General features: G+C 66.9%; 46 protein-coding genes and 1 pseudogene. 35 read left to right on the top strand and 12 right to left on the bottom strand.

From position 1 onward, the window contains the following. Nucleotides 1-58: 58 nt before the first annotated feature. The 4 genes from AC1DKD_RS06600 to AC1DKD_RS06615 are packed head-to-tail and all read left to right on the top strand — an operon-like array spanning nucleotide 59 to nucleotide 4756. A complete protein-coding gene (locus tag AC1DKD_RS06600) occupies nucleotides 59-1069 on the top strand; it encodes an HlyD family secretion protein (RefSeq protein ID WP_441636248.1) in 1011 nt (336 codons plus the stop codon). Next, complete coding sequence (locus tag AC1DKD_RS06605) at nucleotides 1066-2073, top strand: ABC transporter ATP-binding protein (RefSeq protein WP_477143115.1); 1008 nt, start codon at nucleotides 1066-1068, stop codon at nucleotides 2071-2073. Before AC1DKD_RS06600 ends, AC1DKD_RS06605 begins: the two co-directional genes overlap by 4 nt. Next, nucleotides 2070-3248: an ABC transporter permease gene (locus AC1DKD_RS06610; protein WP_441636252.1), complete on the top strand. Its 1179-nt coding sequence runs from the start codon at nucleotides 2070-2072 to the stop codon at nucleotides 3246-3248. The genes AC1DKD_RS06605 and AC1DKD_RS06610 overlap by 4 nt, the downstream gene beginning before the upstream one ends. 11 nt (nucleotides 3249-3259) lie before the next feature. Continuing rightward, a complete protein-coding gene (locus AC1DKD_RS06615) occupies nucleotides 3260-4756 on the top strand; it encodes an efflux transporter outer membrane subunit (protein ID WP_441636254.1) in 1497 nt (498 codons plus the stop codon). A 99-nt stretch (nucleotides 4757-4855) separates the two neighbouring features. On the opposite strand, the gene AC1DKD_RS06620 is transcribed toward AC1DKD_RS06615, so the two are convergent. The 4 genes from AC1DKD_RS06620 to AC1DKD_RS06635 form a co-directional block, all read right to left on the bottom strand. After that, the gene (locus tag AC1DKD_RS06620; protein ID WP_477143116.1) at nucleotides 4856-6049 is read right to left on the bottom strand and encodes a pyridoxal phosphate-dependent aminotransferase; all 1194 of its coding nucleotides are present in this window, start codon (nucleotides 6047-6049) and stop codon (nucleotides 4856-4858) included. 287 nt (nucleotides 6050-6336) lie between these two features. Beyond that, complete coding sequence (locus tag AC1DKD_RS06625; protein ID WP_477102601.1) at nucleotides 6337-6633, bottom strand: hypothetical protein; 297 nt, start codon at nucleotides 6631-6633, stop codon at nucleotides 6337-6339. A gap of 195 nt (nucleotides 6634-6828) precedes the next feature. Continuing rightward, nucleotides 6829-12687, bottom strand: coding sequence for an excinuclease ABC subunit UvrA (gene uvrA / locus AC1DKD_RS06630; protein WP_477143117.1), 5859 nt, complete (start codon nucleotides 12685-12687; stop codon nucleotides 6829-6831). A 436-nt stretch (nucleotides 12688-13123) separates the two neighbouring features. Then, nucleotides 13124-14458 (bottom strand): cytochrome-c peroxidase, encoded by a 1335-nt coding sequence (locus tag AC1DKD_RS06635; protein ID WP_441627086.1) that lies wholly within the window; start codon nucleotides 14456-14458, stop codon nucleotides 13124-13126. A 245-nt stretch (nucleotides 14459-14703) separates the two neighbouring features. Here AC1DKD_RS06635 and acpA point away from each other — a divergent pair, with 245 nt between their 5' ends. Beyond that, nucleotides 14704-16857: an acid phosphatase gene (acpA, locus tag AC1DKD_RS06640; protein WP_441627084.1), complete on the top strand. Its 2154-nt coding sequence runs from the start codon at nucleotides 14704-14706 to the stop codon at nucleotides 16855-16857. Between the two features lie 173 nt (nucleotides 16858-17030). Here acpA and AC1DKD_RS06645 read toward each other — a convergent pair whose 3' ends face one another. Then, nucleotides 17031-17783, bottom strand: a complete 753-nt coding sequence (locus AC1DKD_RS06645; RefSeq protein WP_276286526.1) for a GntR family transcriptional regulator — start codon at nucleotides 17781-17783, stop codon at nucleotides 17031-17033. Between the two features lie 163 nt (nucleotides 17784-17946). On the opposite strand from AC1DKD_RS06645, the gene AC1DKD_RS06650 reads away from it, so the two are divergent. The 5 genes from AC1DKD_RS06650 to AC1DKD_RS06670 are packed head-to-tail and all read left to right on the top strand — an operon-like array spanning nucleotide 17947 to nucleotide 22426. After that, nucleotides 17947-18228, top strand: coding sequence for a UxaA family hydrolase (locus AC1DKD_RS06650; RefSeq protein WP_276286527.1), 282 nt, complete (start codon nucleotides 17947-17949; stop codon nucleotides 18226-18228). Nucleotides 18229-18274: 46 nt separating this feature from the next. After that, complete coding sequence (locus AC1DKD_RS06655; protein ID WP_428180698.1) at nucleotides 18275-19450, top strand: UxaA family hydrolase; 1176 nt, start codon at nucleotides 18275-18277, stop codon at nucleotides 19448-19450. Then, nucleotides 19450-20385, top strand: coding sequence for a hydroxyacid dehydrogenase (locus AC1DKD_RS06660; RefSeq protein ID WP_441627081.1), 936 nt, complete (start codon nucleotides 19450-19452; stop codon nucleotides 20383-20385). Before AC1DKD_RS06655 ends, AC1DKD_RS06660 begins: the two co-directional genes overlap by 1 nt. Continuing rightward, nucleotides 20382-21386, top strand: a complete 1005-nt coding sequence (locus tag AC1DKD_RS06665) for an Ldh family oxidoreductase (RefSeq protein WP_441627079.1) — start codon at nucleotides 20382-20384, stop codon at nucleotides 21384-21386. Before AC1DKD_RS06660 ends, AC1DKD_RS06665 begins: the two co-directional genes overlap by 4 nt. 56 nt (nucleotides 21387-21442) lie before the next feature. Next, complete coding sequence (locus tag AC1DKD_RS06670; protein ID WP_441627077.1) at nucleotides 21443-22426, top strand: Bug family tripartite tricarboxylate transporter substrate binding protein; 984 nt, start codon at nucleotides 21443-21445, stop codon at nucleotides 22424-22426. 34 nt (nucleotides 22427-22460) lie between these two features. Here AC1DKD_RS06670 and AC1DKD_RS06675 read toward each other — a convergent pair whose 3' ends face one another. Next, the gene (locus AC1DKD_RS06675) at nucleotides 22461-23393 is read right to left on the bottom strand and encodes a LysR family transcriptional regulator (RefSeq protein WP_441627075.1); all 933 of its coding nucleotides are present in this window, start codon (nucleotides 23391-23393) and stop codon (nucleotides 22461-22463) included. Nucleotides 23394-23576: 183 nt separating this feature from the next. Here AC1DKD_RS06675 and AC1DKD_RS06680 point away from each other — a divergent pair, with 183 nt between their 5' ends. The 9 genes from AC1DKD_RS06680 (at nucleotide 23577) to AC1DKD_RS06720 (ending at nucleotide 31969) form a co-directional block, all read left to right on the top strand. Next, nucleotides 23577-24290 carry a succinate dehydrogenase/fumarate reductase iron-sulfur subunit gene (locus AC1DKD_RS06680; protein WP_441627073.1) on the top strand — a complete coding sequence of 238 codons (714 nt, stop codon included), beginning with the start codon at nucleotides 23577-23579 and terminating at the stop codon, nucleotides 24288-24290. Continuing rightward, entirely contained in the window at nucleotides 24287-24640 is a 354-nt protein-coding gene (locus AC1DKD_RS06685; RefSeq protein WP_441627071.1) for a succinate dehydrogenase, read from the top strand. The genes AC1DKD_RS06680 and AC1DKD_RS06685 overlap by 4 nt, the downstream gene beginning before the upstream one ends. After that, the gene (sdhC, locus tag AC1DKD_RS06690; protein ID WP_156177325.1) at nucleotides 24637-24990 is read left to right on the top strand and encodes a succinate dehydrogenase, cytochrome b556 subunit; all 354 of its coding nucleotides are present in this window, start codon (nucleotides 24637-24639) and stop codon (nucleotides 24988-24990) included. The genes AC1DKD_RS06685 and sdhC overlap by 4 nt, the downstream gene beginning before the upstream one ends. Before the next feature lie 64 nt (nucleotides 24991-25054). Next, nucleotides 25055-26050 (top strand): Bug family tripartite tricarboxylate transporter substrate binding protein, encoded by a 996-nt coding sequence (locus AC1DKD_RS06695; protein WP_441627069.1) that lies wholly within the window; start codon nucleotides 25055-25057, stop codon nucleotides 26048-26050. Between the two features lie 55 nt (nucleotides 26051-26105). Continuing rightward, nucleotides 26106-26981 carry a fumarate hydratase gene (locus AC1DKD_RS06700; protein WP_441627067.1) on the top strand — a complete coding sequence of 292 codons (876 nt, stop codon included), beginning with the start codon at nucleotides 26106-26108 and terminating at the stop codon, nucleotides 26979-26981. 2 nt (nucleotides 26982-26983) lie between these two features. Next, nucleotides 26984-27598 carry a fumarate hydratase C-terminal domain-containing protein gene (locus AC1DKD_RS06705; protein WP_428180691.1) on the top strand — a complete coding sequence of 205 codons (615 nt, stop codon included), beginning with the start codon at nucleotides 26984-26986 and terminating at the stop codon, nucleotides 27596-27598. Next, a complete protein-coding gene (locus AC1DKD_RS06710; protein WP_441627065.1) occupies nucleotides 27595-29322 on the top strand; it encodes an L-aspartate oxidase in 1728 nt (575 codons plus the stop codon). Before AC1DKD_RS06705 ends, AC1DKD_RS06710 begins: the two co-directional genes overlap by 4 nt. Before the next feature lie 26 nt (nucleotides 29323-29348). Beyond that, the gene (locus AC1DKD_RS06715) at nucleotides 29349-30335 is read left to right on the top strand and encodes a Bug family tripartite tricarboxylate transporter substrate binding protein (protein ID WP_441627063.1); all 987 of its coding nucleotides are present in this window, start codon (nucleotides 29349-29351) and stop codon (nucleotides 30333-30335) included. Between the two features lie 8 nt (nucleotides 30336-30343). Next, nucleotides 30344-31969, top strand: coding sequence for a thiamine pyrophosphate-binding protein (locus AC1DKD_RS06720; RefSeq protein WP_441627061.1), 1626 nt, complete (start codon nucleotides 30344-30346; stop codon nucleotides 31967-31969). Between the two features lie 21 nt (nucleotides 31970-31990). Here the strand turns inward: AC1DKD_RS06720 and AC1DKD_RS06725 are convergent, their stop codons facing one another. Further along, a complete protein-coding gene (locus tag AC1DKD_RS06725) occupies nucleotides 31991-32761 on the bottom strand; it encodes a sulfite exporter TauE/SafE family protein (RefSeq protein ID WP_477143118.1) in 771 nt (256 codons plus the stop codon). A gap of 245 nt (nucleotides 32762-33006) precedes the next feature. Between AC1DKD_RS06725 and AC1DKD_RS06730 the strand changes: the two genes are divergently transcribed. From AC1DKD_RS06730 to AC1DKD_RS06760, 7 genes and pseudogenes are all read left to right on the top strand, one after another. Further along, nucleotides 33007-33336, top strand: coding sequence for an ArsR/SmtB family transcription factor (locus tag AC1DKD_RS06730; RefSeq protein WP_477143119.1), 330 nt, complete (start codon nucleotides 33007-33009; stop codon nucleotides 33334-33336). Between the two features lie 2 nt (nucleotides 33337-33338). Further along, entirely contained in the window at nucleotides 33339-33827 is a 489-nt protein-coding gene (locus AC1DKD_RS06735) for an ArsI/CadI family heavy metal resistance metalloenzyme (protein ID WP_441627055.1), read from the top strand. A gap of 69 nt (nucleotides 33828-33896) precedes the next feature. After that, nucleotides 33897-34409 carry an arsenate reductase ArsC gene (locus AC1DKD_RS06740; protein WP_441627053.1) on the top strand — a complete coding sequence of 171 codons (513 nt, stop codon included), beginning with the start codon at nucleotides 33897-33899 and terminating at the stop codon, nucleotides 34407-34409. After that, the gene (gene arsB, locus AC1DKD_RS06745; protein WP_477102598.1) at nucleotides 34406-35470 is read left to right on the top strand and encodes an ACR3 family arsenite efflux transporter; all 1065 of its coding nucleotides are present in this window, start codon (nucleotides 34406-34408) and stop codon (nucleotides 35468-35470) included. The genes AC1DKD_RS06740 and arsB overlap by 4 nt, the downstream gene beginning before the upstream one ends. A 9-nt stretch (nucleotides 35471-35479) precedes the next feature. Continuing rightward, nucleotides 35480-35902: an arsenate reductase (glutaredoxin) gene (arsC, locus tag AC1DKD_RS06750; protein WP_441627049.1), complete on the top strand. Its 423-nt coding sequence runs from the start codon at nucleotides 35480-35482 to the stop codon at nucleotides 35900-35902. Continuing rightward, nucleotides 35899-36663, top strand: a complete 765-nt coding sequence (gene arsH, locus AC1DKD_RS06755) for an arsenical resistance protein ArsH (RefSeq protein ID WP_477143120.1) — start codon at nucleotides 35899-35901, stop codon at nucleotides 36661-36663. Before arsC ends, arsH begins: the two co-directional genes overlap by 4 nt. Nucleotides 36664-36681: 18 nt before the next feature. After that, nucleotides 36682-36807 (top strand): annotated as a pseudogene (locus AC1DKD_RS06760) (MFS transporter); the annotation flags it as partial. A 75-nt stretch (nucleotides 36808-36882) separates the two neighbouring features. Here AC1DKD_RS06760 and ssb read toward each other — a convergent pair. Both ssb and AC1DKD_RS06770 read right to left on the bottom strand, forming a co-directional pair. Then, the gene (gene ssb / locus AC1DKD_RS06765; protein ID WP_477143121.1) at nucleotides 36883-37434 is read right to left on the bottom strand and encodes a single-stranded DNA-binding protein; all 552 of its coding nucleotides are present in this window, start codon (nucleotides 37432-37434) and stop codon (nucleotides 36883-36885) included. 192 nt (nucleotides 37435-37626) lie between these two features. Then, nucleotides 37627-38883 carry an MFS transporter gene (locus AC1DKD_RS06770; protein ID WP_441627043.1) on the bottom strand — a complete coding sequence of 419 codons (1257 nt, stop codon included), beginning with the start codon at nucleotides 38881-38883 and terminating at the stop codon, nucleotides 37627-37629. 466 nt (nucleotides 38884-39349) lie between these two features. Here AC1DKD_RS06770 and uvrA (AC1DKD_RS06775) point away from each other — a divergent pair, with 466 nt between their 5' ends. From uvrA (AC1DKD_RS06775) to AC1DKD_RS06785, 3 genes are all read left to right on the top strand, one after another. Beyond that, nucleotides 39350-42214 carry an excinuclease ABC subunit UvrA gene (gene uvrA, locus AC1DKD_RS06775; RefSeq protein ID WP_477143122.1) on the top strand — a complete coding sequence of 955 codons (2865 nt, stop codon included), beginning with the start codon at nucleotides 39350-39352 and terminating at the stop codon, nucleotides 42212-42214. Nucleotides 42215-42223: 9 nt separating this feature from the next. Further along, complete coding sequence (locus tag AC1DKD_RS06780; protein WP_441627039.1) at nucleotides 42224-42580, top strand: hypothetical protein; 357 nt, start codon at nucleotides 42224-42226, stop codon at nucleotides 42578-42580. Nucleotides 42581-42686: 106 nt separating this feature from the next. Next, nucleotides 42687-43172, top strand: coding sequence for an adenosine-specific kinase (locus AC1DKD_RS06785; RefSeq protein ID WP_035868363.1), 486 nt, complete (start codon nucleotides 42687-42689; stop codon nucleotides 43170-43172). A gap of 21 nt (nucleotides 43173-43193) precedes the next feature. Here AC1DKD_RS06785 and AC1DKD_RS06790 read toward each other — a convergent pair whose 3' ends face one another. Together AC1DKD_RS06790 and AC1DKD_RS06795 are read right to left on the bottom strand one after the other, a co-directional pair. Continuing rightward, on the bottom strand, nucleotides 43194-44879 hold the full coding sequence (locus AC1DKD_RS06790; protein ID WP_441627037.1) for a Na/Pi cotransporter family protein: 1686 nt from the start codon (nucleotides 44877-44879) through the stop codon (nucleotides 43194-43196). A 220-nt stretch (nucleotides 44880-45099) separates the two neighbouring features. Next, nucleotides 45100-45672, bottom strand: coding sequence for an adenine phosphoribosyltransferase (locus AC1DKD_RS06795; RefSeq protein ID WP_441627035.1), 573 nt, complete (start codon nucleotides 45670-45672; stop codon nucleotides 45100-45102). Nucleotides 45673-45838: 166 nt separating this feature from the next. On the opposite strand from AC1DKD_RS06795, the gene AC1DKD_RS06800 reads away from it, so the two are divergent. Beyond that, nucleotides 45839-46417 carry a DJ-1/PfpI family protein gene (locus tag AC1DKD_RS06800; protein WP_428180117.1) on the top strand — a complete coding sequence of 193 codons (579 nt, stop codon included), beginning with the start codon at nucleotides 45839-45841 and terminating at the stop codon, nucleotides 46415-46417. A 61-nt stretch (nucleotides 46418-46478) separates the two neighbouring features. Then, nucleotides 46479-46862, top strand: a complete 384-nt coding sequence (locus tag AC1DKD_RS06805; RefSeq protein ID WP_035868349.1) for a ribbon-helix-helix domain-containing protein — start codon at nucleotides 46479-46481, stop codon at nucleotides 46860-46862. Nucleotides 46863-46889: 27 nt separating this feature from the next. On the opposite strand, the gene AC1DKD_RS06810 is transcribed toward AC1DKD_RS06805, so the two are convergent. After that, nucleotides 46890-48869: a monovalent cation:proton antiporter family protein gene (locus AC1DKD_RS06810; RefSeq protein ID WP_428180116.1), complete on the bottom strand. Its 1980-nt coding sequence runs from the start codon at nucleotides 48867-48869 to the stop codon at nucleotides 46890-46892. Nucleotides 48870-49019: 150 nt separating this feature from the next. On the opposite strand from AC1DKD_RS06810, the gene AC1DKD_RS06815 reads away from it, so the two are divergent. From AC1DKD_RS06815 to lptB, 4 genes are all read left to right on the top strand, one after another. Next, nucleotides 49020-50003: a KpsF/GutQ family sugar-phosphate isomerase gene (locus tag AC1DKD_RS06815; RefSeq protein ID WP_035868380.1), complete on the top strand. Its 984-nt coding sequence runs from the start codon at nucleotides 49020-49022 to the stop codon at nucleotides 50001-50003. A 15-nt stretch (nucleotides 50004-50018) separates the two neighbouring features. Beyond that, nucleotides 50019-50642 (top strand): LPS export ABC transporter periplasmic protein LptC, encoded by a 624-nt coding sequence (lptC, locus tag AC1DKD_RS06820; RefSeq protein WP_441627032.1) that lies wholly within the window; start codon nucleotides 50019-50021, stop codon nucleotides 50640-50642. 189 nt (nucleotides 50643-50831) lie between these two features. After that, the gene (gene lptA, locus AC1DKD_RS06825) at nucleotides 50832-51476 is read left to right on the top strand and encodes a lipopolysaccharide transport periplasmic protein LptA (protein WP_035868341.1); all 645 of its coding nucleotides are present in this window, start codon (nucleotides 50832-50834) and stop codon (nucleotides 51474-51476) included. Nucleotides 51477-51512: 36 nt separating this feature from the next. Further along, nucleotides 51513-52298, top strand: coding sequence for an LPS export ABC transporter ATP-binding protein (lptB, locus tag AC1DKD_RS06830; protein ID WP_045241335.1), 786 nt, complete (start codon nucleotides 51513-51515; stop codon nucleotides 52296-52298). The last annotated feature ends 145 nt before the right edge of the window (nucleotides 52299-52443 follow it).

The following is a 52443-nucleotide window of genomic DNA, read 5'->3' on the forward strand; positions in this document are numbered from 1 at the left end:
GGCGCAGATCGCGCCGCCGCCCTCTGCCTGAATCCAGCCCGCCAGCCACGGAGCCCGTATGCCACGCCACCATTCCCAAGATCCTTCCGCCTCCGCCACGCGCCGGGCCGCGCGCTCGTGGCGGGCAGCCGCGCCGGCTGCGGTCATCGGCGCCGCGTTGCTGAGTGCCTGCAGCGAAAAGGCGCCGCCTTCATGGCAAGGCTATGTGGAAGGCGAATTCGTCAGCGTGGCCTCGCCCTTCGCCGGGCGCCTGGACCGGCTCTCGGTCCAGCGCGGCCAGCAGGTCGCCAGCGGCGCGCCGTTGTTCGCGCTGGAAGCCGAGGACGAACGCGCGGCGCGCCAGCAGGCCGAGGAGCAGATGCGCGCGGCAGAGTCGCAGCTGGCCGACCTGCAAACCGGCAAGCGCGTGCCCGAAGTGGACGTGAGCCGCGCGCAGCTCGCGCAGGCTCAGGCCGCCGCGGCACGCAGCGCCGCGCAGCGCAAGCGCGACGAGGCGCAGTACGCCATCGGCGGGATCGCGCTGGCGCAACTGGAAGACAGCCGCGCCACCGCCGCGACCGATGCCGCCCGCGTGCGCGAACTGCAGCGCGATATCGACGTGGCCCTGCTGCCGGGACGTACCGCCCAGCAGGCCGCGCAGCAAGCCCAGGTGGCCGCCGCGCGCGCTGCGCTAGCGCAGGCCGAGTGGAAGCTGTCGCGCAAGACCGTGGGCGCGACGCAGGCCGGGCTGGTCTACGACACGCCCTTCCGCCTGGGCGACTGGGTGCCCGCCGGCAGCCCGGTGGTGCGGCTGCTGCCGCCGGGCAACGTGAAGGTGCGCTTCTACGTGCCGGAGACGGTGGTCGGCGCCCTCAAGCAGGGCGAGACGGTGCGCGTGCGCTGCGATGGCTGCGCCGCGCCCGTCGCGGCCACCATCAGCTACATCGCCAACCAGGCCGAATACACGCCGCCGGTGATCTACAGCAACGAAACACGCCGCAAGCTGGTGTTCCTGGTGGAAGCACGTCCCGCGCCGGCCGATGCGCCGAAGCTCCATCCGGGCCAGCCGGTCGAGGTGGCAAGGCCATGAGCGCGCCCCTTGCCGACACCGCACCGCGCAACGGCCAGCCCGGTGAAACAACCGGCCTGGCCATTGACGTGCACGACATCAACAAGCACTACGGCGACAAGCACGTGGTCAACAACCTCAGCCTGCAGGTGGCGCGCGGCGAGATCTTCGGCTTCCTCGGCCCCAACGGCAGCGGCAAGACCACCTCGATCCGCATGATGTGCGGGCTGCTGACGCCGGACTCCGGCTCCGGCACCTGCCTGGGGTACGACATCCTGCGCGAGACCGCCGAGATCAAGCGGCGCGTGGGCTATATGACGCAGAAGTTCTCCTACTGGGACGATCTCTCCATCCGCGAGAACCTGGATTTCGTGGCGCGCGTGTACGGCATGCCAGGGCGCCGCGAGGTCGTGGACCGGGCACTCGAAGACCTCGGCCTCGCCAGCCGCGCGCAGCAACTGGCCGGCTCGCTTTCGGGCGGCTGGWAGCAGCGCCTGGCGCTGGCCGCCTGCCTGTTGCACGAGCCCGAACTGCTGCTGCTCGACGAACCCACCGCCGGGGTCGACCCCAAGGCGCGCCGCGATTTCTGGGCGCAACTGCACCAGCTCGCAGCCCGCGGCATCTCGGTCCTCGTCAGCACGCATTACATGGACGAGGCCGAGCGCTGCCACAAGCTGGCCTACATCGCCTACGGCAAACTGCTGGCGCAGGGCACGGCCAATGAAGTGGTCGCCAGCCAGAAGCTGGTCACCTGGAGCGTGCTGGGCGAACAGCTCTCCGCGCTGTCGGAACAGTTGCAGGGCGCGCCCGGCGTGGAGCAAACCGTGGTGTTCGGCAGCGCGCTGCATGTCACCGGGCACGACGCGCCGGCGCTTGAAGCCACGCTGCGCCGCATCGCCGGCCCGCAGCACCGGATCGAGCCGATCGAAACCAGCCTGGAAGATGTCTTCATCCACATGATGAGCCAGGCCGAGGACAACATGCGCGTCGCCGGCCAGGGCAGCCGCAAGGAGGCCAGGACATGAAGCGCGGCAATGCAAGCAACGTGCGCGCCGGCAACGGCGACCGCTTCTCGTTCTCCCTGGACCGCTGGTGGAGCATCGTGCTSAAGGARTTCCTGCARCTGCGSCGCGACCGCGTGACCTTCGGCATGATCGTCGGGCTGCCGATCATCCAGCTGATGTTGTTCGGCTTCGCCATCAACAGCGATCCGCGCCACATGGCCACCGCGGTGATCGCCGCGGACCAGAGCGAGTTCACCCGCACCTTCGTCGCCGCCATGCAGACGTCCACCTACTTCGACGTGGTGCGCACCCTGCCCGACGAAGCCGCCGGGCGCGAGGCGCTGATGAAGGGCGAGGTGCAGTTCGTGCTCAGCATCCCGGCCGATTTCACCAGCCGGCTGCTGCGCGGCGAGCGTCCCTCGTTGCTGGTCGAGGCGGACGCCACCGATCCTTCCGCCACCGGCATGGCCATCTCCGCGCTGTCGCAGCTGCCGCTCTCGGTGGCGGACAGGGACCTGCAGGGCGCGCTGGCGCACCTGGCAGGCGGCAAGCCGCCCTTCGACGTGCAGGTGCAGCGGCTCTACAACCCGGAAGGCCTCACGCAGTACAACATCATCCCCGGCCTGATGGGGGTGATCCTGACCATGACGATGGTCATGATGACGGGCCTGGCGATGACCCGCGAGCGCGAGCGCGGCACCATGGAGAACCTGCTGGCCACGCCGGTCAGGCCGCTCGAGGTGATCACCGGCAAGATCATCCCCTACATCTTCATCGGCCTGATCCAGTCCACCATCATCCTGCTGGCCGCGCGCTGGGTATTTGGCGTGCCCTTCGTCGGCTCGGTGGTAGCGGTCTACCTGTCGGCGCTGCTCTTTATCGCCGCCAACCTGACGGTGGGCATCACCCTCTCCTCGCTGGCGCAGAACCAGTTGCAGGCGGTCCAGCTGACCTTCTTCTACTTCCTGCCGAACATCCTGCTGTCGGGCTTCATGTTCCCCTTCCAGGGCATGCCGCGCTGGGCGCAGGTCATCGGCAACGTATTGCCGATGACCTACTTCAACCGCCTGGTCCGCGGCATCCTGCTCAAGGGCAACGGCTGGACCGAGCTATGGCCGAACGTGTGGCCGATGGCGCTGTTCACGCTAGTCGTCATGACCATTGCGGTGCGTTTCTATCGCCGCACGCTCGATTGAGGGAGCCTGCCATGCAAGCCTCGCCACAACGCCGGATCACCTCGCACCGCACGGCCCTCGCCATGCTGGCGGCGGCCGCACTGACGGCCTGCGCGGTCGGCCCCGATTTCACCGTGCCGGCCGCGCCCGCGGTGCCGGCTTACACCGCCGGCACGCAACCGGAGCGCACCAGCGCCGCCGACGTGCCGCACGGCCAGGCGCAGGTGCTGGAGAGTGGCGGCGACGTGCCGGCGCAATGGTGGGCGCTGTTCCGCAGCCCGGCGCTGGACCGCACGATCCGCGCGGCGCTGGACGCCAGCCCGACGCTGGCGCAGGCACAGGCCCGCATCGAGCAGGCGCGCCAGGAGCTGGCGGCCACCACCGGCGCGCGCTTGCTGCCGCGCGTGGACGCCAGGCTGAACACTACCCGCGAGCAGGTCAATTTCAACTCGCTGGGCATTACCGCCTTTCCCAGTCCGGGGCCGTTCACGCTGTATGGCGCCAGCGTGGAAATCTCCTACACGCTCGACCTGTTCGGCGGCCAGCGGCGCGAGCTGGAGGGCTTGCGCGCGGCGGTGGACTACCAGCGTTTCGAACTGGAAGCCGCGCGCCTGACGCTGGCCGGCAACGTGGCCACCGCCGCGATCCGCGAGGCCGGCTTGCGCGCGCAGATCGCCGACACCGAGGCCATCGTGCGGGCCCAGCAGCGCCAGCTCGATATTGCGGGGCAGCGCCTGCGCGCCGGCGGCGTGGCGGAGGTCGACGTGCAGCGCCAGCGCAACGAACTGGCGCAGAGCCAGGCCCTGCTGCCAGGCCTCGCGCAACAACTCGCGGCCACGCGCCACCAGCTTGCGGTGTACCTGGGACAGGCGCCGGCCAGTGCCGACCTGCCCGAATTCCGCCTGGCCGATCTCACGCTGCCCGCCACGCTGCCGCTCAGCCTGCCCTCCACGATGGCGCAACGGCGCCCCGACATCCGCGCGGCCGAAGCGCTGCTGCACCAGGCATCGGCAAACATCGGCGTGGCCACGGCGCAGCTCTATCCGCAGCTGACGCTATCCGGCAACGCCGGTTCGCAGTCCCTGTCCGCGCGCGACCTGTTCGGCAGCCTCAACGTGTGGTCGCTGGCCGCGGGGCTGGTGCAGCCGGTGTTCCGCGGCGGCGAGCTGGTGGCGCGCAAGCGCGCCGCCGAGGCCGCCTACGAGCAATCGCTGGCGGCCTACCAGCAAACGGTGCTGACGGGCCTGCGCGAAGTGGCCGATGCACTGCGCGCGCTGGAAGCGGATGCGAACACGCTGCAAGCACGCGCCGACAGCGCCAGGCAGGCGGCCGATACGCTTGCCGTGGTGTCGGGCCAGTATCGTCTTGGCGGAGTCAGCCAGCTTGCCGTGCTCGATGCCGAACGGCAATACCGGCAGGCTGCGCTCGCCCTGGCGCAGGCCACCGCAAGCCGTTTCACCGATTCCGCGGCGCTGCTGCAGGCACTGGGCGGCGGCTGGTGGCAACCGCAGGAGTCAGCCGCGCGATAGTCGACGCCCGGTGGCGCCCGCGAGAAGGAGCGTGGCAGATCGCTTCGCGCCGGGTTGGCGGATCGTGCCCGCAACCACGCCATATCGCGGCGAAGCCGCTCAGCGTCCCAGGAACCCGCGCAACCGCCGCACGCCTTCGTCCAGCCGCGCCGGATCGCAGGCATAGCACCAGCGCACAAACCCCTCCCCCTCCTCGCCGAACGCACTCCCCGGCGCCAGTCCCRGCCGAGCCTCGCGCACCAGCTGTTTGCACAACGCAAGACTGTCACCCGCGCCCGCAAGCCGGAAGAACACATACATCGCCCCTTCCGGCGCATGCACATCCACGCCCGGCACGGCCGCCAGCGCACCCACCAGGTGATCGCGCGCCGCGCGCAGCCGCCCGACCAGTTCGCGGGTGAAAGCCTCGCCCTCGCGCACCGCCACGATGCCGGCTTCCTGCACGAAGGAAGGCGCGCACGACGTGTTGTACTCGACCAGCTTGCCGAGATCGTCGGTCAGCGCCGCCGGCAGCACCATCCAGCCCAGGCGCCAGCCGGTCATCAGCCACGCCTTGGAGAAGGAGTTCACGCAGATCACCCGCTCGTCGCGGCTGGCGATATCCAGGAAGGACGGCGCGACGGCGCCATCGCCGGTACCGTAGTACAGCCGCTCATAGACTTCATCCGCAATGATCCAGATGCCGTGGCGGCGGCAATGCGCCAGCACCGCTTGCTGGTCCGCGCGCGACATCACCCAGCCGGTGGGATTGTTGGGCGAGTTGATCATCAACAGGCGCGTTTCGGGCGTCAGCGCGGCCAGCAGCTTGTCGAGGTCCAGGGTCCAGCCATGCGCGCCGTAATCGAGCGAGACGGTTTCCACCTCGGCGCCGAGAATCTTGGGAATCTCCACCAGGTTGGGCCAGAGCGGCGTGACCGCAACGGCGCGGTCGCCGGGCCCGGCCACCAGTTGTGCCGCCAGCATCAGCGCGTTGACACCCGCGCTGGTGACCACCACGTTATCGGGCGCCGTCGCACCATGCAGCGCACTGACGTACTCGGCCAGCGCGCCGCGCAGCGGGGCGATGCCGAGATTGTGCGTGTAGAAGGTGGCGCCCCCGGCCAGCGCATGGCTAGCGGCATCGCGGATAAAGGCGGGCGTGATCTGGTCGGATTCGCCGAACCAGAAGGGCAGCACATCGGGCAGGCCGATGCCTGCGTTAGCCACCTCGCGGATGCGCGAAGCGCGCAGGTCATGGACGGTGGCGCGGGCTGCGGCCGGGGCGGGCACAAAGCCGGTCGGGCTGACGGACATCTGGACTCCTGGTGGTGTGGGGGTCATGCCGGTCCGGATGCCGTGAGAGTCGGCCCGATTTGCGGCAGGTGAGAAAGCGTACCGCAAAGGCACCCTTGCGGGTCAATGCCGCGACTGACCACGCCTGCATCCGACGCCACCGCGCCGATCACCGGACATTTGCGTCATATCGAAGGTTCGCCCGACCTGACCGTGCGCCATGGCATCCTTGCCAGGGGCTGAGCACGGCGCTGGCGTGGCATGCGATGCGCGGCATCGCAGCACCGGAGCGGACCGGGAGCCGCCCTCTAGCGGCCCGGATCGTCCTGCTGCTGCCAGCCGGGTTTCATGCGCAGGCCGAAGCTGCTGCGCGGCTGCACGTCGCGCTCGGGGCGCAGTGCGTATTGGTCGTGATTGACTGACGGCGCGTTGGCGGCTTGCTGGGCGGCCTGCGATGTCGGCGTGCGGCCGGCGCGCGTGCCGGCCTTGGCCGGCGCGCGCACGCCGCTTGCGTCCGACGCGGCGGCGGGTGCCGCCAGCAGGGCCGGACTGGCCAGGCCGAGCCATAACGCCGCCAGGATGGGAGAAAGAGTCTTTTCGATCACGCTGTCACACGGCGGCGACGCATGGTCTGCCCGGCCGCCCCGACTCATGGGCGAACGGCAGGACCGGCGGCGGCCACCAGTTGCTGAATCCGTCATTGTCTCAGCTACCGGGGCCGCCGGGTGAAAACCGCCCGCGGCCTCGCTTTCCGGCAGGCCGGCGAGAGCCGGCCTGGCCATCTTGCGCCACCGGACGCCTCAGGCCGCCGCCTTGCCGGCCGGCTTGCCACGCGCCAGCACCGGCGCCAGCGCCGCGCCGGTATGGCTGGCCCGCACCCGCACCAGCCCCTCCGGGTCGGTAGCCGCGACGATGCCGCCGCCAGCCACCCCGCCTTCGGGRCCCAGGTCGAGGATCCAGTCGGCTTCCGCGATCACATCGAGGTCGTGCTCGATCACCACCACGCTGTGGCCACCGTCCGCCAGCCGGTGCAGCACGCGGATCAGCTTGGCCACGTCGGCCATATGCAGTCCGACAGTCGGCTCGTCCAGCACGTACAGGGTGTGCGGCGCCTGCTGCCCGCGCCGCGTGATGTCGTCGCGCACCTTGGACAGCTCGGTCACCAGCTTGATGCGCTGCGCCTCCCCGCCGGACAGCGTGGGCGACGGCTGGCCCAGCGTCAGGTAGCCCAGGCCCACATCCTTCATCAGCTGCAGCGGGTGCGCGATATTGGACATGGCGGAGAAGAACGCCACCGCCTCGTCGATCTCCATCGTCAGCACGTCGCCGATGTTCTTGCCGCGCCAGGTGACCGCCAGCGTTTCCGGGTTGAAGCGCTGGCCRTGGCAGACGTCGCAMWGCACCTTCACATCGGGCAGGAAGCTCATGCCGATGGTGCGCACGCCCTGGCCTTCGCAGGCCGGGCAGCGGCCGTCGCCGGTGTTGAAGGAAAAGCGCGAGGCGGAATAGCCGCGCGCCTTGGCTTCCAGCGTCTGCGCGAACAGCTTGCGGATGGTGTCCCACACGCCGATGTACGTGGCCGGGCAAGAGCGCGGCGTCTTGCCGATCGGGGTCTGGTCGACTTCCAGCACGCGGTCGATGCTCTCAAAGCCGGTGATGCTGTCGCAGCCCTGCCAGTCGTGCGTGACCYCCAGCTTGCGGCGCGGCTCGGGGCGTGCCGTGGCCTGCGAGCGCGCGGGCGCCTCGCTGCCGGCCGCCTTGCGCGCGCGCCGCGTGGCCGGCGACGACATGACCGAACGGCCCACCGCGTCGAGCAAGTTGGCCATCAGCACATCGCGCGCCAGCGTGGACTTGCCCGAACCGCTGACGCCGGTGATGGCCACCAGCCTCCCCAGCGGGATGCTGGCGGTGACGTTGCGCAGGTTGTGCAGCTTGGCGCCATGCACGGTCAGCCAGCGCCCGGGCACGGCCTCGCTGCCCTTGCCCTCCGGCTTCACCGCGCGGCGCGGCTGCAGCGGATGCAGGATCGGCCGGGCCAGGAACTGGCCGGTCAGCGAGTCCGGGCTGGCCGACAGCGCGGCCACGCCGCCCTCCGCCACCAGCGTGCCGCCGCGCTTGCCGGCGCCGGGGCCGATGTCGATGATGTGGTCGGCGCGGCGGATGGTGTCCTCGTCATGCTCCACCACCACCAGCGTATTGCCCTTCTCGCCGAGCTTGCGCAGCGCGTCGAGCAGGATCTGGTTGTCGCGCGGATGCAGGCCGATGGTGGGCTCGTCGAGCACGTAGCAGACACCCTGCAGGTTGCTGCCGAGCTGGGCCGCAAGCCGGATGCGCTGCGCCTCGCCGCCGGAGAGGCTGGGCGCGGCGCGGTCCAGGCTGAGGTAGCCCAGGCCGACTTCTTCCAGGAACTGCAGGCGGCTGCGGATCTCGCTCACCACGTCGCGCGCGATCTCGCCTTCGCGGCCTGCGAGGCGCAGGCCCTGCACCCAGCGGTGCGTATCGGAGACCGTCCACTGCGCCACTTCCACGATGGGGTGCGCGTCGAACGTCACCGCGCGCGCCACCGGGTTCAGCCGCGTGCCGCCGCAATCCGCGCACGGCGTATCGGCCACGTCATCGGGCTCTTGCTGCTCGGAAGGCAGCGTCTGCTCGCGCCCGCGATTGTCGTCGGCCATCACGGTATCGTCGTAGACCGCGCGCTGCTCCCGCGTGAGGGTCAGGCCGGTGCCGACGCAGCTGGTGCACCAGCCGTGCTTGCTGTTGTAGGAGAACAGGCGCGGGTCCAGTTCGGGATAGCTGGTGCTGCACACCGGGCAGGCGCGCTTGGTCGAGAACACGGTGGTGCTGCCGACGCGGGCGGTGCCGCCGTTGCCCATCGCGTGCTGCAGGCCGTCGAGCGGCGCCAGCAGGTGCATCACGCCCTTGCCGGCTTCCAGCGCCTGGCCCAGCATCGCGCGCAGCGCGGCTTCGTTGTCCGCGGACACGATGATGTCGCCGACCGGCAGCTCGATGGTGTGCTCGCGGAAACGGTCCAGGCGCGGCCACGGGTCCACCGGCAGGAATTCGCCGTCGACACGCAGGTGCGTATTGCCGCGCGCCTTGGCCCATTTGGCCAGGTCGGTATAGACACCCTTGCGGTTGACCACCAGCGGCGCCAGCAGGCCAACGTGCTGGCCCTTGTAGTCGCGCAGCAGCTGCGCGGCGATGGACTCGGGGCTTTGCGAGGTGACCGGCGTGCCGTCGTGGATGCAATGCTGGATGCCCAGCTTCACATACATCAGCCGCAGGAAGTGCCAGACCTCGGAGGTGGTCGCCACCGTGCTCTTGCGGCCGCCGCGCGACAGGCGCTGCTCGATGGCCACCGTGGGCGGGATGCCGYACACCGCATCCACCTCCGGCCGCCCGGCGGGCTGCACGATGGAGCGCGCATAGGCATTGAGCGATTCAAGGTAGCGGCGCTGCCCTTCATGGAACAGGATGTCGAACGCGAGCGTGGACTTGCCCGAGCCGGACACCCCCGTGATGACGTTGAACTTGCCGTGCGGGATATCGACGTTGAGCGCCTTCAGGTTGTGCTCATGCGCGTTGACGATGCGCACCACGTCCTCGCCCTCGATGGCGCGGCGCGCGCGCGCCGCGCGCAAGGCAGCCTGCAACGGCACGCCGGCATCTTCGGCCACGAAGGCATGGCCCACGGCGCGGTCGTACTGCAGCAGCGCCTTGCCGGTATGCGAGTCCGCGCAGCGCTTGACATCTTCCGGCGTGCCCACGCACAGCACTTCGCCGCCGGCGTCGCCGCCCTCGGGACCGAGGTCGATGATCCAGTCGGCGGCGCGCACCACGTCGAGGTTGTGCTCGATCACGATCAGCGAATGCCCACCGTCCAGCAGCTTGCCGAAGGCGCGCATCAGCTTGGCGATATCGTCGAAGTGCAGCCCGGTGGTGGGCTCGTCGAACATGAACAGCTTGCACTCGTACGGCATCGGCTTGACGCGCGTATTGCTTGCCTGCGCGGTCTCGGCCAGGTAGCCGGCCAGCTTCAGGCGCTGGGCCTCGCCGCCCGACAGCGTGGGCACCGGCTGGCCCAGCTTGACGTACTCCAGGCCCACGTCGACGATCGGCTGCAGCACACGCAGCACCGCCGCATCGCCGGCGAAATACGCCACGGCTTCRCTCACGGTCAGCTCAAGCACATCGGCCACGCTGAGCGCGCGCGGCGCTTCGCCCGGCAGTGCGCGCTCGATCTTCACTTCAAGGATTTCAGCGCGGTAACGCCGGCCATCGCAGTCCGGGCAGCGCAGGTAGACGTCGGAGAGGAACTGCATCTCGACGTGCTCGAAGCCCGAGCCGCCGCAGGTGGGGCAGCGCCCGTCGCCGGAGTTGAAGCTGAACATGCCCGCGGTATAGCTGCGCTGCAGCGCCATCGGCGCCTTGGCGAACAGCTTGCGGATCTCGTCGAAGGCGCCGACATAGCTGGCCGGGTTGGAGCGCGCGGTCTTGCCGATGGGCGACTGGTCGACGAACACCACATCGGCCACCTGTTCCGCGCCGGTCAGGCCGCGGAAGGCGCCGGGGGCATCCGTGGACTTGCCGAACTGGCGCGCCATGGCGGGATAGAGCACGTCCTGCAGCAGCGTGGACTTGCCCGAACCGGACACGCCGGTCACGCATACCAGCCGCTGCAGCGGAATCTCCACGGTCACGTCGCGCAGGTTGTGCTCGCTCGCGCCTTCCAGCACGATGCGCGGCGTGGCGGCATCCACCGCGCGCGGTTCCCAGCGGGAGAGATCGGTCACCTGGCGGTGCCCGGCAAGGTACTCGCCGGTAAGCGTGCCCGAACCGCGGATAGCGGCCGGCGTGCCGTCGAAGATGATGTTGCCCCCGCGCTCGCCCGGGCCGGGGCCCATGTCGATCAGGCGGTCGGCAGCGAGCATCACCGAAGGATCATGCTCCACCACCACCAGCGTATTGCCGGCATCGCGCAGGCGATGCATGGCCTCGACGATGCGGTTCAGGTCGCGCGGGTGCAGGCCGATGCTCGGCTCGTCGAGCACGAACAGCGTCTTGACCAGCGAAGTGCCCAGCGCGGTGGTGAGGTTGATGCGCTGCACCTCGCCGCCAGACAGCGTGCGGCTCTGGCGGTCCAGCGTGAGGTAGCCCAGGCCCACGTCGCACAGGTATTTCAGGCGCGTGCGCACCTCGGCCAGCAGCAGCTTGAGCGCGTCGTCGAGCATCAGGCTCGGCAGCGTGAGTTCGTCGAAGAATCTGCGGATGCGCTCGATCGGCATCAGCATCAGGTCATGCACGGTCAGGCCGGGCAGCGCTTCGAGCTGCGTGCGGTCCCAGTCCACGCCGCGCGGCAGGAAGCGTTTTTCCGGCGCGCACACGGCGTCGGCGCCCGGCTTGCTGCCCAGGCGCCACAGCAGCGCCTCCGTCTTGAGCCGCGCGCCGCCGCAAGTCTCGCACGGCGTATAGCTGCGGTACTTGGACAGCAGCACGCGGATATGCATCTTGTACGCCTTCGACTCCAGGTAGTCGAAGAAGCGCTTGACGCCATACCAGTGCGTATTCCACTTGCCGTTCCAGTCCGGCGAGCCGTCGATGACCCAGGCCCGCTCGGCCGGGGTCAGGCCGGACCAGGCCACGTCGCGCGGGATGCCCGCCTTGGCGGCGTAGCGCATCAAGTCGTCCTGGCACTCCTTCCAGGCCGGCGTCTGCATCGGCTTGATGGCGCCGCCGCGCAGCGTCTTGCGCTCGTCCGGAATCACCAGCCCGAGATCCACGCCGATCACGCGGCCGAAGCCGCGGCAGGTCTCGCAGGCGCCGTAGGCGGAGTTGAAGGAGAACAAGGCCGGCTGTGGATCGGCATAGCGGATATCGCTCTCCGGGCTATGCAGGCCGGTGGAAAAGCGCCATACCTGGGGCTCCGCGCCCTCATTGGCAGCGTCGGGCACATAGACGTTGACCCGGCCGCTGCCGCGCTTGAGCGAGGCCTCGATGGCTTCCAGCGCCCGTACCTTCTCGGTATTGCCGAGGCGGAAACGGTCGGCCACCACGTCGAGCACCTTGCGCGGCCCGGTGGGCGACGCCACCACGCGCTGCGCCTGCACCCGCGTATAGCCGCTGACGGACAGCCACTGCTCGATCTCGGCGTCCGTAGTGGTTTCCGGCAGTTCCACCGGGAAGGTCACGACCAGACGGGGATCGCCGTCCGGCGCCTGCGCGGCGCGTGCCCGCAGCTCGGCGTAGATGGTCTCCGGCGAGTCGTGCCGCACCGGCTGCGCGGTCTGGCGGTCGAACAGCTCGGCGGCGCGCGCGTACAGCAGCTTCAGGTGATCGTTGAGCTCCGTCATGGTGCCGACCGTGGAGCGCGAGCTGCGCACCGGGTTGGTCTGGTCGATGGCGATGGCCGGTGGCACGCCGTCGACCCGGTCCACCTGCGGCCGGTCCATCCGGTCCAGGAACTGGCGCGCGTAGGCGCTGAAGGTCTCGACGTAGCGCCGCTGCCCTTCGGCGTAGAGCGTATCGAACACCAGGCTCGACTTGCCCGAGCCCGACGGCCCGGTCACCACGGTCATTTCGCCGGTGCGCAGGTCGAGGTCGAGATTCTTGAGATTGTGCTGACGGGCTCCGCGGATACGGATGACACCGGATGACATGGGTTGCGTCCTTTTGATGCGGGTGGCTGGCGGAATGCTTGCGAGCGGGGTGCGACGTGCGGGCGGCGGAGGGCCGGGCGCGGGTGCCGGACGGACAATCCCGTTGCGCCCGCCTGGCGCTGCGCCGGGTACTGCCCACAGCACCGCGCACCTCAAAGGCGCGGCATTGGTTCGGTCAGGCCGCTATCGTATCCCGAAGGGCGGCGGCGTGCCGCGCGGCAACGTGTGGCCCTGACATCTCCTGACAGCACGGTGTCAGGAGGAAATGGGGACACATGACGCAAACAGAAGTCCCGAAGCGGCTGGCGAGGACGCCACGGGGCGCAACCAGCGCGCGGCCGCGGTCTTCGGCGTTCAACCGGCGATGGATGATGCCGCCGGTCGTGGACGGCGGGCATCGCTGTTCCGCTGCGCCAGGCGGTTGCGGCGAAATGCCTCAGTGCGATGCAGGAATCCGGTAGCCATCGCTGAGCGTCTTCAGGAACGCGATGACATCGCGGATCTCGGCCTCCGACAGGGCGGGCTTGCTGCCCGGCGCCCCGCCGAACGGCGGTTCCATATTGACGTTTTCGCGGTATCGGGCGGGCAGGTCGTCGAACTTGTCGATGCTGCCGTCGGCCTTGCGCGGGTACCACTTGCCTGGCCGGCTGTCCCGTTCCACATAGAAGCGCAGCACGTCTTCGAGCGAATGGAAAGCACCGTTGTGGAAGAAGGTCTTGCGCTGCGCCACGTTGCGCAGCCCCGGGGTGCGGAACAGGCCGCAGTACTCGGCCCGGTCCTTCAGGTCGGTGCGATCCGGCCCGCACAGTCCCAGGTCGAAGAAGGCAGGGTCGGCGTTGGCTGCCAGCTTGCGGTTGCGCGGCACGCCCAGCCCGATAAAGCCAAAGTCGCTGAAGGCGGGAAACACGCCATCGGCGCTGATCGCGCTCGGATGGCACGACGCGCAGTTGCCTTTGGCGGGATCGTTGAACAAGCGCAGGCCGCGCGCTTCCTGCTCGGTCAGCCTGACCTGCCGCCGCAGGAACGCATCGTATTTGCTGGTGTAGGGATAGAACTCGGACGGCGTCTCCTGGAATACCTCCAGCACCATCAGCGCCGCCTTGAAGGCAAGCTCGTCACGCGCCAGGATATCGGCACCGAACACCTCGCGGAACGTTTGCGCGTGCTTGCCGCCGCGCAGCCTGGCCGCCACCGCCGCGGCATCGGCGTTCGCCATCTCATGGGGCGACAGCAGCGGAATGCCCGCCTGCTCGTGCGTGGAAGCCGCCCGCCCGTCCCAGTTGTGCCCGCCGGTCGGGCCCTGGTCTTCGCTGTCGTTGCCGTCGTTCTCGTGGAAGTGCTCTGAGAACGATGGCACGTTCTGCACATAGCGCAGCGAGGGCGCGGCGCGCGCGCCGGTGCGCCGCATATCGGTGCCGCCCAGTTGCACGGAAAGATCGTTACCGGGGCCGTAGGCGTGGTCCGGGCTATGGCAACTCGCGCACGCGAGCCGGCCCGATGCGGATAGCGCGGGATCGAAGAACAGCGCCTTGCCGAGCGCCGCCATCGCCGGCACGGAGGGCCGGCGCGTCGCCATCAGGGTGTAGAACGCATCGGCATAGGCGGGCCGCGCGGGGGCCTCCCGGGCCACGGGCGGCGCGGACGCGGGCGCCGCTTCCTGCCCGGACTTGCCACAGGCCGGCAGTGTCAGCGCGAACGCCAGCAGCAAGGCACCTGCGGCGAATCGGAGGATCGGGGAAGGAACTGGCGACAAACCGGAGCGCGGTGGCATCTCTGCGGGACGGTGGCACGGCGAGGGCGTGGATGGTGCGGCAGCCCAGGCACAGGTGTTCAAGGATGGCCCGCCAAGCTAGCACCCTCGCATGACATTGGCGTGTCAGACGCGGCCTTGCGTCGGATTTCCGCCCGGCAGCCATCATCAATCTGACATGGAGCAGCGCGAGAATCGCGCCGCAGTCCGACAAGACCGACAAGACCGACAAGAACCTTCTCACAAAAAACCAAACAGGAAAATCCATGCGCCGAACTTTGAGACTCTATCCCCTTGCGGCGGTGGCTGCCGCGGCCATGGCTGCCTGCGGTGGCAGCGACTCCGGCAGCGCCAGTACGCCTGCGGCCATCACTACGTCGGGCGTCGTGACCGGCAGCTATTTCGAACATGCCAAGGTCTGCATCGATGCCAACAATAATGGCAAGTGCGAAAGCAGCGAAACCAGCACGTACACCGGCAAGGACGGCGCCTTCAATCTGGCCGGCCAGGGCGCGATCGCCGCGGAAATCGGCAGTGACGCCTTCCGCAACGACGACGCCGGCGGCCACGCCGCCGTGACCCGGCCGCTGGTGTTCCGCGCACCGGCTGGCGCCAACGGCGTGATCAGCGCCATCACGACCGAGCTGGTCTCCATCATGGAGACCAACGGCGGCGACCTCACCGCGGCCAAGGCACGACTGGCCGCACGCATCGGGGTGACGGCGGACAAGCTGCTCGCCGACCACAACAAGGAAACCGACAAGACCATCAAGGCGACCCTGCAGGCGGAGATCGACCAGACCATCGACCTGATCGCGGACTCGCTCGCCGGCGGCGGCGACATCGCCCAGGCGCTGCGCGACGGCGTCGCCAGGCGGGTCGCCCTAGACAACATCAAGACCGTGGTGGTGATCTATGCCGAGAACCGCGGCTTCGACAATCTCTACGGCCTGTTCCCGGGCGCCAACGGCATCCCCGGCGTGAACCCCGCTTCGACCGGCACCGTCGAGCCGCAGAAGGACTTCGACGGCTCCATTCTGCCGGTGCTGCCGCCGACCTGGGGCGGGCTCACCGCGGCAGGGCAAGCCGTCCAGCTGCCACAGGCCAGCACCGCCAACTGGGCAAACAAGCCGTTCCAGATCGACACCCCGCTTGCGTCTGGCGGCATCAACGGCAGCGGCGTGGAAATCTCGCAATCCGTCACCACGCGCGACCTGGTACACCGCTTCTACAACAACCAGATGCAGATCAACGGCGGCAAGAATGACAAGTACGCCGCGTTCTCGGACGCCGGCGGCCTGTCCATGGGCTACTACGATGGCAGCAAGATGGCCATGTGGCAGATCGCCAAGCAATACGTGCTCGCCGACAACTTCTACATGGGTGCCTTCGGCGGCTCGTTCCTGAACCACCAATACCTGATCTGTGCCTGCGCCCCGCAGTACCCGAACGCCGACGCCGCCAGCTCGCCCGCCAAGGGCTCGATCTCGGCGATCGATGTCGACGCCAAGGGCAACTTCACGCGCCTGACGCCCGGCACCGGCAATCCCGCCTCAGTCCTCGCCGGCAAGGCGGTGTACCTGAACGACAGCACGCTGACGCCCAAGGACGCCAGCGGCATGTTCTATGCCGTCAACACCATGCAGCCGGACTACCAGCCGAGCGGCAACAAGCCCGCCGCCACCGATACCACTGGCCTCTACGCCGACCCCGCCAAGGCGACCACGCTGCCGCCGCAGACCCAGACCACCATCGGCGACCTGCTGAGCGCGCGCGGCATCAGCTGGGCATGGTATGCCGGCGCCTGGGCCAAGGCCACGCAGGACCCGACCGCCATCTACAACAACACGGTGCCCAACTTCCAGGCGCACCACCAGCCGTTCAACTACTACGCGAACTTCGATCCGGTCACCCAGGCCGCCAACCGCGGCGCGCACCTGAAGGACTTCGACAGCCAGTTCCTGCAGGACGCCGCGGCAGGCACCCTGCCGGCAGTCGCGTTCTACAAGCCGCAGGGCAACCTGAACCAGCACCCCGGCTACGCGAGCGTGACTGACGGCGACGCCCATATCGCCAGCGTGATCGCGCAATTGCAGAAGAGCCCGCAGTGGAAGAACATGCTGATCCTGGTCACCTACGACGAAAACGGCGGCTTCTACGACCACGCGCAAGTGCCCACCGGCGACCGCTGGGGCCCTGGCACGCGTATCCCGGCCATCCTGGTGTCGCCGTACGCGAAGAAAGGCTTCGTCGACCATACGCAATACGACACGGCCTCGGCCCTGCGCTTCATCACCCGCCGCTTCGTCCTGCCGACCCTGCCCGGCCTGCAGCAACGCGACACCGCGCTGCTTGCCAGCAAGGGCAAGGCGATGGGCGACCTGACCAACGCGCTGGACTTCACGGCCATGCCGCACTGATGGTGCCGAAAAAAACCTGAGGTGTTGGCCGAAGCCGACCGGATACGCCAAAGCCGTCTGGAATGACGACGGCTGTCGCCCCCTCTCCCACTCGTGGGAGAGGGAGCAAACCGGCCTTCGAAGCTGACCTTGAGGTTAAGCCGTTACCGCCATACCGCGCGGCGTACGGCCGATCAGCTCTCTTCCTTCGGCATCTGCGACACAATGAACTCGTGCTCAGCCGTGTTCAGCGTCGACACCCGCCACTCCACTGGCTGCCGGTGGTAGGTGAATGCCACGCGGTGGATGCGCATCAGCGGCGCGCCCGGCGCCACGCCGAGCAGGGCCTGCTCCCGCTCGGTAGCCAGCACCGAACGCAGGCGCTCCTCGGTCTGGATCACATTGACGCCGAAGGACTCCTGGTAGAAGTTGTACAGCGTAGTTGGCCGGCTACGTAACTGCGCCTCGGTCAGCCCGGCAAACAACCGCTCCGGCAGCACGATCTCGTCGATCATCATCGGCCGTTCGTCCAGCGACAGCACGTTGGTCAACTGGAACGCCCGCGCGCCTGCCTCCAGCCCCAGCAACGCGCACACGCTCTTGTCCGCCTTGATCTTGCGGAACGACTCCAGCTCCACGGTCGGATAGCCGCGATGGCCGTCCTGGTGGGCCACCTTGAAGAAGCGGAAGAAATGATCGTCGCGCCGGTGCGTGGCCACGAAGGTGCCTCGCCCCTGATGCCGGATCAGCAGGCTTTCCGCCACCAGTTCGTCGATGGCCTTGCGCAGCGTGCCGATCGACACGCCGAAGCGTTCGGTCAGCTTCTTCTCCGACGGGATCGCCTCGCCGGGCTTCCATTCGCCATCGGCCAGCGCCTGCAATACATGCCGTTTGACGTCCTTGTAGAGGACGCCGCCCGGCGGAGGGATATCTCGTAGGTTGCTCATGGCTTGGTGCTTTCTCTGGATGACTGGAATGTACCAGAGAATAACTCATACAACTCATACATATGACATAGTTGACATGAAGGAATTTGGAAACTATTCTTTGTTCCATCGGTTGCCGCTCACCGCTTGCTGCACCGTAACAAAACCCCCCAAAGGAGGAGCAATGATTCACGTAGTGCTGCACGATGCAAAAGACACGGTCGCCGTAGCGGTGGTCGAGGGGATCGAGGCCGGAACCGAGCTGAACGCCTGGATCATGGACGAGGACAAGATCATCACGGTGGTTGCCAAGCAGCCCATCCCGATCGGCCACAAGGTGGCGCTGCGCGACATGGAAGTGGGCCAGACCGTCTTCAAGTACGGCATCGACATCGGCAAGGTGGTCGCGCCCATCAAGGCCGGCGACCACGCCCACGTCCACAACATCAAGACCAAGCGCTGGTAAGCCGCGCCCCGCCCTCGCACCCCTACAACATACCGAGAGAACATCCATGTCCGTCATCGACAACCAGACCACCTTCCGGGGCTATCGCCGCGACAACGGCCGCGTCGGCGTGCGCAACCACGTCATCATCCTGCCGCTGGACGACCTCTCCAACGCCGCTGCCGAAGCCGTTGCCACCGCCATCAAGGGCACCATGGCGATTCCGCACCCGTACGGCCGCCTGCAGTTCGGTCCCGACCTCGACCTGCACTTCCGCACCCTGATCGGCGCCGGCAGCAACCCCAATGTGGCGGCCGTGGTGGTGATCGGCATCGAGGATGGCTGGACCAAGAAGGTGGTGGACGGCATCGCCAAGACCGGCAAGCCGGTGGTAGGCTTTGGCATCGAAGGCCATGGCGACCACGACACCATCATGCGCGCCTCCAAGGCCGCCAAGGAGTTCGTGCAGTACGCCACCGGCCTGCACCGCGTGGAATGTCCGATCAGCGACCTGTGGATCTCGACCAAGTGCGGCGAATCCGACACCACCTCCGGCTGCGGCGCCAACCCGACCGTGGGCAACGCCTTCGACAAGCTGCATCCGCTGGGCACCACGCTGGTATTCGGCGAGACCTCGGAGCTCACCGGCGGCGAACATATCGTGGCCGCGCGCTGCGCCAACGACAAGGTGCGCCAGGACTTCATGAAGATGTTCAACCGCTACCAGGGCATGATCGACCGCTGGAAGACCACCGACCTGTCCGAATCGCAGCCGACCAAGGGCAATATCGCCGGCGGCCTGACCACGATCGAAGAAAAAGCGCTCGGCAATATCCAGAAGATCGGCAAGAAATGCACCGTCGACGGCGTGCTGGACAAGGCCGAAGAGCCGACCCACCCCGGCCTGTGGTTCATGGACTCGTCCTCGGCTGCCGCGGAAATGGTTACGCTGTGCGCCGCTTCCGGCTATGTCGTGCACTTCTTCCCGACCGGCCAGGGCAACGTCATCGGCAACCCGATCGTGCCGGTAATCAAGCTGTGCGCCAATCCGCGCACCGTGCGCCTGATGAGCGAGCATATGGACGTGGACTGCTCGGGCCTGCTGCAGCGCGAACAGACCCTGGACCAGACCGGCGACAAGCTGCTCGAATGCATGATGGCCACCATCAACGGCCGCTGGACCGCCGCGGAAGCGCTGGGCCACCGCGAGTTCGTGCTCACGCGCATCCACGAGTCCGCCTGATGAAACAGGTCTGCATCAGCGAGTTCATGGACGCCGATGCCGTGGCCGCGCTGGACGCTTGCGTGCGGCTGCGCTACGAACCGGCCTGGGTCGACCAGCGCGACGCCCTGCTTGGCGCGCTGGCGCAAACCGATGCGCTGATCGTGCGCAACCGCACCCGGGTCGATGCCGAACTGCTCGACGCAGCGCCCGCGCTGCGGGTGGTCGGCCGGCTTGGGGTGGGACTGGACAATATCGACGTCAAGTCCTGCGAGGCGCGCGGCATCCGCGTGATTCCGGCCACCGGGGCCAACGCGCGCTCGGTGGCCGAATACGTGGTCACGATGGCGCTGATGCTGTTGCGCGGCGCCTATCTGAGCCATGCCGGCATGGTGGCCGGAAAGTGGCCGCGCGCGCGCCTGTCGGAGGGGCATGAGGCACTAGGCAAGACGCTCGGCCTGATCGGCTTTGGCGATATCGGGCGGCTGACCGCGCGGCTTGCGCAGGCGCTGGGCATGCAGGTAGCAGCGCACGATCCGGCACTGCCTGACGATCATCCGGTGTGGCGCGAAACCGCCGTGACACCGATGACGCTGGAGGCACTGCTGGCCAGCGCGGATGCCGTGAGCCTGCATGTGCCGCTGGTGCCGGCTACGCGCCATCTCATCAACGCGGAGCGCCTGCGCGGCATGAAGCGCGGCGCGGTCCTCGTCAACACCGCGCGTGGCGGCGTGGTCGACGAGGCTGCGCTGGCGGCTGCGCTGCGCGGGGGATCGCTGGCGGGCGCGGCGCTCGATGTCTTCGAAGCGGAGCCGCTGGGGGCCGGCGGTATCCTGGCGGACGCGCCGAACCTGGTGCTGACGCCGCATATCGCCGGCGTCAGTTTCGAGGCCAACGCGCGCGTTTCCATGATGATTGCAGACGCAGTCAAAAACGCATTGGGAGTGCATGCATGACCGCCTACCGGGCAGAAGAACTGGAACGACTCGCCGCGAGCGCCCTGCGCAGCGCGGGCGCTAGTGCGGCGCAGGCAGGCCCCACCGCCCGCGCGCTGGTGCAGGCCGACCTCGCCGGGCTGCCGTCGCACGGCGTCTCGCGCGTGCCCATGTATGTGGCGCACCTGCGCCACCAGCGCGTGAACGGGAACGCCCAGCCCACGGTTGCGCGACAGACGCCGGGCACCACGCTGATCGACGCGCAATCCGGCTTCGCCTTTCCCGCCTGCGCGCAGGCGGTCTCGGCCGCCATCGACAGCGCGCGCGAATGCGGCATTGGCGCCGGCGTGGTGACCAACAGCCATCACTTCGGGGCAGCGGCGCTGCATCTGGACCCTGTGGCGCAAGCCGGCATGATCGGCATCGCCATGGGTAATTCGCCGGCGGCCATGCCGGCCTGGGGCGGCCGCACGCCGCTGTTCGGCACTAATCCGATCGCCGCCGTGTTTCCTCGCAAGGATGCCGACCCGCTGGTCATCGACCTGTCGCTCTCGGAAGTGGCGCGCGGCAAGATCATGGTCGCCGCCAGGCAAGGCAAGCCGATCCCGCCGGGATGGGCGCTGGATGCCGACGGCAAGCCCACCACCGATGCGCAGGCCGCGCTGCACGGCTCGATGCTGCCCGCGGGCGGCGTCAAGGGCGCGATGCTCGCGTTGCTGGTGGAGACGCTGATCGTGTCGCTGGCCGGCGCCCACTTTGGCGCGGAAGCCGATTCCTTCTTCGAGGACGCCGGCAACCAGCCACGTATCGGCCAGCTGTTCCTGGCCTTCAATCCGCGCGGCTTCGCAGGCGATGCCGCGTACCACGCCCGCCTCGAGGCCCTGATCGCCGCCATGCTTTCGGACAGCGGCACCCGCCTGCCCGGCGCACGGCGCATCGACGCGCAAGCCAAGGCCCGGGAGCACGGTATCGAGATCCCCGAAGCACTGGAAAAGGAGTTGCGCACGCTAGCTCAAGCCTGACCGCACCGCATCCACGGCGCCCGCCAGAAGGCGCCGGTCCCACCAAAGGAGACACCATGCACTGCACCTTCCTCCGGCGCATCGCCGGCCCGTCGCTGCTGTTGCTCACGCTGCTCGCCGGACCGGCCGCAGCCAGCAGCACACCTGCAGCCTTCCCGGCCAAGCCGGTCCGCTATGTCGTTCCGTTTGCCGCCGGAGGTCTCACCGATATCTCGGCACGGCAGGTTGGCCAGTACCTGGCCGGGGAATGGAAGCAGCCGGTAGTGGTGGAGAACAAGCCCGGCGGCAATGCGAATATCGGCGCGGAGCAGGTGGCCCGCGCCAGCGCGGACGGCTACACCTGGCTGGCGGTGACGCTGGCGCATTCGTCCAACGTGACGCTGTTTCCCCGCCTGCCATTCAATATGCAGAAGGACCTGGTGCCGGTGGCGCGCATCGCCTCGTCGCCGATGATGGTGGTAGTGCCGGCCAGCTCGCCGATCAAGTCGCTGAAGGATCTGGCTGAAGCGGCGCGCAAGGGGCGCCTGAGCGCTGGTTCCAGCGGCAACGGCACGCCGCCGCACCTGGCGCTTGCACTGTTCGAGCGGATCACCAAGACCACCATCACCCACGTGCCCTACAAGGGCGGCACGCCGTCCATGACCGACCTGATCGGCGGCCAGATCGACGTGGTGTTTTCCAACTTTCCGGAATCGCTGCAAAACGTCAAAGGCGGCAAGCTGCGCGCCCTGGCGGTGACGACGCGCGAGCGCCATCCGCTGATGCCGGATGTGCCGACGGTGGCCGAGGCCGGTTTCCCCGATCTCATCGTGGAGAACTGGACCGGCCTGATGATGCCCGCCGGCACGCCGCAGGCCGTGATCGACAAAGTCGGCAGCTCGGTGACCAGCATGCTGGAGGTGAAGAGCGTGCGCGAGCGCATCATCGCCGGCGGCTTCACGCCGGCACCGATGGCAAGCGCCGCGTTCGCCACCTACTTCAATGGCGAAGTGGCGCGCTGGGCCAAGCTGATCAAGGAACAGGACATCCACGCCGACTGAGAGAGGCGGCGCTGCCGCCTTGGCCCCTCGGTCGTCAAGGGGCTGCACGCTGATCGCGTGCGGCCTCCGGCTGCCTGCCGCCGCGAATCGCACCGCTTTGCCGGAAGTATCCCTTGATGACATCCGTAAATGCCAGGCGCGCATGCGTCGAGCGTTCGAGCAGACCGACGCGGCGCCGCACGTCGACGCCGTCGAGCGGTACCAGGCGCAACAGGCTGTCGCCCTCCCAGGTGACGTTGGCCAGTCGCGGCACGATCGATATGCCGAACCCCTGCCGCACCAGTTCGATGATCGCCTCGTTCGAATTCAGCTGCATGCTCTCGTTCACGGTCACGCCGCACTGGTCCAGCACCTCCTGCACCAGGTTGCCGGTCCAGGTGCCCGGCTCGAAGCGGATGAACGGCGCTTCGGCCAGCATCTCGCGGCCATCGTCGGGCAGGAAGAAGTGCGGATGGCGCGGCACGATCAGCACCATCGGCTCGGTATATAGCTCGGTCCACACCAGGTTGCGCGGCAGCGGGCGCGGCGAGCGCGTGACCACCGCGGCATCCAGTTCGCCGTGTTCCACCTTGAGCGCGAAATCGGCCGAGAGGCCGGCGAAGAGCCGCACGTCCAGGCGCGGATGCTCCTGCTTGATCGCCCACAAGGCATCGGCGAACGCGCCCATCAGCACCGACACCAGAGCACCGATCGCCACCGTTCCGGAGAGGCCATCCTCTTGTCCGGAAGCCAGCGATTCATATCGCTGCACCAGCGCCTCGAGTTCCGGCACCAGCGCGCGGCCGGCGGGATTGAGAATCGCCGCGCGCGCATTGCGGTCGAACAGCTGGCAGTTCAGGTCTTCCTCCAGCGCACGGATCTGTAATCCGACCGCGGCGGGCGTCAGGCCGATCTGCTTGCCCGCCGCCGCGAACGTCCCGCACCGGGCCACGGCCAGGAAGGTCTTGAGGGTGCGGATGGAAGACATTGCGGCTCCGGGATGGCGGTGCGGGGAAAGCGGCGGTGCAGAGAAAGAATTCCTTTATCTGGACAAGAGAATTACTAGCTTTTTGCTCGCCATGCAATCCGGAACAATACGAGCGGACAGCCCGCATCGACAAGCGCCTCAGACAACTCGGCGGCGCACCGAAACCCTCCCCCAATCGACCCCATGACTACTCTCAACGTTCGTGTATGGCGCGGCAATGAAGACGGCGAATTCGTCTCCTACCAGGTGCCGCGCAACGCCAGCCAGACGGTACTCGACGTGGTGACCTACATCCAGCGCCACCTCGAGCCGGACCTCGGCTACCGCTTCGCCTGCCGCGTCGGCATGTGCGGCTCATGCGCCATGACCGTCAACGGCAAGGCGCGCTGGAGCTGCCGCACGCACGTCGCCAAGGTCGTGCAGGGCGACTCGCTGGAAATTGCCCCGCTGTCGAACCTGCCTGTCATCAAGGACCTCGCCACCGACATGACGGCCTTCTTCGACAAGTGGGCAGCGGCCAAAGGACAGTTCAAGGGTGCCACCACGCGCCACGACGCATTCGCCAGCGTCGAGCCCGCCTCCCCCGCGCGCAAGGCCGCCGATGCCGGCATCGAGTGCATCGGCTGCGGCGTCTGCTACGCCTCTTGCGATGTGGTCGGCTGGCGCCCCGATTACCTCGGCCCCGCCGCGATGAACCGCGCGTGGACGCTGGTCAACGATGTGCGCGACGTGGTGGGCACCGAACGCCTGCGCGCCGTTGCCGGCGACGCCGGATGCCACAGCTGCCATACGCAGGGCTCCTGCACCGAGCGTTGCCCCAAGCAGCTGGCGCCGACGGCGGGCATCGCCGGACTCAAGCGCATTGTCGCCAAGGCCGCCATCAAGGGGGAGCTATGAACAAAGCGATTTCGGTCGGTACCCAGGCCAGGCTCTGGTACTGGCAGCGCCTGAGCGCCATGGTGCTGGCGCTGTGCGTGGTGGGACACCTCATCGTCATCATGGTCGCCGTGCGCGGCGGGCTCTCCGGCGCGGAAGTGCTGGCGCGCACGCGTGGCAACTGGGCCTTCGGCGCCTTCTACGCCTGCTTCGTGCTCGCCTGCACCGTGCACGTGCCGATCGGCCTGATGCGGATCGCCCAGGAATGGCTGGCATGGCGTTCGCGCGGCGTGGTGACGGCTGCATGGCTGTTTGCCGCAGTGCTGGGCCTGGCTGGGCTGCGCGCCGTCTACGCGGTGGTGATGCCATGAAGAGAAACGACATGCGCGCCCGCAACCATGCCGCCTACTGGGCCTTCCTGATCCACCGACTTTCCGGCCTCGCGCTGGCGCTGTTCCTGCCGGTGCATTTCTGGGCGCTGGGCCATGCCATCCAGGGCGAAGCGGCGCTCGACGGCTTCCTGAAACTCACCGACAACCCGCTGTTCAAGACCGGTGAGTGGGGGCTGGTGATCCTGCTCTCGCTGCACATGATGGGCGGCGTGCGGCTCTTGCTGATCGAGTTCCGGCCGTGGACGGGCCTGCGCAAGGACTGGGTCGCGTTCAGTCTCGGTGCGGGCCTTTGCGCGGGCCTGGCATTCATGCTCTCGCTGTTTTCGTAGGCCAACAACCATGAGCGCCGCCGGCTGAAGCGTCGCCATGCCCACAACCCCAAAGGAGACCACCATGACGCTTTCCCCGAAGTCCACGATCCGCCGGCGCTGCCTTGCGCTCTGCCTCGGCGCCGCCGCAGTGGTTGCAGCCGGCAATGCGCGGGCGGATGCATGGCCGACCCGCCCGGTCACTATGGTCGTGCCGTTCGCCGCGGGCGGCAGCACCGATGTGCTCGGCCGCGTGATCGGCCAGAAGCTGAGCGAGATGTGGAAGCAGACCGTGGTGGTCGAGAACCGCCTGGGCGCGGGCGGTGCCGTCGGCGCGCAGGTCACGGCCAAGGCAGCGGCCGACGGCTATACGATGATGCTGGCCTCGGGCAGCATGTTCACGGTCAACCCGTTTATCTACCAGCGGCTGCCCTACAGCGCCAAGGACTTCACCTTCATCACCAACGTGGCCAGCGGCCCGATGCTGGTCGTCGTCAATCCCGGTGTGCCGGCCAGGAACCTGAAGGAACTGATCAGCCTGGCGAAGTCCCAGCCGGGCAAGCTCAACTTCGGCTCCGCCGGCACCGGCAGCCAGGTGCACATGGCGGGCGAGGCCTTCGCCGACGCTGCCGGGATCAACATCACGCATGTGCCCTACAAGGGCGAATCGCTTGCCTACAACGACCTGATGGCGGGGCAACTCCAGCTGATGGTCGGCAATATCGCCGCAGCCTCGCAGTTCGTGAAGGGCGGCAAGCTGCGCGCGCTCGCTGTCACCGGCAACGAGCGCTCGCCCATGCTGCCCGACGTGCCGACCGTGGCGGAAGCCGGCCTCACGGGCATGGAGAACGTGACGGGCTGGTTCGGCTTCGTGATGCCGGCGGGCACGCCACCCGAGATCGTCAGCAAGGTGCAGCAGGACACGGTCAAGGTGCTGGCGGATCCGGACACCCAGGCGCGTTTGCTCGCGCAGGGCATGAAGCCGGTCGGCAACACGCCCCAGCAACTGAGCACAGCCATCGCCACGGAATCGCAGCGATGGGAAAAGATCGTCAAGAACCGCAACCTGACGGCCAACTGAGCGCCAACTGAGCGCCCCGGCCCATCCAGGCCGGGGCCGAGCATCGAGGACAAGCATGAAGATAGATCTCACCCTCCTGGAAGACGCGGCCAGGGAACTGTATATCCGCGCGCTGAAGATACTRCCGCCCGACGTCAAGGACGGCATCGCGCAGCTGCAGGAACACGAAACCTCCGCCACGGCGCGCAGCGTGCTGGCCACCATGAGCAAGAACATCCGCATCGCGGAGGACACCGACAACCTGCTGTGCCAGGACACCGGCGTGCCGATCTACAACATGACGATCGGCACCGGCGTCGCCGTCGACGGACATGCCTTCAAGCAGGCCATCCGGCGCGGCTGCGAGCGCGCCACGCGCGAGCACCCGCTGCGTTCTTCCGTGGTGCATCCGCTGACCCGCAAGAACAACCACACTTCCTGCGGCATCGAGGTGCCGGTGATCCATATCGACTTCGACGACACGCCGGGGCGCATGACGCTGGAGATGGTGCCCAAGGGCAGCGGCTCGGAGAACAACTCCTTCCTCAAGATGGCGATTCCCGCCGAGGGCATGGATGCCATCAAGACCTTCGTCATCGACAGCGTGATCGCCGCGGGCGGCAAGACCTGCCCGCCGACCATCGTCGGCGTGGGCCTCGGCGGGACCTCGGACCTGTGCGTGGCGCTGGCCAAGCGGGCAGCCACGCGCGCGCTCGGCACGCAATGCGCCGATCCCGACGGCGCGGCGCTGGAAGCGGAACTGTCGCGGGCCGTGAACCAGCTCGGTGTCGGCCCGCAAGGCCTGGGCGGCGACGCGACCGCCTTCGCAGTGCATATCGAGCTTGCCTCGACGCATATCACGATGAACCCCATTGCCGTCAACATGCAGTGCCATTCCGCGCGGCGCGCATGCGCCACCTTCACCGCTGACGGCATCAGCTACGGATTCTGACCATGGCGCACTACGAACTCTCCACGCCCGTGACGGAGGCACAGATCCGTCAGCTGCGCGTCAACGACACCGTGACCTTGCAGCAAACCCTGTTCGGCATCCGCGACGCCACGCAGATCCATATGTTCGACCGCGGCCGCGCAACGCGTTTCGATCTCGGCGGCCATGCGGTCATCCATACCGCGCCCAATGTGCGCAAAGTGCCGGCCAGCGCGGAGCATCCCGCCGGCTACCAGCCGATCTGCATCGGCACCACCACCTCCGACCGCATGGAGCGCTTCACCCGCCCGCTGATGACGCAGAACGGCGTACGCATGATCGTCGGCAAGGGCGGCATGCGCGAAGGCTCGCAGGCGGCGTTCCAGGAACTGGGCGGCGTCTACCTGGCGATCATCGGCGGCACGGCGGCGCTGGAAACCACCTGGATCGAACAGATCGAGGACGTGGATCTCGACGACCTCAACCCCGAATCACTGTGGCGCTTCCGCATCCGCGATTTCGGCCCGCTGCTGGTGGCCATGGACAGCCACGGCAACAGTCTCTACACCGCCGTCAAACAAAACACCGCAGACCAGCGCGCTGCCGTGCTGGCCAGCCTGGGAGTGGCAAAACCATGAAGACCATCAAGCGACTGCAGACCGACGTGCTGATCCTCGGCTCCGGCGGCGCCGGGCTGTTCGCCGCGCTGCACGCGCACCAGCAAGCGCCGGAGTTGTCGATCACCGTGGCCGTGAAAGGCCTGCTGGGCAAATGCGGCTGCACCCGCATGGTCCAGGGCGGCTACAACGTGGCGCTGGCGCAGGGCGATTCGGTCGAGCGCCATTTCATGGACACCGTGGAAGGCAGCAAGTGGCTGTCAGACCAGGACCTGGCGTGGACGCTGGTCACCAAGGCGGTCGAACGCATCCACGAACTAGAGAACGAGCTGGGCTGCTTCTTCGACCGCAACCCCGATGGCACGGTCCACCAGAAGGCCTTCGCCGGGCAGACCTTCGACCGCACCGTGCACAAGGGCGACCTGACCGGCATCGAGATCATCAACCGGCTGGCCGAGCAGGTCTGGAGCCGCGGCATCAACCGGCTGGAAGAACACCGTGCCGTCGAGCTGATCAAGACGCCGGACGGCAAGTCGTTGTCCGGCGTGCTGATGATCGATATGCGCAACGGCGAATTCGTGTTCGTGCAGGCCAAGGCCGTGTTGCTGGCCACGGGCGGCGGGCCGACCATGTACAAGTTCCACACGCCCTCGGGAGACAAGAGCTGCGACGGCCTGGCGATGGCGCTGCGCGCCGGCCTGCCCCTGCGCGACATGGAGATGGTGCAGTTCCACCCCACCGGGCTGCTGGCGGGCAAGGACACGCGCATGACGGGCACCGTGCTGGAAGAAGGCCTGCGCGGCGCCGGCGGCTACCTGCTCAACGGCGACAAAGAGCGCTTCATGCACAACTACGATCCGCGCGGCGAACGCGCCACGCGCGACATCGTGTCGCGCGGGATCTATGCGGAGATGCGCGCGGGACGGACTTCGCCCAATGGCGGCGCGTATATCCAGATGAGCCATCTCGGTCCCGACAAGGTGCGCAAGCAGTTCAAGGGCATGGTCGAGCGCTGCGGGGACTGCGGCTTCGACCTTGCCGGCGATCTCGTCGAGGTGGTGCCAACCGCGCACTACATGATGGGCGGCGTGCAGTTCCGCCCCGACTGCAGCACCGAGCTGCACGGCCTGTTTGCCGCCGGCGAAGACACGGGCGGCGTGCATGGCGCGAACCGCCTGGGTGGCAACGGCGTCGCCAACTCGACCGTGTTCGGCGGCATCGCCGGCGACACCATGGCCGCCTGGACGCGGCGCAACAACACGCTGCGCGCGCCCGACGAAGCCGCGATCGCAGCCGCCATCGCCGCCATGGAAGCGCCATTCGGCAAGCCCGCCGGCAGCCTGGAACCGATCCGCGAGGCGCTGTTCGACTGCATGTGGGACCACGTCGGCATCATGCGCACGCGCGACGGCTTGCTGCGGGCTCGTCAACGCCTAGCGGAACTGGAACAGGCGCTGAAGGCAACCGGCGTCGCCGGCGGCCATCGCGCGTTCAACGTCACGTGGCACGACTGGATGAACCTCGGCAGCCTGATCGGCGTAAGCCAGGTCATCGTGGAAGCCGCTCTGTCCCGCGAGGATTCGCGCGGCGCGCATTTTCGCGAGGATTTCCCTGCGACCGGGGACCTGCCCGGGTCCAGCTTCACCGTGGTGCGCCAGCGCGACGGCATGCTGCAGCTGACCCGCTCTCCCGTGCAATTTACCCGCGTCGCTCCGGGGCAGACGATCCTGGAGGAGGCGGCCTGATGTAGTGCCTAGGTGGAGGAGACTCAATGAACAAGAAGAAGACACTGCGCGCGGCGGCGCTCGCCGCCATGCTGCTCTGCGTTGGCGGTCTTGCATCGGCCGAAAGCGCCCCTGCGCGGCCGATTACCGTTGTGGTGCCTTACAGCGCGGGCGGAGATGCGGACCTCTCGGCGCGCAACCTCTCCGCCGGGGTAAGGAACGTGACCGGCGAAACCCTGGTGGTCGTCAACAAGGCCGGCGCCGGCGGCGCCATCGGCTCGCAGTTCGTGCGCGACGCGAAGCCGAACGGACAGACGCTGCTGCTCGGCCGCGTCGGTGCGCAGGCGATCCTGCCGGCGCTGCAGCCCGACCTGGGCTACAAGTGGAATGACTTCACGCTGCTCGGGCTGCTGGAACTGAACCCGGTGGTCTGCGTGGTCAGGACGGCAGCCGCCTACAAGACGCTGGACGACCTGATCGCCGTCATCCGCAGCCAGCCCGGCAAGCTGAACTACAGCACCTCCGGCCCTGGCACGGTGCTGAACCTGACAACCCAGGCCTTGCTGCAATCGGCGCGGCTCGACAAACAGGCGGTGGTGCAGGTTGCCTACAAGGGCGGCGGCGAGGCTACCGCGGCGGTACTCTCCGGCGAAGTCGATTTCACCTGCAACAACCTGACCGCATTGATCGGAAATATCAAGGGCGGAAAACTGCGCGCGCTGGTGACCACCTCGCCGCAGCGCCTGCCGGAGCTGCCCGACGTACCGACCGCGAGCGAGACCGGCCATCCCCGGCTGGAAGCGCTCAATGGTTGGAGCGCGCTGTACGGCCCGCCGGGCATGGACCCCGCCCTGGTCGAAAAATGGGCTGCGGTGCTACCGAAAGTCGCGAGCGATCCGCAATGGAAAACCGGGGTCCTCACCATTGCCTCGATCCCCATGATCCTGTCGCCGTCCGAGACGCACAGGTTTGTCGAAGCCCAGGTGGCAATGTACGAACAATTGGGCAAGTCCCTCAACATTCAGCTCAAATAGGAATTCCCATGGCGAAGTCCCATCGCGGCGCCGATGCGCTGGCCAGCACGCTGGCCAAGGCCGGTGCCAGGCGCATATTCACCCTGTCGGGCAATCACATCATGCCGGTGTTCGACGCCTGCCTCGACGCGGAAATCGCGTTGATCCACGCGCGCCATGAAGCCGCCACCGTGCACATGGCCGATGCGTGGTCGCGCATCACGGGCGAAGTCGGCGTGGCAATGGTCACCGGCGGACCCGGCCACGCCAACGCGGTATCCGCGCTCTATACCGCGCAGATGTCGGAGTCGCCGCTGGTCCTGCTGTCTGGCCATGCGCCGAACAGCCAGCGCGGTTTTGGCGCCTTTCAGGAAATGCAGCAAGTCGAGATGGCCGCACCCGTCACCAAGGCGTCGTGGGCCTGCGCCAGCCCGGACACCGTTGCTGCCGATATCGCGCTGGCCATGCGCATCGCGGCATCCGGACGGCCCGGCCCGGTGCACCTCAGCCTGCCCACCGATGCGTTGGAAAATGCCGTGACGCATGCCGGCGTGCCGGCCTCGATCGCCACGCCGCAGGAAGCGCCCGCGCTCGATGCGCAGACGACCTCCGACGTACTGGCTTCACTGGCGGCGGCAAAGCGCCCGTTGATCCTCGCCGGTCCCGCGTGGCTCACGGCTCGCGGGCGCAGCCGCATGGCGGAACTGGAAGCGCGCACCGGCATTCCCGTCGTCGGCATGGAAAGCCCCCGTGGCAACAACGATCCGAGCCTCGGCGCCTTCGCGCAGATGCTGGCGCAGGCCGACTGCATATTGCTGCTGGGCAAGCGCCTCGACTTCACGCTGAAGTTCGGCCAGTCTCCCGCCTTCGCGGCCGGCTGCAACTTCCTGCAGATCGATGCGGACGATGCCGAGTTGGAGCGAAGCCGCCGTGCGGCCGGTGCCCGCTTGCTGCTCGCACGGCGCGCGGATATCGGCAGCGCCTTCGCGCAACTGATCGCCTGCGCGGCCGGGCGGGAGCAGCATCATGCATGGCTGGAGGACGTGAAGGCTGCAATCCGCCATCGTCCCGAATCATGGAAGACCGCGTCGTCGACGCACGCGCTGCACCCGGTCCAGGTGTGCAGTCCCCTGCAGCCGATCCTGGACAGCCATCCGGAGGCGGTGCTGGTCTCCGACGGCGGCGAATTCGGGCAATGGGCGCAAGCCTGCCTGCAAGCGCCGCACCGCGTCATCAACGGTCCGGCGGGCGCCATCGGCAGCGCCCTGCCGATGGCGCTGGCGGCGCGGCTGGCCAAGCCGGACGCGCCGGTCATCGCCATGATGGGAGACGGCACCACGGGCTTTCATATCGCCGAGTTCGACACGGCGGTACGCTACGGGCTGCCCTTCGTCGCCGTGGTTGGCAATGACGCGCGCTGGAATGCGGAGTACCAAATCCAGCTCAACAGCTACGGCAAGGACAGGCTGGTGGGATGCGAACTGCTTCCCTCGCGATACGATCAGGTCTGCGCGGCGTTTGGCGGATATGGTGAATTCGTGCAAACGCCGGAGCAGCTGTTGCCAGCGGTGCAGCGCGCCATCGCGTCGGGCCTGCCGGCCTGCGTCAATGTGCAGATGGAAGGCGTGCCCGCGCCGGTGGTGGCACGCAAGTGAGAGACGCAGCGCGCCGGTGCCCTATCCCAGCGCGCTGCGATAAACCAGGCCGAGCCCCGCAGCGATCAGGATCGTCCATACCACGCGGATCACTTTCGCCGGCGCGATGCGCCGGTGCAGCCAGCCGCCCGCGAAGTAGCCGGCAATGGCGCACGGCATCAGCAGCGCCGCCAGCGTGAAGATGGCGGCATTGGCGTACAGCCCCGCTAGCGCAAACAGTATCAACCGCCCGAACGCCGTCAGCACGATCAGCGTGCTGGTGGTGGCCCGCAACTGCGCGGCGTCTCGCAAGCGCCCTGCCAGGTAGATCGTGTAGAGCGGGCCGCCAGTGCCGAACATCGCGGTCAGCATGCCGCCCACTACGCCGAACGGCACCGACAGCCGCGTATCCAGCTCGCTGAAGCCGCGTTTGAACAGCAGGTTCCACGCGGAATACAGCAACACGAACAAGCCGTGCAACAGCAGCAGCGGACGCTCCGGCGCGAACATCAGCAGCGCCAGGCCTGCAACCATGCCAATCACGACGCTCGGCAGCAGCCGCCGCAACTCACCCACATGCACATGGCTGCGGCTGCGCACGCCCAGCAGGGTTCCCGCGACAAGATCGAAGAACAGGATCATCGGCACCGCGGTGCGCAGCGGGACGATCTGCGTGAGCAGCGGCATCGCCATGATGGAAGAGCCGAACCCCGTCAGCCCGAAGATCGTATAGGCCCACAGCRCGATGGGCGCCAGGCAGGCGAGTTCGAGGGGCGTGAGTTGCGTCTGCGAAAGGACGGATTCGATCAGCAAAATGTGAGGGGGGGCTTGAGCGATGCTGGGCGGTCCCATCATAGTAGGCAACGTCGCTTCTAGTCAACTAACTCATATATATGATTTATGGAATCAGACGGCAGTCATGAGATGCCTGTGGCCGCAAGGTTGCACTTGGGTTTTCCCTCGGCCGATGCGTCCGAATCACCTAGGCAATGTCTACGATCTTTCCGTGTCACTAACTGGCGATTGCACCAATTCCATGATTCGACTATAGTCGAATCATGGAAACCAATAACGCGCTCGAAGCGCTCGCCGCACTTGCTCACGCCATCCGTCTGGCCGTGTTCCGCCTGCTCGTGCAGGCGGGGCCTGAAGGCCTGCCGGCGRGCCGCATTGCTGAATTGATGGAGATGCCAGCCTCGTCGCTGTCGTTCCACCTCAAGGAATTGCACCGGGCCGGCCTGCTGGCAAGCCGTCAGGAAGGCCGGTCGATCATCTACATGGCTCAGTTCGAGACCATGAATGCCTTGCTTGGCTACCTCACCGAGAACTGCTGCGGCGGCACGCCGTGTTCGCCGGTACCTTCCTGTTCCGTTGCCACGGAGTCCTGACCATGAAGCGCTTTCACGTCCACGTCAGCGTGGCCGATCTGCCCGCAAGCATCCGCTACTACACCGCGCTGTTCGACGCGGAACCGACCATCGTCAGGGACGACTATGCGAAGTGGGCGCTGGAAGACCCTCGCGTGAACTTCGCCATCTCCAATCGCACCGGGATGCTCGGCATTGACCACCTGGGTATCCAGGTGGAGACGGACGCGGAACTCGCGGAGATGCAGACGCGGCTGGCCAATGCCGACCTGCCAATGCAATCGCAGGCCGCGACGAACTGCTGCTACGCGACCTCGGACAAGCATTGGTCTGTCGACCCGCAAGGCATTGCGTGGGAGTCCTTCCACACGCTCGGTAGTGCGCCGACGTATGGCGAATCGCGCAATCGCAGCGCTGAAGCCGCCGCCTGTTGCGCGCCGACCCAATTGAACACCGCTCCGAAGCAACCTGCAAAGACCGCCCGCTGCGCGCCGGAATCCGGCTGCTGCTGAGCTTTCGCTAACAACGCCTCCGCTACCGATCCTCGGACGAGGAGGCCCCTGCTCGCCCCGACGACCACTATGTCCGACAAGATCTTCAATGTCCTGGTGCTATGCACCGGCAACTCCGCCCGCAGCGTCATGGCCGAAGCACTGTTCAATGTGCTCGGCAAAGGCCGCTTCCACGCCTACAGCGCAGGCAGCCATCCGTCGGGCACGGTGAATCCCTTTGCCATCGAGCGTTGCCTGTCGATCGGCTACGACATTTCGGGCCTGCGCAGCAAGAGCTGGGACGAGTTTGCCGTACCCGGTGCGCCCAAGATGGACTTCGTCATTACCGTCTGCGACCAGGCCGCCGGCGAGGTCTGCCCGGTCTGGCCTGGCACGCCCATCACGGCGCATTGGGGCTTCCTGGATCCCGCAGCCATTCAGGGCTCCGACGAAGAGAAGCGCAAGGTGTTCGACCAGGTGTTCCGCCAGATCCTGAATCGCGTGCGCCAGTTCGTGAACCTGCCATTGCACGTGCTGGACCGCAACGCCATCCAGAGGGGCATGCGCGCCATCGGCGAACAACTCGTGGAGTCAGGGGAATGAGCACGGCACAACGGACGGCCGGGGCAAGGCAACCCAGTGCCATCGGCTTCTTTGAGCGCTACCTGACCGTCTGGGTTGCGCTCTGTATCGTCGCCGGCATCCTGCTCGGCCAATGGTTGCCAGCGGTGTTCCATGCGATCGGCGCCATGCAAGTGGCGCAGGTGAACCTGCCGGTGGGCGCGCTGATCTGGATCATGATCGTTCCCATGCTGATCAAGATCGACTTCGGCGCGATGGGCCAGGTCGCGGGCCACTGGCGCGGTATCGGCGTGACGCTCTTCGTGAACTGGCTCGTGAAGCCATTCTCGATGGCATTGCTGGGGTGGATCTTCGTTCGCCACCTTTTCGCGGCATGGCTGCCGGCCGACCAGCTCGACAGCTACATAGCCGGCCTGATTCTGCTGGCCGCGGCGCCTTGTACCGCGATGGTTTTCGTCTGGTCGCAGCTCTGCAAGGGCGATCCGTATTTCACGCTGTCGCAGGTGGCGCTCAACGACGCGATCATGGTCGTGGCCTTCGCGCCTGTCGTCGGCCTGCTGCTGGGCCTTTCTTCGATCACCGTCCCGTGGGATACGCTCATCGCCTCGGTCGGGCTCTACATCGTCATTCCGGTGCTGATCGCGCAGGTCATCCGCAAGGCGCTGCTGGCCCGCGGCGAAGCCACATACAAGCGCGTTGTCAACGCATTGGGCCCCTATTCGATCACAGCACTGCTCGCCACGCTCGTGCTGCTCTTCGGCTTCCAGGGCAATGCAATCGTCGAACAGCCCTTGATCATTCTCTTGCTGGCCGTGCCAATCCTGATCCAGGTACTGCTGAACTCCGGCCTGGCCTACCTGCTGAACCGCAAGCTCGGCGTAGCCCACTGCGTGGCTGGCCCATCGGCACTGATCGGCGCAAGCAACTTCTTCGAACTGGCCGTGGCTACCGCCATCGGCATCTTCGGCTTTCAATCCGGCGCGGCGCTCGCCACCGTCGTGGGCGTGCTGATCGAAGTGCCGGTGATGCTCTTCGTTGTGGGCGTGGTCAACCGCTCGCAGCGCTGGTACGAATCGCATTGAGGAACCAACATGTCCGTCACCATCTATCACAACCCTGCGTGCGGCACGTCGCGCAACACTCTGGCCATGATCCGCAATGCTGGCATCGAGCCGATCGTCATCGAATACCTGAACACGCCACCGGACCGGCAGACGTTGCAGGCGATGATCCGCGATGCTGGCCTTACCGTGCGCGAAGCTATCCGCGAGAAGGGCACGCCCTACGCCGAACTGGGTCTCTCCGATCCGGCGCTGACCGATGACCAGTTGCTCGATGCCATGCTGACCCATCCTATCCTGATTAACCGGCCCTTCGTCGTCACGAAGCTTGGCGTGCGGCTGTGCCGGCCGTCGGAAGTCGTGATCGACATCTTGTCCTCGCCTCAGCAAGGCGCGTTCTCCAAGGAGGACGGTGAGGTCGTGATCGATGCACAAGGACGGAAGGTCCAATGAGCACGAACTTGCCCAACATCGTGTCCGCTGTACTCGGCACGCCTGACCTGCACAAGCTGGAGCCCRCACGCATCAGCACCCATCCGCCCCGGATCCTGCTGCTATACGGTTCGCTGCGCGAGACGTCGTACAGCCGCCTGCTCGTGCAGGAAGCCGAACGGATTCTGCAGCATTTTGGCGCGGAGACCCGCGTGTTCAACCCACATGGCCTGCCCATGGCCGACAGCGTGCCGGCGGACCATCCGAAGGTGGTCGAACTGCGCAAGCTCTCGGAGTGGTCGGAGGGTCAGGTGTGGTGCAGTCCCGAACGCCACGGCACGCTGACTGCCGTCTTCAAGAACCAGATTGACTGGCTGCCGCTGGAGATGGGCGGGATTCGGCCCACACAGGGGCGTACGCTGGCGGTGATGCAGGTCTGCGGCGGCTCGCAGTCGTTCAACGCCGTCAACGCGCTACGCGTGCTGGGGCGCTGGATGCGAATGGTGACGATCCCGAACCAGTCATCTGTCGCCAAGGCGTACCAGGAATTCGACGCCAACGGCCGCATGAAACCCTCCTCCTACTACGACCGCCTGGTCGATGTCATGGAGGAACTCTACAAGTTCACGCTGCTGGTTCGCGATCGCAGCGACTACCTGACGGACCGGTACAGCGAGCGCAAGGAAGCAGCGCCGGCTATTGCCGCCACGCTCGCGGCGGCAGCAATGAGTCATGAGAAGGACGCTCAGGTCAGCGATACCGATAGCGGCGAAGTCGAGTAATCAACGAACGGGATGGCCATGGAGCCAACAAGTAGTGTGGTCGCCAGGCTGGGCATTGCCCAGACACTGGCATGGGGTTCAACCTACCATCTGCCAGCCATGCTGGCCACGCCCATGGCCCGGGATCTCGGCGTATCACCGCCCCAGAAGATACGGATCCAAAAGAAAAAACCCCGCTTGTAGGCGGGGTTGATCTTTACAGGTTCTGATTACGCAAGGTTAAAACGGAATATCGTCGTCCATATCCTCAAACCCGTTCGACGGCGCCTGCTGCTGACGGCGCGCAGCGCCACCCTGCTGGCCACCGGCCGCCTGGCCACCACCGCTGCGTGCACCACCACCGTAGCCGCCACCGCCACCGCCCGACGATTCACGGCCACCGCCGTAACCGCCGCCGCCCATGTCGTCACCACCGCGGTCACCGCCGCCCATGCCCTGGCGCGAGCCCAGCATCTGCATCTGSTCSGCGACGATYTCGGTGCTGTACTTKTCCKSGCCRGMTTGGTCSKKCCACTTGCGSGTGCGRATGCGGCCTTCGATATAGACCKRCGAGCCCTTGCGCAGGTATTGGCCAGCGATTTCGGCCAGCTTGCCGAAGAAGGCGATGCGGTGCCACTCGGTGGCTTCCTTCATTTCGCCACTGGTCTTGTCCTTGTAGCGGTCGGTGGTCGCCAGGCGGATGTTGCTCACTGCGTCGCCGCTGGGCAGGTAGCGGGTTTCGGGGTCCGCGCCCAGGTTGCCGACGAGGATGACTTTGTTGATCGATGCCATGTGAATGTTCTCCCAGGGCCACGCCCTCTGCTGCAAGCGGCGTGGCAATGCCTTGACTGATGCGTAAACGAATAACGCGCCCCCGGCCAAGAAGTCGGACGCGCGGTCATGCTAGTGCCTATTTGCGGCAAAAAGCTTTACGAAGTGATGCGGCCGGCCCTTTCAGGCCGGCCGCCACGCTGGCCGCCCACTTCAGGCGGCGACGGCCGGGGAACTGCTCTTCCGGGCCGGCGGCGACTTCATGTTCCAGGCGATTATAAGCCAGAGCAGCAGTACCACGGCACAGCCGAGGAAGACCGCGCCGCGACCTTCGTGCTTGAGCAGCCAGCCACCGACCACACCGCCCAGGAACAGGCCCATCGCCTGCGTGGTGTTGTAAACGCCAAGCGCCGCCCCGCGCGCGGCGGCGGCATAGCGCGACACCAGCGAGGGCTGCATCGCCTCCAGCACGTTGAATGCCACGAAGAACAGCAGCAGCACACCTACGATTCCCCACAAACCGTGCACGGCGGCGAACATCAACTGCACCGCGGTCATCAATCCAACCGCGCCGAGCAGCACCGGGCGCACCTTGCCGTAGCGCTCGGCGGCCATCATTGGCCCGAGCATCAGCACGAACGAGACCAGCACCACCGGCAGGTAGACCTTCCAGTGCTGATCCAGCGGCATGCCGGCGTCGCTGAGCATGGCCGGCACGACCATGAACATGGCCACCTGGGACGCGTGCAAGGCCAGCACGCCGACATTCAGGCGGATCAGGTCCGCATTGAGCAGCACGGCGCGGAACGGCAGCCGCACGGGATGCGGCGGCGGCGGCGTGGGCACCAGGAACAGCGTCACCAGGATCGCGATCACGCCCAGCACCGACATCAGCGTGAAGATGCCCGGCATGCCGATGCTGTGCAGCAGCGGCGAGGCAATCACCAGCGACAGCGCGAAGGTCAGGCCGATGCTGCCTCCCACCATTGCCATGGCCTTGGTGCGGTGCTGCTCGCGGGTGAGATCTGCGATGCAGGCGGTAATGGCGGCGGAGATCGCGCCCATGCCCTGCAGCGCACGGCCGAGGATGATGCCGGTGAGCGTGTCCGAACCGGCCGCCACCAGGCCACCGGCGATGAACAGCAGCAGGCCCGCCACCATCACCGGCTTGCGGCCGACGCGGTCGGACAGCCAGCCCAGCGGAATGTGCAGGAAAGCTTGCATCAGGCCGTAGATGCCCATGGCCAGGCCCACACGCTGGGCGTCGTGTCCGTCGGGCAGGCCGCTGGCGTATTCGGTGAAGACGGGCAGGATCAGGAACAGGCCCAGCATGCGCAGCGCGAAGATGCTGGCCAGCGAAATGCTGGCCCGCAGTTCCATACGGGTCATGCGGTCGCGCCCGGCGGCGGGCTGAACCTTGGAATCGTCGGCCTTGGCCGCATCTTGGGAGGAGCTATGGATCGACGACATTGCGATCGTGGGGAGTTTCTCTGACGGATTGCCGGCTCGTGCACCGCGCACGTACCGCATCACCCCGATGCTGACGGGGCGGCGACAACTTCGATCCATGGCCGGAGCGGAAGTTGCGGCCCCGGAAATTGCGGCCCCTTCTGTCACCGTTGCGCCRGGCGCCCGGCAGGACGGAAGCATCCTTGCCTGACAACCCTCAGCAGCATGCCGGATGTGGGCATTGCAGGACACGTCTGATGGCCCATGCAACCCCCGGAAACCGAAGTTCGGTATATTAACAGGTTTGCTCCGCTGCGCTTTAGGGTCCGGATCGGACGCCGCAAGCCCCGGCGCAGGCTGGCAAAGCCCGGCCTGGGGCTGGCCTGAAGCCGGCTGCAGCCCTGCTGGCATGCTTTTTTCTTGAAATTCCGTGAGACCCGGCCTGTCGACCTGACCGGCGGCCCCGCCTGGCGAAGACAATCGGTATATGGAAGAAATTAGAATCCGTGGTGCCCGTACCCACAACCTGAAGAACATCAATCTCGATCTGCCGCGCAACAAGCTGATCGTGATTACCGGGCTGTCCGGATCGGGCAAGTCCTCSCTCGCYTTCGACACSMTSTACGCGGAGGGCCAGCGCCGCTATGTGGAGTCGCTGTCGGCCTACGCGCGCCAGTTCCTGCAACTGATGGAAAAGCCGGACGTCGACCTGATCGAAGGGCTTTCGCCGGCGATCGCCATCGAACAGAAGGCCACCAGCCACAACCCGCGCTCAACCGTGGGAACGGTCACCGAGATCCACGACTACCTGCGCCTGCTGTACGCCCGCGCCGGTACGCCTTACTGCCCCGATCACAATCTGCCCTTGCAGGCGCAAAGCGTGTCGCAGATGGTGGACGCCGCGCTGGCGCTGCCGGAAGACACCAAACTGATGATCCTTGCGCCGGTGGTGGCCAACCGCAAGGGCGAGCATTCCGACCTGTTCGACACCATGCAGGCGCAGGGCTTCGTGCGCTTTCGCGTGCGTTCGGGCGGCGGCACCACGCATGAGGCGCCGGCCGTGGTCTACGAGGTGGACGCGCTGCCCAAGCTGAAGAAGACCGAGAAACACTCCATCGAGGTGGTGGTGGACCGCGTCAAGGTGCGCCCCGACATCAAGCAGCGGCTGGCGGAATCGTTCGAGACCGCCCTGCGCCTGGCCGACGGCCGCGCCGTCGCGCTGGAGATCGATACCAGCCAGGAGCACGTGTTCAGCTCCAAGTTCGCCTGCCCGATCTGCTCGTACTCGCTCCAGGAACTCGAGCCGCGCCTGTTCTCGTTCAACAATCCGATGGGCGCCTGCCCGACCTGCGACGGCCTGGGCCAGATCACCTTTTTCGACCCCAAGCGGGTGGTGGCCTTCCCCAACCTGTCGCTGGCCTCGGGCGCCATCAAGGGCTGGGACCGCCGCAACCAGTTCTACTTCCAGATGCTGCAGAGCCTGGCGGCCTACTACGAGTTCGAACTCGATACGGCCTTCGAGGACCTGCCGGCCGAGGTGCAGGAAGTCGTGCTGCATGGCTCCGGCGAAGTGGAGATCCCGTTCACCTATATGAACGAGCGCGGCCGCACCACGGTGCGCGAGCATGCCTTCGAGGGCATCATCCCCAACCTGGAGCGGCGTTACCGCGAGACCGACTCGATCGCGGTGCGCGAGGAACTGGCCAAGTACCAGAACAACCAGGCCTGCCCCGCCTGCCATGGCACCCGCCTGCGCACCGAGGCGCGCCATGTCAAGCTGGGCGAAAACGACCAGGCGCGCGCCATCTACGAGATCAATGGCTGGCCGCTGCGCGACGCGCTCACGTATTTCCTTACGCTGGACATGCACGGCGCCAAGCGCGAGATTGCCGACAAGATCGTCAAGGAAATCAGCGCGCGCCTGAACTTCCTCAATAACGTGGGACTGGATTACCTGTCGCTGGAACGCAGCGCCGACACGCTGTCGGGCGGCGAGGCGYAGCGCATCCGGCTGGCTTCGCAGATCGGCTCGGGACTGACCGGCGTGATGTATGTGCTSGAYGARCCATCSATCGGCCTGCACCARCGCGACAACGACCGGCTGATCGGCACSCTCAAGCAYCTGCGCGAYATCGGCAACTCCGTGCTGGTGGTCGAGCACGATGAAGACATGATCCGCGCCTGCGACTACGTGGTCGACATCGGCCCGGGCGCGGGCGTGCATGGCGGCATGATCGTCGCCGAAGGCACGCCTCTGCAGATCGAGCAATCGGCCAACTCRCTCACCGGCCAGTACATGTCCGGCGCGCGCCGCATCGAGGTGCCCAAGGAGCGCGCCGCGCCCGATGAGGAAAAGCTGCTGCGCATCATCAATGCCACCGGCAACAACCTGCGCAATGTCAGCGCCGATATCCCGGTGGGCCTGCTCACCTGCGTGACCGGCGTCTCCGGYTCGGGCAAGTCGACGCTGATCAACGACACGCTCTACCACGCGGTGGCGCGCCACCTGTACGGCTCCACCGCCGAGCCCGCGGCGCACGACCGCATCGATGGGCTGGAGCACTTCGACAAGGTCATCAACGTCGACCAGAGCCCGATCGGCCGTACCCCGCGCTCAAACCCCGCCACCTACACCGGCCTGTTCACRCCGATCCGCGAGCTGTTCGCCGGCGTGCCGTCGGCCAAGGAGCGCGGCTACGATCCGGGCCGCTTCTCGTTCAACGTCAAGGGCGGCCGCTGCGAAGCCTGCCAGGGCGATGGCGTGATCAAGGTCGAGATGCACTTCCTCCCCGACGTGTACGTGCCTTGCGACGTCTGCCACGGCAAGCGCTACAACCGCGAAACGCTGGAGGTGCTCTACAAGGGCAAGAACATCCACGAAGTGCTCGACATGACGGTGGAGCAGGCGCACGAGTTCTTCCTGGCGGTGCCGGTGGTCCGGCGCAAGCTGAAAACGCTGCTCGATGTCGGCCTCGGCTACATCCGCCTGGGCCAGTCCGCGACCACGTTGTCGGGCGGCGAGGCGCAGCGCGTCAAGCTGTCGCTGGAACTGTCGAAGCGCGACACCGGCCGCACGCTCTACRTCCTGGACGAGCCCACCACGGGCCTGCACTTCCACGATATCGAGCTGTTGCTCAAGGTCATCCACAAGCTGCGCGACCAGGGCAATACGGTGGTCATCATCGAGCACAACCTCGACGTGATCAAGACCGCCGACTGGCTGCTCGACATGGGCCCCGAAGGCGGCGCCGGCGGCGGCCAGGTGATCGCCAAGGGCACGCCGGAAGCCGTGGCCGCGAGCAAGGCCAGCTTTACCGGCAAGTACCTGGCGCCGCTGCTCGAGCGCCGCTGAGTGGGTGCCGTGCGCCTGGGTTCCCGCCTGATCCTTTGCGCCTGGCAATGCGCGCTGCTGCTCGGCGGCGCCATTGCCGCCAGCCCGGCCGCGGCGCAGGCGACCGTCACACCGATCGACCTGGCCGCGCCGCAGGCGCGCGCGCTCGAAGAGCCAGCCGCGCCAGCGGCATCCGCCCCTTCCACGCAAGCCGCCCGGCCAGCGGAGCCCGCCAGCGCGGCCCAAGCCGCAAGCAATACCGGCGGCGGGATGTTTGCCACCGTGTCCTTGACGACAGGCGGCGCGCTCCTGCTCGCGGCTATCGCAATCATGCTCCGGCACATGCGAAGCCGGCGCCGCAACGGCACGTCCCCGCCGGGCAAGTAGTCCCGCGCGGCACCTTGCATTCGACCCTGCCCGGCCTACCATAGACTGCGAAGGGCCATTCGAAGCCGATCTGACGACTGACGCAGGCCAACGCAGGAGCACGGCCATGGAGTTCATCGTAGTGCCGGTCACCAAGCCCGAGGCGACCAATTTCATCTTTGGACAGTCGCATTTCATCAAGACCGTGGACGATATCCACGAGGCGCTCGTCGGCGCGGTGCCGGGCATCCGGTTCGGCCTGGCGTTCTGCGAGGCCTCGGGCAAGCGCCTGGTGCGCTGGTCCGGCACCGACGATGCCATGATCGACCTGGCCTGCGAGAACGCGATGGCGATCGGCGCCGGCCACAGCTTCCTGCTGTTTCTTGGCGATGGCTTTTATCCCGTCAATGTGCTGACCGCGGTGCGCGCGGTGCCGGAAGTATGCAGGATCTACTGCGCCACGGCCAACCCGACCGAAGTGGTGGTGGCGCAGACCGCGCAGGGGCGCGCGGTGCTTGGCGTGGTCGATGGCGCTTCGCCGCTCGGGCTGGAAACCGAGCTCGACATTGCGTGGCGGCGGGACCTGCTTCGGGAGATCGGCTACAAACTGTAGCCGATCCTCCATGCGGGCCCTTCAGTGCGCCTGCGCGGACGGCATTGCGCGCGTCGGCGGTTCGCTGTCGTCTTCCTTCATGCGGCTGCGGTTAAGCACGCCTGCCTCTTCCAGCACCGGATAGGCAGTGGCGCAGAAGAGCGAATTCAGGCGCTTCAGGTCGCTGATCACATCAAGGTGAAGCGAGCTGGTCTCGATGCTCTCGGCGGTCTGCACGGCGATGCGCTGCAGATGGCTGCGGGCGAACTTGCGCTCCAGATCGCGGAAGGTGGCCTTCTCGGCCATCAGTTGCTGCGCGCTTTTCAGGTCACCGGAGAGGAACACCGACAGCCCCAGGCGCAGGTTGGCCACGACGCGCGCGTGCATCTGCGAGATCTCCTGCATGCCCGCTTCCGAGAACGCCAGGTTATGGGCGATCTTCTTGTCGCGCGCGTCCTGCAGGATACGTTCGATGATGTCCCCGGCGTGTTCGAGGTTGATGGTGAGCGAGATGATTTCAGTCCAGCGCCGGCCATCGCGCTCGTCCAGCGCTTCGAGGCTGATCTGGGTCAGGTAGAGCTTGATCGCGGTATAGAGATCGTCCACCTCGTCGTCGATGCGGCAGGTGGCGGTGGCCAGCTTGGCATCGTTGGTGCGCAGCACGCGCAGCATATTGTCCAGCATCTGCTCGATGCGGTCGCCGATGCGCAGCACTTCGCGCGCGGCATTGGACAGCGCCAGCGCGGGCGTGGGCAGCGCGGCCGGATCAAGGTGGCGCGGAGTGACCTGGCTGTCGCCGGTGTTGCGGCCCGGCAGCACCTTTTCGCACAGGCGTGCCAGCGGACCGGTGGCGCCCAGCAGCAGCACCGCCAGCGCCACGTTGAACAGCAGGTGGAAATTGACCACCAGCCGCTGCGGATCGGCATCGACCAGCGCCAGCAGGTGCTCGGCCTGCCCCAGCAAAGGCAGCGCGATCACGCAGCCGAGCAGCCGCGACAGCAGGTTCCCCAGGGTGACGCGCTTGCCGGGCTGGTTATTGCCGGAGGTGGTCAGCAGCGCGGAGATGCCGGAGCCCAGGTTGGCGCCCAGCACCAGCGCCATCGCCACATGCAGCGACACCACCCCGGCCGAGGCCAGCGCCCCGCAGAACAGCACTACTGCCAGGCTGGAATAGCACAGGATGGTGAGGAAGGCGCCGATCAGCATATCCAGCGTGGGATCGCCGGTGAGCGTACCGAACAGCACCTTGACTCCGGCGGCCTGCACCACGGGCCGGGTGGCGATGGAAATCAGCTCGAGTGCCAGCGTGATCAGCCCGAGGCCGATCAGTACGCGGCCCACGTGGCCGGGCTTGTTGCCCTTCCAGGACAAATGCAGGATCACGCCGACGAAAATCAGCAGCGGCGACAGCCACGAGAGGTCCAGCGAAAACACCTGCACCATGAGCGCGGTGCCGACGTTGGCGCCCAGCATGATGGCSAGCGCSGGSGCCACGGCGATCAGGCCCTGGCCCACGAAGGAACTGACGATGACCGCGGTTGCGTTGCTGCTCTGGACCAGCCCGGTCACGCCGAGGCCGGCGGCAAACGCCGTGAAGCGGTTGGAAATGCTGGAGGAGAGCACGTGGCGCAAGTTGGCGCCATACACGCGCAGGATGCCGACCTTGACAATGTTGGTGCCCCACACCAGCAGCGCCACGCCGGAAAGCAAATGAAGTAGTACGCCCATGGTCCGCCCTAATGTGACCGGTGCCTCCATCGCTTGCGGACGCAAATGCAGATAAGCAAATGCAGATCGCACGATTCCGCCCGGCCATCGTATCGTTGTCAATGGGGCATTATGCTCCCGCGTGCATGTGCGGGCAACGCCATGGACGTATGGCTTGGAAGGGCCGCAACACCGCGCCCCGCCTGGGATGGGCGGAGCGCTGATGATCCCTGGGCAGGCGTCAGTGTCCGTCGAAGCGGCAAACCGTGAACAGCGGCAGGCCGCTGTCGAGCAGGTGGCGCGAGCCTCCCAGCTCGGGCAGGTCGACGATGGCGGCGCCCTCCACCACCGTGGCGCCCAGGCGTTCCAGCAGCTTGCGGCCGGCCATCATGGTGCCGCCGGTGGCGATCAGGTCGTCCACCAGCAGCACGCGGTCACCGGGCTTGCAGGCATCGGCGTGGATTTCGACCGTGGCGCTGCCATATTCGAGCTCGTACTCCTCCGCCACGGTCTGGAAGGGGAGCTTGCCCTTCTTGCGGATGGGCACGAAGCCAAGGTTGAGTTCGTAGGCCAGGATGGCGCCGAGGATAAAGCCGCGTGCGTCGATGCCTGCCACCATGTCAAGCCGGGCGTCCATATAGCGGTGCACGAAGACATCGATCAGTACGCGCAGCGACTTGGGGTCCTGCAGCAGCGGCGTGATGTCGCGGAACATGACACCGGGCTGCGGCCAGTCCGGCACGGTACGGATGCGTTCGCGCAGGTAGTGGGTGACGTCGCCAAGGGCGGACGACTGGATGGTGGTATTGGGCATGGGGACTCGGTCGGACAGCCAGCCGCGGCGGCAGGCTGCATGCGGTAATGGGTTACTACCCGGGCTGCCGCAAACGGCAACACAATGGGCCCAAGGCTCAGGCGGGCCGCACGGGCATTCCGGTGCGGCACCCGGCCTGACAGCCGTAACCATACAGGAGACCGTGATGGCAAAAAAGATCTTGATGCTGGTCGGCGACTATGCCGAAGACTATGAAACCATGGTGCCGTTCCAGGCCTTGCAGATGGTGGGCCACACGGTCCACGCGGTGTGTCCGGACAAGGCCGCCGGCGCCAGCTGCCCCACCGCCATCCACGATTTCGAGGGCGACCAGACCTACAGCGAGAAGCGCGGGCACAACTTCACGCTGAACGCGAGCTTTGCAGATATCGATCCGGCAGCCTACGACGGGCTGGTCATCCCAGGCGGCCGTGCCCCCGAATACCTGCGCCTGAACGAACGGGTGCTGGAGATCGTGCGTCACTTCGCCAGCGCCAACAAGCCGATCGCCGCGGTGTGCCACGGCGCCCAACTGCTGGCCGCGGCCGGCGTGCTGGAAGGCCGGACCTGCTCGGCCTATCCGGCCTGCGCGCCCGAAGTACGCCTGGCCGGCGGCAAGTACGCCGACATCCCGGTCGACCAGGCACACACCGATGGCAACCTCGTGACCGCCCCGGCATGGCCAGCGCATCCGGCCTGGCTGGCGCAGTTCCTTGCGGTCCTGGGCACCCGGATCGTACATTAGAGACTTCCGAACGCGGCCCGCGAGCATACCCTCGCGGGCCGCCACGCACGGGAGTTGTTCTATGTGTGAAATCTTCATCCGGGCCAACCCGCAGTCGTACGAGGGCCAGTCGCGCTCCCTGCGGCTGCACGGGGTGGCCACCAGCATCCGGCTGGAAAGCCTGTTCTGGGAAGTGCTCGAAACGCTGGCGCGGCGCGACGGCATGAGCGTGGGCCAGCTCATCACCCGGCTGCACGACGAACTGACGGCGTACCGGGGCGAGGCGGCGAACTTCACGTCATTCCTGCGCGTGTGCTGCCTGCGCTACCTGCTGCTACAAGGCGAAGGCCGCATCCCCGCCGATCAGAGCGTGCCGGTCGGCTCGCTCGATGCACGGGCCGTGCTGGAAGGCCTGCCGCCATCCTGGGCGGAACCGGCGCGCCCCGCCAGCCGCGCGGCGGCATAAGGCCGCATTCCCTGCGCGGCGTCAGAGTCAACCGGCAAGCATGCGCTGCTCGGCTGCCTCCAGCGCCTCGGGCTGCCCGCGCAGCACCACGATATCGCCCGGCTCCAGCACGGTTTCCGGCTGCGGATCGAACGCGCGGATGCCGCGCCGGCGCACCGCCGTCACCTCCACCCCGATGCGGTCCAGCCCTAGCGCGCCCAGCCGCCGCCCCACCGCCGTGGCCTCGGGGCCGAGCGAGACCGACTGCAGCCGCACCGACTCGCGCTCGACCATATCCTCCTCGTCGTCGCGTCCGTGGAAGTAGCCGCGCAGCAGGCTGTAGCGCGCATCACGCGCCTGTTGCACGCCGCGCACCACCCGCCGCATCGGCACACCCAGCAGCACCAGGGCGTGCGAGGCCAGCATCAGGCTGCCCTCGATGCTTTCCGGTACCACCTCGGTGGCGCCCGCCTTCTGCAGGATGTCGAGCTCCGAGTCGTCCATGGTACGCACGATGACGGGAAGCGCCGGTTCCAGCTCCTGCACGTGGTGCAGCACCTTGAGGGCGGAGGGCGTGTTGTTATAAGTGATGATCAAGGCAGCCGCCCGGTGCAGGCCCGCCGCGATCAGCGCCTCGCGCCGGCCCGCGTCGCCGTACACCACCGTGTCGCCCGCGGCGGCGGCCTCCCGCACCCGATCCGGGTCAAGGTCGAGCGCCACGTAGGTGATGCCCTCCCGCTCCAGCATATGCGCCAGGTTCTGGCCGCTGCGGCCGAAGCCGCAGATGATGGCGTGTTTTTCGGTCTGCAGGCTCTGCGCCGCGATGCGCGTCATATTGAGCGACTGCATCAGCCATTCGTTGGCGGCAAAGCGCAGCACGATGGCGTCGCTGTACTGGATCAGGAACGGCGCCGCCAGCATCGACAGCAGCATCGAGGCCAGGATGACCTGGATCAGCACCGGATCGACCAGGTTCAGGCCATCGATCTGGTTAAGCAGCACGAAACCGAACTCGCCAGCCTGCGCCAGCCCCAGGCCGGTGCGGATCGCTACCCCCTGGCGCGAGCCGAACAGGCGCGCCAGGCCGGCGATCAGCAGCAGCTTGAAGATGATCGGCACGATCAGCAACACCAGCACCAGCCACAGGTGATCGAGCACCACGTGAATATTGAGCAACATGCCGATGGTGACGAAGAACAGCCCCAGCAGCACATCGCGGAAGGGCTTGATGTCCTCCTCCACCTGATGGCGGTACGGCGTCTCGGAGATCAGCATGCCGGCGATGAAGGCCCCCAGCGCCATCGACAGGCCCAGCCGCTCGGTCAGCGCCGCCATGCCCAGCGTGACCAGCAGCAGGTTGAGCATGAACAGCTCCTGCGAGCGGCGCGCCGCCACCACATGGAACCAGCGGCTCATGACCCGCTTGCCGACAAAAAAGATCAGGCTCAGCGCCACCACGATCTTGACCGTGGCCAGGCCGAGCGCCATCGCCATGTCGCCGGGATCGCGCGACAGCGCCGGAATCACGATCAGCAGCGGCACCACCGCCAAGTCCTGGAACAGCAGGATGCTGATGATATTGCGCCCGTGCTCGCTTTCCAGCTCCAGCCGCTCCGACAGCATCTTGGAGACGATCGCGGTGGACGACATGGCCAGCGCGCCGCCCAGCGCCACCGAAGCCTGCCAGGACAGCGGAAACAGCCAGTTGAAGGCCCAGCTCGCCGGTATCACCACCAGCAGCGACAGCACCACCTGCGAGCCGCCCAGGCCGAATACCTGCCGTTTCATGGCTTTGAGCTTGCCCAGGCTGAACTCCAGCCCGATCGAGAACATCAAAAAGACCACGCCGAACTCGGCCAGGTATTTGGTCTGCGCGGTATCGCTGGCCAGCCCGAGCGCGTGCGGCCCGATCAGGATGCCGACCACCAGGTACCCCAGCATCGGCGGTAATTGCAGCATGCGAAAGGCGACCACGCCGAACACGGCGGCGGCCAGCAGCACAAGGGTCAGGTCCAGCGGAGAGTGCATCGGAAGGATCAGGGTACGCCACCACCGGGCCAGGACAACCCGGCTCGGGCGGCCCTGCCGGCGGATTGCGGCAAGCACGGCAGCCGCCCCGGCCGCCCGATCCCAGGAACAGCCCAAGCGCCATCGCATTCGTTGGTATACTTCGTCGCCATGATAGCTAATTTCAATGCGGATCGAGCACTTCGGCTCGCTCGCGAGACCCTCCAGATCGAAGCCGATGCCGTCGCCGCCCTCGCGGGCCGCCTGGACGGCGAATTTGCGCAGGCCGTGCAACTCACTCTGAATTGCAGCGGACGCGTCGTCGTGTCGGGCATCGGCAAGTCGGGACACATCGGCCGCAAGGTCGCGGCCACGCTGGCATCGACCGGCACGCCGGCCTTTTTCGTGCACCCGGCCGAGGCCAGCCATGGCGACCTGGGCATGGTCACGCGCGACGATGTGCTGATTGCCTTTTCCAATTCCGGAGAGACCGCCGAACTGCTGTCGATCGTGCCGATCGTCAAGCGCATCGGCGCCAAGCTGATCTCCGTGACCGGCAACCCCGCCTCCACGCTGGCCAAGCTGGCCGACGCCCACCTCAACGCCGGTGTGGAGAAAGAGGCTTGCCCGCTTAACCTGGCCCCCACCGCCAGCACCACCGCCGCGCTGGCGATGGGCGATGCGCTAGCGGTGGCGGTGCTGGACGCGCGCGGCTTCGGCGAGGAAGACTTTGCCCGCTCGCATCCGGGCGGCGCGCTCGGGCGCAAGCTGCTGACCCATGTGCGCGACGTCATGCGCAGCGGCAACGCAGTGCCCAAGGTACGCGAAAGCACGCCGCTGGCGCAGGCCCTGATGGAAATCACCCGCAAGGGCATGGCCATGACCGCGGTGGTGGATCCGGACGACCACCTGATCGGCGTCTTCACCGACGGCGACCTGCGCCGCCTGCTGGAAACGCCGCGCGACTGGAAGACCGTGCCCATCAGCGAGGTGATGCACCGCTCGCCGCATACGGTGGGGCCGGACCAGCTGGCGGTGGAAGCCGTGCAGGTCATGGAGGCGAACCGCATCAACCAGATGCTGGTGGTCGATGCCGACCAGCGCCTGGTCGGTGCCCTGCACATCCACGACCTGACCCGCGCCAAGGTCATCTGAGAGCACCCACAAACTATGCGGGATATCCTGTCCTCCCTGAGCCGGCTAGGAATGCGCGCCTTGCCGCTGCTGTTGATGGCGCTAGTGGCGGGCAGCACTTTCTGGCTGGTGCAGGTCAATTCCCCGAAAGAAGCCGCCACCGGGCCGGTGGGCAAGAAGCATGAGCCCGATTACTACATGGTCCGCTTCTCCGCCACCGAACTGGCCGAGGACGGCAACACCAAGATGCGGTTCACCGGCGACAAGATGATCCACTTCGAGGACGACCAGACCTACGAAGTGACGCGTCCGGCCATGCGCGCCTACGAAATCGACCGCCCGCCTGTCACGGGCCACTCCGATCGCGGCACGATGAACGCGGCAGGCTCGGTGATCGACCTGTTCGGCAATGCCTTTATCGTGCGTGCCCAAGGGCCGGACCCGGCCAAGGATCCGCAGATGACAGCCGCCTCGGAGTATTTCCAGGTGCTGATCAACGATGACATCGTGAAGACCGACAAAGCCGTCAAGCTGACCCGCGGCCCGTCGGTGATGACGGCAAACGGGCTGATCTTCAACAATGTCACCCGCGAAGTACAATTGCTGGGTAACGTACGCGGCACCATTATTACGGGGCCGCCGGCGAGTCCCGCGAAGTAGCCCAGATAACAAAGACCCGAGAGGCTGTTGCCAGATGAAGCGAAGCAGTGCTGGCCAGGCGAGCGGGCGCAAACGGTACCCAGGCGGGTGCCGCCCGCGCAGCCCCGCCCGCCTTGCCCGGAAACAGCCGCCAGGAAACGAAGCCGCCCGCGGGCCACAGCCGTCCGCGCCAACCGCCATCACGCCAACATGAATTCACTCCTGACGACATCGTCCTGTCGCCGCCGCAGCACGGCCGCTTTGCTGACGCTGGCAGCCGTCCTCGGCCTCACGCTGGCCGCGCCCGCCAGCGCGGAGAAAGCCGACCGCGAGAAACCGCTGGTACTGGAAGCCGACAACGCCAGCTATGACGACGTCAAGCAGGTTTATGTGCTGACTGGCAACGTGGTGCTGACCAAGGGCACCATGGTGTTGAAATCCGACGCGGCCGAAGTGCGCACCGATCCCGAGGGCTACCAGTACGCCGTGGCTACGTCCAAGGGCGGCAAGCAGGCTTATATCCGCCAGAAGCGCGACAACGTCGACGAATACATCGACGGCTGGGGCGACCGCATCGAGTATGACGGCAAGCAGGAGCTGTCCAAGCTGATCGGCCGCGCACGCATGGCGCGGCTGGCCGGCGCCAAGCTGGTCGACGAGATCCGCGGCGCAGTGATCACCTACGACAGCCGCAACGAGTTCTACACCGCCAGCGGCGGTACGGAGAACGCGACGGCGGGCAGCCCGTCCGGTCGCGTGCGCGCCGTGTTGTCGCCGCGCCAGGAGCAACCCGCCAGCGGCGCCGCCGGCGCCCCGCTGCCGCTCAAGCCTGCGCCCGCCCCCGTCAATCCCTGACGCCSCCGCGTCGCCCGATCCACGGATTCAGCCTTCATGACCGTTACCCAAACCGCACCCTCCCAGCCCGCCACCCTGAAGGACAGCAGCACGCTGGTCGTGCGCCACCTGAAAAAGCGCTACGGCTCGCGCACGGTGGTCAAGGATGTGTCCCTCGACGTAAAGAGCGGCGAGGTGGTCGGACTCCTGGGGCCCAACGGCGCGGGCAAGACCACCTCCTTCTACATGATCGTGGGACTGGTGGCGCTGGACGAGGGCGACATCGTGCTCGACGACAAGCACATCAGCGGCCTGGCCATTCACGAACGGGCACGCATGGGCCTGTCCTATCTGCCGCAGGAAGCTTCGGTGTTCCGCAAGCTGAATGTGCAGGAGAACATCCGCGCGGTACTGGAATTGCAGATCCAGGACGGCAAGCCACTTGGCAAGGCCGAACTCGAGCGCCGGCTGGACACGCTGCTCGATGACCTCCAGATTGCCCACCTGCGCGACAATCCGGCGCTTTCGCTGTCAGGCGGCGAACGCCGCCGCGTGGAAATCGCCCGCGCCCTGGCCTCGGCGCCCCGCTTCATCCTGCTAGACGAGCCCTTCGCCGGCGTCGACCCGATCGCGGTGGGCGAGATCCAGCGCATCGTCAGCTTCCTCAAGGCGCGCAATATCGGCGTGCTGATCACCGACCACAACGTGCGCGAGACGCTGGGCATCTGCGATCACGCCTACATCATCAGCGAAGGCGCCGTGCTGGCCTCGGGCCGGCCTGAAGACATCATCGCCAACGAGTCGGTGCGCAAGGTCTACCTGGGCGAGAATTTCCGCATGTAACGCGGCGCGCCACAGCAAGCGGCAGCTGCGGCGACCTTGTGCCCAAGGTGGCTCCGGTGTCGCCTTTTACCCTGCAACGATCACGGCGTCATCAGCGATAGCAATTTCCGTTCCACCGGCACGGAAGTTGGGCATAAAATAGGTC

It is taken from the genome of Cupriavidus sp. 05T313 (genome assembly GCF_056396665.1).

What these genes read in the sequence shown, in the direction of transcription:
- AC1DKD_RS06810 (WP_428180116.1), bottom strand. Translation starts at nt 48,869, where the DNA reads ATGCACTCTCCGCTGGACCTGACCCTTGTGCTGCTGGCCGCCGCCGTG.
- AC1DKD_RS06645 (WP_276286526.1), bottom strand. Translation starts at nt 17,783, where the DNA reads ATGAGCAACCTACGAGATATCCCTCCGCCGGGCGGCGTCCTCTACAAG.
- AC1DKD_RS06655 (WP_428180698.1), top strand. Translation starts at nt 18,275, where the DNA reads ATGTCCGTCATCGACAACCAGACCACCTTCCGGGGCTATCGCCGCGAC.
- AC1DKD_RS06785 (WP_035868363.1), top strand. Translation starts at nt 42,687, where the DNA reads ATGGAGTTCATCGTAGTGCCGGTCACCAAGCCCGAGGCGACCAATTTC.
- AC1DKD_RS06685 (WP_441627071.1), top strand. Translation starts at nt 24,287, where the DNA reads ATGAACAAAGCGATTTCGGTCGGTACCCAGGCCAGGCTCTGGTACTGG.
- AC1DKD_RS06615 (WP_441636254.1), top strand. Translation starts at nt 3,260, where the DNA reads ATGCAAGCCTCGCCACAACGCCGGATCACCTCGCACCGCACGGCCCTC.
- AC1DKD_RS06705 (WP_428180691.1), top strand. Translation starts at nt 26,984, where the DNA reads ATGGCGCACTACGAACTCTCCACGCCCGTGACGGAGGCACAGATCCGT.
- AC1DKD_RS06715 (WP_441627063.1), top strand. Translation starts at nt 29,349, where the DNA reads ATGAACAAGAAGAAGACACTGCGCGCGGCGGCGCTCGCCGCCATGCTG.
- AC1DKD_RS06800 (WP_428180117.1), top strand. Translation starts at nt 45,839, where the DNA reads ATGGCAAAAAAGATCTTGATGCTGGTCGGCGACTATGCCGAAGACTAT.
- AC1DKD_RS06710 (WP_441627065.1), top strand. Translation starts at nt 27,595, where the DNA reads ATGAAGACCATCAAGCGACTGCAGACCGACGTGCTGATCCTCGGCTCC.
- AC1DKD_RS06735 (WP_441627055.1), top strand. Translation starts at nt 33,339, where the DNA reads ATGAAGCGCTTTCACGTCCACGTCAGCGTGGCCGATCTGCCCGCAAGC.
- AC1DKD_RS06600 (WP_441636248.1), top strand. Translation starts at nt 59, where the DNA reads ATGCCACGCCACCATTCCCAAGATCCTTCCGCCTCCGCCACGCGCCGG.
- arsB (WP_477102598.1), top strand. Translation starts at nt 34,406, where the DNA reads ATGAGCACGGCACAACGGACGGCCGGGGCAAGGCAACCCAGTGCCATC.
- acpA (WP_441627084.1), top strand. Translation starts at nt 14,704, where the DNA reads ATGCGCCGAACTTTGAGACTCTATCCCCTTGCGGCGGTGGCTGCCGCG.
- lptC (WP_441627032.1), top strand. Translation starts at nt 50,019, where the DNA reads ATGCGGGATATCCTGTCCTCCCTGAGCCGGCTAGGAATGCGCGCCTTG.
- AC1DKD_RS06660 (WP_441627081.1), top strand. Translation starts at nt 19,450, where the DNA reads ATGAAACAGGTCTGCATCAGCGAGTTCATGGACGCCGATGCCGTGGCC.
- AC1DKD_RS06665 (WP_441627079.1), top strand. Translation starts at nt 20,382, where the DNA reads ATGACCGCCTACCGGGCAGAAGAACTGGAACGACTCGCCGCGAGCGCC.
- AC1DKD_RS06680 (WP_441627073.1), top strand. Translation starts at nt 23,577, where the DNA reads ATGACTACTCTCAACGTTCGTGTATGGCGCGGCAATGAAGACGGCGAA.
- AC1DKD_RS06815 (WP_035868380.1), top strand. Translation starts at nt 49,020, where the DNA reads ATGATAGCTAATTTCAATGCGGATCGAGCACTTCGGCTCGCTCGCGAG.
- AC1DKD_RS06635 (WP_441627086.1), bottom strand. Translation starts at nt 14,458, where the DNA reads ATGCCACCGCGCTCCGGTTTGTCGCCAGTTCCTTCCCCGATCCTCCGA.
- AC1DKD_RS06670 (WP_441627077.1), top strand. Translation starts at nt 21,443, where the DNA reads ATGCACTGCACCTTCCTCCGGCGCATCGCCGGCCCGTCGCTGCTGTTG.
- lptB (WP_045241335.1), top strand. Translation starts at nt 51,513, where the DNA reads ATGACCGTTACCCAAACCGCACCCTCCCAGCCCGCCACCCTGAAGGAC.
- AC1DKD_RS06675 (WP_441627075.1), bottom strand. Translation starts at nt 23,393, where the DNA reads ATGTCTTCCATCCGCACCCTCAAGACCTTCCTGGCCGTGGCCCGGTGC.
- AC1DKD_RS06770 (WP_441627043.1), bottom strand. Translation starts at nt 38,883, where the DNA reads ATGTCGTCGATCCATAGCTCCTCCCAAGATGCGGCCAAGGCCGACGAT.
- AC1DKD_RS06695 (WP_441627069.1), top strand. Translation starts at nt 25,055, where the DNA reads ATGACGCTTTCCCCGAAGTCCACGATCCGCCGGCGCTGCCTTGCGCTC.
- arsC (WP_441627049.1), top strand. Translation starts at nt 35,480, where the DNA reads ATGTCCGTCACCATCTATCACAACCCTGCGTGCGGCACGTCGCGCAAC.
- AC1DKD_RS06720 (WP_441627061.1), top strand. Translation starts at nt 30,344, where the DNA reads ATGGCGAAGTCCCATCGCGGCGCCGATGCGCTGGCCAGCACGCTGGCC.
- sdhC (WP_156177325.1), top strand. Translation starts at nt 24,637, where the DNA reads ATGAAGAGAAACGACATGCGCGCCCGCAACCATGCCGCCTACTGGGCC.
- AC1DKD_RS06795 (WP_441627035.1), bottom strand. Translation starts at nt 45,672, where the DNA reads ATGCCCAATACCACCATCCAGTCGTCCGCCCTTGGCGACGTCACCCAC.
- AC1DKD_RS06805 (WP_035868349.1), top strand. Translation starts at nt 46,479, where the DNA reads ATGTGTGAAATCTTCATCCGGGCCAACCCGCAGTCGTACGAGGGCCAG.
- AC1DKD_RS06650 (WP_276286527.1), top strand. Translation starts at nt 17,947, where the DNA reads ATGATTCACGTAGTGCTGCACGATGCAAAAGACACGGTCGCCGTAGCG.
- AC1DKD_RS06740 (WP_441627053.1), top strand. Translation starts at nt 33,897, where the DNA reads ATGTCCGACAAGATCTTCAATGTCCTGGTGCTATGCACCGGCAACTCC.
- lptA (WP_035868341.1), top strand. Translation starts at nt 50,832, where the DNA reads ATGAATTCACTCCTGACGACATCGTCCTGTCGCCGCCGCAGCACGGCC.